Annotated in this window: 54 protein-coding genes and 1 tRNA gene (1 of these 55 only partly in view); 26 read left to right on the top strand and 29 right to left on the bottom strand. The window is 60.5% G+C overall.

The features are described from left to right. From JJQ51_RS27150 to JJQ51_RS27140, 3 genes are all read left to right on the top strand, one after another. Positions 1-548: the 3' portion of a GlxA family transcriptional regulator gene (locus JJQ51_RS27150; RefSeq protein ID WP_113351405.1), read on the top strand. 451 nt of this gene lie to the left of the window's left edge; the window shows 548 of its 999 coding nt (coding positions 452-999); its start codon lies off the left edge, out of view; its stop codon occupies positions 546-548. A 104-nt stretch (positions 549-652) separates the two neighbouring features. Then, positions 653-1,603: an aldo/keto reductase gene (locus JJQ51_RS27145; RefSeq protein WP_113329880.1), complete on the top strand. Its 951-nt coding sequence runs from the start codon at positions 653-655 to the stop codon at positions 1,601-1,603. A 13-nt stretch (positions 1,604-1,616) separates the two neighbouring features. Further along, entirely contained in the window at positions 1,617-2,060 is a 444-nt protein-coding gene (locus JJQ51_RS27140; RefSeq protein WP_113329879.1) for a GNAT family N-acetyltransferase, read from the top strand. Here the strand turns inward: JJQ51_RS27140 and JJQ51_RS27135 are convergent. Then, complete coding sequence (locus JJQ51_RS27135) at positions 2,050-2,667, bottom strand: hypothetical protein (protein WP_113329878.1); 618 nt, start codon at positions 2,665-2,667, stop codon at positions 2,050-2,052. The genes JJQ51_RS27140 and JJQ51_RS27135 overlap by 11 nt on opposite strands. Positions 2,668-2,832: 165 nt before the next feature. Between JJQ51_RS27135 and JJQ51_RS27130 the strand changes: the two genes are divergently transcribed. Next, on the top strand, positions 2,833-3,327 hold the full coding sequence (locus JJQ51_RS27130; protein WP_113329877.1) for a YciE/YciF ferroxidase family protein: 495 nt from the start codon (positions 2,833-2,835) through the stop codon (positions 3,325-3,327). A 75-nt stretch (positions 3,328-3,402) separates the two neighbouring features. Here JJQ51_RS27130 and JJQ51_RS27125 read toward each other — a convergent pair whose 3' ends face one another. Then, the gene (locus JJQ51_RS27125) at positions 3,403-4,296 is read right to left on the bottom strand and encodes a LysR family transcriptional regulator (RefSeq protein ID WP_269245537.1); all 894 of its coding nucleotides are present in this window, start codon (positions 4,294-4,296) and stop codon (positions 3,403-3,405) included. A gap of 131 nt (positions 4,297-4,427) precedes the next feature. Here JJQ51_RS27125 and JJQ51_RS27120 point away from each other — a divergent pair, with 131 nt between their 5' ends. The 4 genes from JJQ51_RS27120 (at position 4,428) to JJQ51_RS27105 (ending at position 13,751) form a co-directional block, all read left to right on the top strand. Further along, on the top strand, positions 4,428-5,423 hold the full coding sequence (locus JJQ51_RS27120) for an aldo/keto reductase (RefSeq protein ID WP_269245536.1): 996 nt from the start codon (positions 4,428-4,430) through the stop codon (positions 5,421-5,423). Positions 5,424-5,678: 255 nt separating this feature from the next. Next, positions 5,679-11,201 (top strand): alpha-2-macroglobulin family protein, encoded by a 5,523-nt coding sequence (locus JJQ51_RS27115; protein ID WP_269245535.1) that lies wholly within the window; start codon positions 5,679-5,681, stop codon positions 11,199-11,201. A 9-nt stretch (positions 11,202-11,210) separates the two neighbouring features. Beyond that, positions 11,211-13,298, top strand: a complete 2,088-nt coding sequence (gene pbpC / locus JJQ51_RS27110; protein WP_269245534.1) for a penicillin-binding protein 1C — start codon at positions 11,211-11,213, stop codon at positions 13,296-13,298. Positions 13,299-13,391: 93 nt separating this feature from the next. Beyond that, positions 13,392-13,751 carry a nuclear transport factor 2 family protein gene (locus tag JJQ51_RS27105; protein ID WP_113329872.1) on the top strand — a complete coding sequence of 120 codons (360 nt, stop codon included), beginning with the start codon at positions 13,392-13,394 and terminating at the stop codon, positions 13,749-13,751. Positions 13,752-14,014: 263 nt separating this feature from the next. Here the strand turns inward: JJQ51_RS27105 and pheT are convergent, their stop codons facing one another. The 6 genes from pheT to infC form a co-directional block, all read right to left on the bottom strand. Further along, the gene (pheT, locus tag JJQ51_RS27100; protein WP_269245533.1) at positions 14,015-16,438 is read right to left on the bottom strand and encodes a phenylalanine--tRNA ligase subunit beta; all 2,424 of its coding nucleotides are present in this window, start codon (positions 16,436-16,438) and stop codon (positions 14,015-14,017) included. 16 nt (positions 16,439-16,454) lie between these two features. Then, complete coding sequence (pheS, locus tag JJQ51_RS27095; protein ID WP_112722780.1) at positions 16,455-17,537, bottom strand: phenylalanine--tRNA ligase subunit alpha; 1,083 nt, start codon at positions 17,535-17,537, stop codon at positions 16,455-16,457. A gap of 36 nt (positions 17,538-17,573) precedes the next feature. Beyond that, entirely contained in the window at positions 17,574-18,410 is an 837-nt protein-coding gene (locus tag JJQ51_RS27090) for a serine/threonine protein phosphatase (protein WP_233789948.1), read from the bottom strand. 138 nt (positions 18,411-18,548) lie between these two features. Next, complete coding sequence (rplT, locus tag JJQ51_RS27085) at positions 18,549-18,953, bottom strand: 50S ribosomal protein L20 (RefSeq protein WP_069611027.1); 405 nt, start codon at positions 18,951-18,953, stop codon at positions 18,549-18,551. A gap of 37 nt (positions 18,954-18,990) precedes the next feature. Beyond that, on the bottom strand, positions 18,991-19,194 hold the full coding sequence (rpmI, locus tag JJQ51_RS27080; protein ID WP_069611026.1) for a 50S ribosomal protein L35: 204 nt from the start codon (positions 19,192-19,194) through the stop codon (positions 18,991-18,993). 321 nt (positions 19,195-19,515) lie between these two features. Beyond that, positions 19,516-20,052 (bottom strand): translation initiation factor IF-3, encoded by a 537-nt coding sequence (gene infC / locus JJQ51_RS27075; protein WP_173002511.1) that lies wholly within the window; start codon positions 20,050-20,052, stop codon positions 19,516-19,518. Between the two features lie 278 nt (positions 20,053-20,330). Here infC and JJQ51_RS27070 point away from each other — a divergent pair, with 278 nt between their 5' ends. Continuing rightward, positions 20,331-21,143: an alpha/beta hydrolase gene (locus tag JJQ51_RS27070; RefSeq protein ID WP_113329869.1), complete on the top strand. Its 813-nt coding sequence runs from the start codon at positions 20,331-20,333 to the stop codon at positions 21,141-21,143. A 235-nt stretch (positions 21,144-21,378) separates the two neighbouring features. Then, complete coding sequence (locus tag JJQ51_RS27065; RefSeq protein WP_113351415.1) at positions 21,379-21,978, top strand: transglutaminase-like cysteine peptidase; 600 nt, start codon at positions 21,379-21,381, stop codon at positions 21,976-21,978. 123 nt (positions 21,979-22,101) lie between these two features. Here JJQ51_RS27065 and JJQ51_RS27060 read toward each other — a convergent pair whose 3' ends face one another. Together JJQ51_RS27060 and mbfA are read right to left on the bottom strand one after the other, a co-directional pair. Continuing rightward, the gene (locus JJQ51_RS27060) at positions 22,102-22,290 is read right to left on the bottom strand and encodes a hypothetical protein (RefSeq protein WP_069611022.1); all 189 of its coding nucleotides are present in this window, start codon (positions 22,288-22,290) and stop codon (positions 22,102-22,104) included. Between the two features lie 254 nt (positions 22,291-22,544). Further along, complete coding sequence (gene mbfA / locus JJQ51_RS27055; protein ID WP_113329866.1) at positions 22,545-23,528, bottom strand: iron exporter MbfA; 984 nt, start codon at positions 23,526-23,528, stop codon at positions 22,545-22,547. A gap of 263 nt (positions 23,529-23,791) precedes the next feature. Here mbfA and JJQ51_RS27050 point away from each other — a divergent pair, with 263 nt between their 5' ends. Then, positions 23,792-24,259 carry a group III truncated hemoglobin gene (locus tag JJQ51_RS27050; RefSeq protein WP_269245532.1) on the top strand — a complete coding sequence of 156 codons (468 nt, stop codon included), beginning with the start codon at positions 23,792-23,794 and terminating at the stop codon, positions 24,257-24,259. A gap of 65 nt (positions 24,260-24,324) precedes the next feature. Here JJQ51_RS27050 and JJQ51_RS27045 read toward each other — a convergent pair whose 3' ends face one another. After that, positions 24,325-24,882, bottom strand: a complete 558-nt coding sequence (locus tag JJQ51_RS27045; protein WP_269245531.1) for a DUF308 domain-containing protein — start codon at positions 24,880-24,882, stop codon at positions 24,325-24,327. A gap of 139 nt (positions 24,883-25,021) precedes the next feature. Between JJQ51_RS27045 and JJQ51_RS27040 the strand changes: the two genes are divergently transcribed. Beyond that, positions 25,022-25,606 carry a TetR/AcrR family transcriptional regulator gene (locus JJQ51_RS27040; RefSeq protein ID WP_113421034.1) on the top strand — a complete coding sequence of 195 codons (585 nt, stop codon included), beginning with the start codon at positions 25,022-25,024 and terminating at the stop codon, positions 25,604-25,606. Between the two features lie 53 nt (positions 25,607-25,659). Here the strand turns inward: JJQ51_RS27040 and JJQ51_RS27035 are convergent, their stop codons facing one another. Both JJQ51_RS27035 and JJQ51_RS27030 read right to left on the bottom strand, forming a co-directional pair. Further along, the gene (locus JJQ51_RS27035; RefSeq protein ID WP_173002502.1) at positions 25,660-26,574 is read right to left on the bottom strand and encodes an EamA family transporter; all 915 of its coding nucleotides are present in this window, start codon (positions 26,572-26,574) and stop codon (positions 25,660-25,662) included. A gap of 96 nt (positions 26,575-26,670) precedes the next feature. Further along, positions 26,671-27,696: a histone deacetylase family protein gene (locus JJQ51_RS27030; RefSeq protein ID WP_113351417.1), complete on the bottom strand. Its 1,026-nt coding sequence runs from the start codon at positions 27,694-27,696 to the stop codon at positions 26,671-26,673. Positions 27,697-27,844: 148 nt separating this feature from the next. Between JJQ51_RS27030 and JJQ51_RS27025 the strand changes: the two genes are divergently transcribed. Next, a complete protein-coding gene (locus JJQ51_RS27025) occupies positions 27,845-28,450 on the top strand; it encodes an HAD-IA family hydrolase (RefSeq protein ID WP_113351418.1) in 606 nt (201 codons plus the stop codon). A gap of 9 nt (positions 28,451-28,459) precedes the next feature. Here JJQ51_RS27025 and JJQ51_RS27020 read toward each other — a convergent pair whose 3' ends face one another. Together JJQ51_RS27020 and JJQ51_RS27015 are read right to left on the bottom strand one after the other, a co-directional pair. Continuing rightward, a complete protein-coding gene (locus JJQ51_RS27020) occupies positions 28,460-28,981 on the bottom strand; it encodes a GNAT family N-acetyltransferase (protein ID WP_113351419.1) in 522 nt (173 codons plus the stop codon). Between the two features lie 16 nt (positions 28,982-28,997). Then, the gene (locus tag JJQ51_RS27015) at positions 28,998-29,570 is read right to left on the bottom strand and encodes a helix-turn-helix domain-containing protein (RefSeq protein WP_113351420.1); all 573 of its coding nucleotides are present in this window, start codon (positions 29,568-29,570) and stop codon (positions 28,998-29,000) included. A 171-nt stretch (positions 29,571-29,741) separates the two neighbouring features. Here JJQ51_RS27015 and lepA point away from each other — a divergent pair, with 171 nt between their 5' ends. Then, positions 29,742-31,574, top strand: coding sequence for a translation elongation factor 4 (gene lepA, locus JJQ51_RS27010; protein WP_113351421.1), 1,833 nt, complete (start codon positions 29,742-29,744; stop codon positions 31,572-31,574). A 9-nt stretch (positions 31,575-31,583) separates the two neighbouring features. Here the strand turns inward: lepA and JJQ51_RS27005 are convergent, their stop codons facing one another. Further along, positions 31,584-32,039, bottom strand: a complete 456-nt coding sequence (locus JJQ51_RS27005; protein WP_113351422.1) for a GFA family protein — start codon at positions 32,037-32,039, stop codon at positions 31,584-31,586. Positions 32,040-32,134: 95 nt separating this feature from the next. Further along, a complete protein-coding gene (locus tag JJQ51_RS27000) occupies positions 32,135-32,869 on the bottom strand; it encodes a type 1 glutamine amidotransferase (RefSeq protein WP_113351423.1) in 735 nt (244 codons plus the stop codon). A gap of 226 nt (positions 32,870-33,095) precedes the next feature. Between JJQ51_RS27000 and JJQ51_RS26995 the strand changes: the two genes are divergently transcribed. After that, positions 33,096-33,389: a SelT/SelW/SelH family protein gene (locus JJQ51_RS26995; protein WP_034514177.1), complete on the top strand. Its 294-nt coding sequence runs from the start codon at positions 33,096-33,098 to the stop codon at positions 33,387-33,389. Between the two features lie 18 nt (positions 33,390-33,407). Here the strand turns inward: JJQ51_RS26995 and JJQ51_RS26990 are convergent, their stop codons facing one another. Further along, positions 33,408-33,836 (bottom strand): BA14K family protein, encoded by a 429-nt coding sequence (locus JJQ51_RS26990; RefSeq protein ID WP_113329855.1) that lies wholly within the window; start codon positions 33,834-33,836, stop codon positions 33,408-33,410. A gap of 189 nt (positions 33,837-34,025) precedes the next feature. On the opposite strand from JJQ51_RS26990, the gene JJQ51_RS26985 reads away from it, so the two are divergent. From JJQ51_RS26985 to JJQ51_RS26975, 3 genes are all read left to right on the top strand, one after another. Beyond that, positions 34,026-35,447 (top strand): phosphomannomutase, encoded by a 1,422-nt coding sequence (locus JJQ51_RS26985; protein WP_269245557.1) that lies wholly within the window; start codon positions 34,026-34,028, stop codon positions 35,445-35,447. A 92-nt stretch (positions 35,448-35,539) separates the two neighbouring features. Beyond that, positions 35,540-35,624 (top strand) — tRNA-Leu (locus JJQ51_RS26980). A 287-nt stretch (positions 35,625-35,911) separates the two neighbouring features. Then, positions 35,912-36,040 (top strand): hypothetical protein, encoded by a 129-nt coding sequence (locus JJQ51_RS26975; protein ID WP_257714003.1) that lies wholly within the window; start codon positions 35,912-35,914, stop codon positions 36,038-36,040. Positions 36,041-36,083: 43 nt separating this feature from the next. Here JJQ51_RS26975 and JJQ51_RS26970 read toward each other — a convergent pair whose 3' ends face one another. Continuing rightward, on the bottom strand, positions 36,084-36,350 hold the full coding sequence (locus JJQ51_RS26970; protein WP_113390827.1) for a DUF982 domain-containing protein: 267 nt from the start codon (positions 36,348-36,350) through the stop codon (positions 36,084-36,086). A 302-nt stretch (positions 36,351-36,652) separates the two neighbouring features. Here JJQ51_RS26970 and JJQ51_RS26965 point away from each other — a divergent pair, with 302 nt between their 5' ends. Next, positions 36,653-36,835 carry a hypothetical protein gene (locus JJQ51_RS26965; protein WP_069611006.1) on the top strand — a complete coding sequence of 61 codons (183 nt, stop codon included), beginning with the start codon at positions 36,653-36,655 and terminating at the stop codon, positions 36,833-36,835. Between the two features lie 225 nt (positions 36,836-37,060). Here the strand turns inward: JJQ51_RS26965 and JJQ51_RS26960 are convergent, their stop codons facing one another. Together JJQ51_RS26960 and JJQ51_RS26955 are read right to left on the bottom strand one after the other, a co-directional pair. After that, on the bottom strand, positions 37,061-37,837 hold the full coding sequence (locus tag JJQ51_RS26960) for an SDR family oxidoreductase (RefSeq protein WP_113351427.1): 777 nt from the start codon (positions 37,835-37,837) through the stop codon (positions 37,061-37,063). Between the two features lie 105 nt (positions 37,838-37,942). Continuing rightward, positions 37,943-38,806: a MurR/RpiR family transcriptional regulator gene (locus JJQ51_RS26955; protein ID WP_113329839.1), complete on the bottom strand. Its 864-nt coding sequence runs from the start codon at positions 38,804-38,806 to the stop codon at positions 37,943-37,945. 274 nt (positions 38,807-39,080) lie between these two features. On the opposite strand from JJQ51_RS26955, the gene JJQ51_RS26950 reads away from it, so the two are divergent. Genes JJQ51_RS26950 through JJQ51_RS26940 form a run of 3 tightly spaced genes read left to right on the top strand, consistent with a single transcriptional unit; the run spans position 39,081 to position 42,170 of the window. Further along, positions 39,081-39,566 carry a hypothetical protein gene (locus tag JJQ51_RS26950; protein ID WP_269245530.1) on the top strand — a complete coding sequence of 162 codons (486 nt, stop codon included), beginning with the start codon at positions 39,081-39,083 and terminating at the stop codon, positions 39,564-39,566. A gap of 11 nt (positions 39,567-39,577) precedes the next feature. After that, on the top strand, positions 39,578-41,053 hold the full coding sequence (locus tag JJQ51_RS26945; protein WP_269245529.1) for a M81 family metallopeptidase: 1,476 nt from the start codon (positions 39,578-39,580) through the stop codon (positions 41,051-41,053). 1 nt (position 41,054) lies between these two features. Continuing rightward, positions 41,055-42,170 (top strand): D-TA family PLP-dependent enzyme, encoded by a 1,116-nt coding sequence (locus tag JJQ51_RS26940; protein WP_269245528.1) that lies wholly within the window; start codon positions 41,055-41,057, stop codon positions 42,168-42,170. A gap of 173 nt (positions 42,171-42,343) precedes the next feature. On the opposite strand, the gene JJQ51_RS26935 is transcribed toward JJQ51_RS26940, so the two are convergent. The 6 genes from JJQ51_RS26935 to JJQ51_RS26910 all read right to left on the bottom strand — a co-directional run bounded on the left by JJQ51_RS26935 (position 42,344) and on the right by JJQ51_RS26910 (position 48,265). Beyond that, complete coding sequence (locus tag JJQ51_RS26935) at positions 42,344-43,477, bottom strand: ABC transporter ATP-binding protein (RefSeq protein WP_269245527.1); 1,134 nt, start codon at positions 43,475-43,477, stop codon at positions 42,344-42,346. Positions 43,478-43,561: 84 nt separating this feature from the next. After that, positions 43,562-44,791: an ABC transporter substrate-binding protein gene (locus tag JJQ51_RS26930; RefSeq protein WP_113329836.1), complete on the bottom strand. Its 1,230-nt coding sequence runs from the start codon at positions 44,789-44,791 to the stop codon at positions 43,562-43,564. Positions 44,792-44,827: 36 nt separating this feature from the next. Beyond that, positions 44,828-45,685, bottom strand: coding sequence for a carbohydrate ABC transporter permease (locus tag JJQ51_RS26925; RefSeq protein WP_112722798.1), 858 nt, complete (start codon positions 45,683-45,685; stop codon positions 44,828-44,830). Then, positions 45,682-46,569, bottom strand: a complete 888-nt coding sequence (locus JJQ51_RS26920) for a carbohydrate ABC transporter permease (RefSeq protein ID WP_113329835.1) — start codon at positions 46,567-46,569, stop codon at positions 45,682-45,684. The genes JJQ51_RS26925 and JJQ51_RS26920 overlap by 4 nt, the downstream gene beginning before the upstream one ends. A gap of 13 nt (positions 46,570-46,582) precedes the next feature. Next, positions 46,583-47,740, bottom strand: coding sequence for a Gfo/Idh/MocA family protein (locus JJQ51_RS26915; protein WP_113329834.1), 1,158 nt, complete (start codon positions 47,738-47,740; stop codon positions 46,583-46,585). 192 nt (positions 47,741-47,932) lie between these two features. After that, positions 47,933-48,265 carry a hypothetical protein gene (locus JJQ51_RS26910; protein WP_269245526.1) on the bottom strand — a complete coding sequence of 111 codons (333 nt, stop codon included), beginning with the start codon at positions 48,263-48,265 and terminating at the stop codon, positions 47,933-47,935. Positions 48,266-48,513: 248 nt separating this feature from the next. On the opposite strand from JJQ51_RS26910, the gene JJQ51_RS26905 reads away from it, so the two are divergent. After that, complete coding sequence (locus JJQ51_RS26905) at positions 48,514-49,374, top strand: glycosyltransferase family 25 protein (RefSeq protein ID WP_269245525.1); 861 nt, start codon at positions 48,514-48,516, stop codon at positions 49,372-49,374. 68 nt (positions 49,375-49,442) lie between these two features. Here the strand turns inward: JJQ51_RS26905 and JJQ51_RS26900 are convergent, their stop codons facing one another. Both JJQ51_RS26900 and JJQ51_RS26895 read right to left on the bottom strand, forming a co-directional pair. Continuing rightward, positions 49,443-51,428, bottom strand: coding sequence for a polysaccharide biosynthesis protein (locus JJQ51_RS26900; protein ID WP_113390821.1), 1,986 nt, complete (start codon positions 51,426-51,428; stop codon positions 49,443-49,445). A 215-nt stretch (positions 51,429-51,643) separates the two neighbouring features. Then, entirely contained in the window at positions 51,644-53,320 is a 1,677-nt protein-coding gene (locus JJQ51_RS26895; protein ID WP_269245524.1) for a GumC family protein, read from the bottom strand. A gap of 194 nt (positions 53,321-53,514) precedes the next feature. Here JJQ51_RS26895 and JJQ51_RS26890 point away from each other — a divergent pair, with 194 nt between their 5' ends. From JJQ51_RS26890 to JJQ51_RS26880, 3 genes are all read left to right on the top strand, one after another. Then, positions 53,515-54,594: a glycoside hydrolase family 5 protein gene (locus tag JJQ51_RS26890; RefSeq protein WP_145323477.1), complete on the top strand. Its 1,080-nt coding sequence runs from the start codon at positions 53,515-53,517 to the stop codon at positions 54,592-54,594. A gap of 88 nt (positions 54,595-54,682) precedes the next feature. Further along, on the top strand, positions 54,683-55,918 hold the full coding sequence (locus tag JJQ51_RS26885) for a hypothetical protein (RefSeq protein WP_112722803.1): 1,236 nt from the start codon (positions 54,683-54,685) through the stop codon (positions 55,916-55,918). A gap of 154 nt (positions 55,919-56,072) precedes the next feature. Then, the coding region (locus JJQ51_RS26880) for an ACT domain-containing protein (protein WP_269245523.1) at positions 56,073-56,277 on the top strand (205 nt) is incomplete at its 3' end.

Here is a 56,277-nt window from a genome sequence, read left to right as displayed (position 1 = left end):
AATTCGCTCCGACGGCCAGGGTTCTCGACAACCGGCTCTACGTCGAAGACCGCGATCGCTATTCTAGCGCCGGCATCACCACAGGCACCGATCTGATGCTGCATCTCGCCTCCAAGCTGACTTCACCGATGACGGCTCTGACCATTGCCCGGCACATGGTCGTCTATATGCGCAGGACCGGCAGCGAGCCGCAGCTCTCGCCCTGGCTCAGCGGCCGTAATCACGTCCACCCCGCCATCCATCGCGTTCAGGATGCGATCATGGCCGATCCGGCCCACGGCTGGTCGCTTGCCGAGCTTGCGGGCATCGGCGCAATGAGCGCACGGCATATTTCGCGGCTGTTTCAGGAGCATGCCGGCCTGTCGGTGACGGCCTATGTCAATCTGATGCGCGTGACGCTGGCCCGCGACGTACTTGCCAATTCGCGGCTGGATATGGAGCGCGTGGCGGAAAAATCCGGCTTCGCCTCGCCGCGGCATATGCGGCGCGTCTGGTCGAAATACAACGCGCTGCCGCCCAGCCACTATCGGCGCTCGACGACGGAATAAAGAAATTGTGTGTGGTCTTCGCCGAGAAAGGCCGATAGCCTGCCTTGTCCCTTCCTCCGGCGTCCGCTCGCCGGTTTACCTTTCAAATGACCTGGAGAAATAGCATGGACACGCGCAAGCTTGGACGAACCGATCTGTTTGTCGCCCCCATCGTTTTCGGCGGCAACGTCTTTGGCTGGACGGCCGATGAGAAAACCTCCTACGCACTGCTCGATGCTTTCTTCGATGCCGGCTTCAACACGATCGACACGGCCGATGTCTATTCCCGCTGGGTCCCCGGCAACAAGGGCGGCGATTCCGAGGAGATCATCGGCAAGTGGCTGAAGCAGGGCCGCGTTTCGCGCGACAAGGCCATCATCATCACCAAGGTCGGATCGGAGATGGGGCCGGGCAAGAAAGGCCTCAAGGCCGGCTATATCATCGAGGCGGCCGAGGCTTCTCTGAAGCGGCTGCAGACCGATCACATCGACCTTTATCTCTCGCACTGGCCGGACCCCGAGACGCCGCATGAGGAATCGCTCGCCGCCTATGCCAAGCTGAAGGAACAGGGCAAGATCCGCCATGTCGGCTGCTCGAACCTCGATGCGACGCAGCTCCAGGCTTCGCTCGATGCTGCCGCAAAGGCCGGCTTGCCTCGCTACGACGTGCTGCAGCCGGAATATAACCTCTACGCCCGCGACAGCTTCGAAGGTCCGCTTGCGGATCTCTGCGTCAAGGAAGAGATCGGCGTCATCACCTATTTCAGCCTCGCGGCCGGCTTCCTGACCGGCAAGTACCGCACCAAGGCGGATACGGAGGGACGGGCACGCGAGAACCGGGTTGCCGCCTATTTCGACGACAAGGGCCTGCGCATCCTCGCAGCCCTCGACAAGGTTTCAGCCGAAACCGGCGCCAAGCCCGCCGAGATCGCGCTTGCCTGGCTCTTGCGCAAGCGCGGCGTCACCGCCCCGATCGCCAGCGCCACCAGCCTCGGCCAGCTTGACGCGCTCATCAATTCGGCAAAGCTTTCGCTTTCCGATGACGCCATGCGTCTGCTCGACGCAGCCGGCGAATAAGAAAGGCAGGCCTATGACCGTGACGATCCGCGACGCCAGACCCGAAGACGAAGCCCGTTGGCGCGCGCTTTGGGACGGCTATCTGGCCTTCTACGGCGTCACCGTCGCGCCTGATATCACCGATGCGACATGGCGCCGGGTCTTCGATCCGGCGTCGGCGATCTTCATGCGCGTGGCCGAGGTCGATGGCGAAGTGAAGGGCTTTACCCTCAGCCTCACGCATGAAGGCACATGGGTGCGCGCGCCCGACTGCTATCTGGAAGATCTATTCGTCGATGAAAGTGCCAGAGGCCACGGCGTCGGCCGGGCGCTCTTGGACGATCTCGTCGCGCTCTGCAAGACGAATGGCTGGGCACGTCTCTACTGGCATACCGAGGAAAGCAATGCGACCGCCCGCAAGCTCTACGACACCTATGTCGAGAGCGACGGGCATATTCGCTATCGCATCAGCTTCTGAGCTTAGGAAAGCCCTCGTAATGGGCGGAATGATCGCCCTCCCAATTGGCCATGCCCGGTTTGGTCAGCATGCCGCGCGGGCTGACAAAGCTTTGAATAGTCCGCTTGGGCCGCTCGTGCCACTGGATGTTGAAGGCCCAGAGCTTCGGGAAGAAGCAGAGCGATGCATAGGGCAGATGGTCGTGGATCCACCAGGCGAGCCTCTGCCAATCGCCCTCGTGACTATGGTGATCGATCAGCCAGGGCACGACGATGCAGACGGCCGCGCCCATGCAGCCATCGAGATCGCGCATATCCCAGATGTGGTGCGCGGCGGTATGGGGATTGGTCGAGCAGTTCAATCCATTCCTGTTACCGAAGGCATTGACCTCGGGTGAGCGATAGCCGGAACGGATATGTAGCCGGCCAAATGTCGCCTCCAGCGGTTCCAGCAATTCCTCGCAAAGCCGGCGTCCGGCCTCGATCGCCAGATCGGGATCTTCCGGGATGTTGGAAATGCGATAGAAATCCGCAATTTCCGAATGCAGGAAATCGCGAAAGAAGAAATTCTTCGACAGCCTGATGCGGCCGAGATCCTCAAGCCCCTTCATCGATCCCGGTTTTCTCATAGTGCGCTTCCCTCCTCGATCGGCATGGCCAACTCAGACGATTTTCGCCCTGGCTACCACCCGAATCCGTCAGCAACGGGAACAATTCATCCTGCACCGGCTTCTGTAGGGGTCGCCAAAGGCGGCTATCGCTTAGATAGGCAATCCCGAAGATGGAGAGAAACAATGCCGAAGGACAAGACGCTGGAAGATCTTTTCTACGATACGCTGAAGGACATCTACTTTGCCGAAAGGCAGATCGTCCGGGCGCTGCCCAAAATGGCGCGCGCCGCTCAATCGCCCGATCTCAAGGCCGGCTTCGAAAAGCACCTGCAGGAAACCGAGGGACATGTCGAACGCCTGCAACAGGTCTTCGAACTGATCGGCAAGCGCGCACAGGGCAAGACCTGCGAAGCCATTCAAGGAATCATCGCGGAAGGCGAGGAGATCATCGATGAATTCAAGGGAACACCGGCTCTCGATGCCGGGCTGATTTCCGCGGCGCAGGCCGTCGAACACTATGAGATCGCCCGTTACGGCACGCTGCGGACCTGGGCGAATACGCTCGGCCAGCAGCAGGTGGTCAAGCTGCTCGACCAGACGCTGCAGGAAGAGGGCAATGCCGATAAGACCCTCTCGAAGCTGGCGACGACCGCCGCCAACCAAAAAGCCGCGGCTTGACCGCCGATACCGGGCCAATCAGGGAAGAGCGGCGGGCCACGCTCGGCCGCCCTTCTCCATCCATCCCCGGTATGGCTATGGCCCGCTATATCTGAAGAAATCGATGAAAGCTCTGAGGGCCGGGCGCATCTGGCGGCGGCTCGGATAATAGATGCAGAAGCCCGGATAGGGCGGACACCAGTCCTCGAGCACGCGGATGAGCTTGCCTTCCGCCAGTTCCTGCTGCACGCGAATGTCGAAGAGATAGGCAAGGCCGGCGCCATTGAGGGCGGCCAAAACGCCGAGCCGATCCTCGATCACGATCAGGGGGCCATCGACGGCAACGACCAGTTCGCGGCCGTCTTTCTCGAATTCCCAGCGATAGATCGAGCCATCGGTAAATCGCCGCTTGATGCAGCGGTGGTGGACGAGATCGCGTGGATGCAGCGGCTTCGGATGCTTCTCGAAATAGGCAGGCGACCCGGCGATGACCGTGCGTATGTCAGGCGAGACCTTCACCGCGATCATATCGCCTTCGATACTCTCCGCCAGCCGGATGCCGGCATCGTAGCCTTCCTTGACGATATTGCTGAAGCCATCCTCGTTGGCGATCTCGAGCGTGATATCGGGATAGGTGTTGAGGAAATCGCCAAGCCGAGGTGCCATCAGGAGGTCAGAGGCAAAACGCGGCGCGGTGATGCGCAACGTCCCCGCCGGGCGGCCTCGGGTCGCAAGCGCATCCTCCAGCGCGATATCGATTTCCTCCAGGGCCGGCCCCAGCCGTTGCAATAGCGCCTGCCCCTCCTCGGTCGGAAGCACGCTGCGTGTGGTGCGGGCAAGCAGCCGCACGCCGAGGCTTTCCTCAAGGCTGGAGACGGCGTGGCTGACCGCCGATGGCGCAATCGACAATTCCTTGCCGGCGGCACGGAAGCTGCGATGGGCGGCGACGGCGGCAATAACCGCAAGCTGAGAGAGTTGTGTTCTGTTCATTGATCTAAATTATAGAACAACCTGTAAGAATTTGCATGGATTTTCATTCATTGTCCGGAACCCTAACTTGAACTCGTAGGCAGCGGACACGAGCCCCTGTCGCTCCCATACGTCTCAAGAAGGAATACATCATGAAAACCCGCAGGCTAGGTAAGGATCTCACCGTTTCCGCCGTTGGACTGGGCTGCATGGGCATGAGCTTTGCCTATGGCGCCACTGACGAGACCGAATCCGTCAAGACGCTCCATCGCGCCGTCGATCTCGGCGTCACCTTTTTCGACACCGCCGAGGTCTACGGCCCCTTCACCAATGAAGAGCTGCTCGGCCGCACGCTGAAGTCTGTGCGTGACCGCGTTGTCATCGCCACCAAATTCGGTTTCAAGCTCGATCTCACGAAAAGTGGCCCGGCGGCGATGATCGGCGTCGACAGCCGGCCCGAGCATGTCAAGGAAGTCGCCGAAGCTTCCCTTAAGCGACTTGGCACGGATGTCATCGACCTCTTCTACCAGCATCGCGTCGACCCGAATGTGCCGATCGAAGATACGGTCGGCGCCATGGCGGAGCTTGTGAAAGAGGGCAAGGTGCGCACACTCGGCCTATCCGAAGCCGGCTCTGCCACCATCCGCCGCGCCCATGCCGTACATCCGATCGCTGCAGTGCAGAGCGAATATTCGCTCTGGAGCCGCGATCCCGAGGAAGACGTGCTCGCCACCTGCCGCGAACTCGGCATCGGCTTCGTGCCCTACAGCCCGCTTGGCCGCGGCTTCCTGACCGGAGCGATCCACAAGACGGAGGATCTCGCGGCCGACGACTTCCGCCGCTCGCTGCCACGCTTCCAGAGCGAGAATTTCGATGCCAACGCGGCCCTGGTCGCAAGGCTTCAAGCTCTTGCCGAAGAAAAGAATGTCACGGCGGCACAACTGGCGCTCGCATGGGTGCTGCATCAGGGCGACGACATCGTGCCGATCCCCGGCGCTCGCAAGCTGCACCATCTCGAGCAGAATGCCGCGGCTGCCGATATCGTCCTTTCCGCGCAAGAGGTGAAGGAACTCGGCGATATCATCAAGCCCGAGATCGTCGTCGGAAAGCGGTATACAGATGCCGCGTTGGCCTTGACGAATATATGACAAACGGACTGCTCCTTCTGCCCACGCGAAGACATCGGCCGAAAAGGCCGGTGTCATTTTGAGACCGAAAAGAAAAGTGAAGAATCGCAGAGAGGGTGACCGAACATGCGAATCGCCTGAATTGCAAGCTTTTTCAAAATCCTAGGTTGACTGTCATGGACGCGAAGCCCGTTCAGAAGCTCCACGCTCGGTTGACAAACGGGTGCGAAATTTGAAGATTGCCGCCATCAAAAACGGGCAGCGTGGGGAGGACTTATGTCTAGGCGCGCGTTTATCGGCTTCTCTGCTTTTCTTCTCGCCACTTTCGCATCTCTGACCCCTTCGGTCGCCGCTGACGTCAAGCGCCAGATGGTCACCACGAAGGATGGCGACTACTTCGGCTTCGATCTGCGCACAGAGCAGAATGTGACGCTGGATCAGTGCTCCGCCTCCTGCATCGGCGACAAGTCCTGCAAGGCCTTCACCTACAATCCCAAGGTGAAGTGGTGCTTCATGAAGTCGGACTTCAATCAGCTCAACAGTTTCCCCGGCGCGATCGCCGGCAAGATTGTCGAGACGGCCGCCACCAGCGAGCCGGATATCGGCGCCGCCCCTGCCCTTTCCTTCCTTTCCGACAATTTCGTCCAGAGCGCGCGCGATGCAAAGAACACGCTGACGCTCGGCAACGAGCTGAAGGGCCAGGGCGTCGAAAGCCTGATCGCGCTCGGCCGCATCGAACTGACTTCGGGCAATGTCAACGATGCCCTGAATGCCTTTCAGGGCGCGCTTTCAATCAATCCCGACAATGGTGATCTGTGGATCGAGATGGCGCGCGCCGCCAATACGATCACGAACGACACGTCTGTCGCCACGCGGGCCGCCTATGCCGCGCTCAACGGCTACCAGCTGACCCGCACGACGAGCAGCCGCGCCGATGCGCTGGCTGTGCTCGCCGAAGCGCTGAAGAATGCGCAGAACTATCGTCCGGCGCTCAGCGCCTACAAGGCAAGCCTCAATCTCGTCAGCTCCGCTGCCGTCCAGGCCGCCTATAACGATCTTCTGGCCCGCCAGGGCTTCCGCGTGACGGGCAATACGCTCGACAACGACAATGCATCGCCCCGCGCCTGCGTTCAGTTCTCCGAAAAGCTGGTGAAGAGCGGTGTCGACTACACGCCCTTCGTCACTCTCAACGGCGCCGCGCCGAAGGGCGTCGACGCCAAGGACAATCAGATCTGCGTCGAAGGTCTGGAATTCGGCCAGCACTACCGCATTTCGCTGCGCGCCGGCCTGCCCTCCTCGGTGGATGAAAACCTCGCCTCGCAGGTCAATGTCGATATCTACGTCAAGGATCGCACGGCTTCGCTGCGCTTCACCGGCGACAATTTCGTCCTGCCTTCGACCGCGCGGCGCGGCATCCCGATCGTTTCGGTCAACGCCGCTACGGCCAATCTCAAGCTCTACCGCATCGGCGACCGCAATATCGCGCAGCTTCTGAACAACTCGCAGTTCCTGACGCAGGTGGACAGCTACAGCGCCCAGACTATCCAGGACACCAATGGCGAACTGGTCTGGCAGGGCTCCATCGAGATCAAGCAGGAACTCAACAAGGAAGTCGCGACGAGCTTCCCAGTGGACGAAGCACTGCCGAAGCGCAAACCCGGCGTCTATGTGCTGACGGCGGTTGCGCCCGAGAGCGGCGGTCATGAATGGGACCCGCAGGCGACGCAGTGGTTCGTCGTTTCCGACATCGGCGTCACCACCTATGCCGGCACCGACGGGCTCAACGTTTTCGCCCGCTCGCTCGGCAGCGCCAAGCCGCTGGCCGGCATCCAGCTGCAGCTGCTCGCCAAGAACAATGAAATCCTCGGCACGGCGAAGACCGACGACAACGGACGCGCCGTCTTCAGCGCCGGCCTGATGCGCGGTACTGCTGGCATGACGCCGGCCGTGATTACCGCCCAAAACGGCGATCAGGATTATGTCTTCCTCGACATGACGCGCGCCGGCTTCGATCTTTCCGATCGCGGCGTCGCCGGTCGAACCGCGCCTGGTGCGATCGACCTTTTGACCTGGACGGAACGCGGCATCTACCGTGCCGGCGAGACGGTGCATGCCTCCGCCCTTGCCCGCGACGTCAGCTCGACGGCGGTCGAAAACCTGCCGCTCACCTTCGTCTTCCTCCGCCCGGATGGCGTCGAGGATCGCCGCATCGTCACCGATGGCGGCAAGCTGGGCGGCTATAATGTCGATCTTCCGCTGCAGCAGACCTCGATGCGCGGCACCTGGACGATGAATATCTATACCGACCCGAAGGGTTCCTCTATCGGCTCACAGACCTTCCTCGTCGACGATTTCGTGCCGGATCGCATCGAATTCGACATGAAGAGCGACGCCAAGGAGATCGAAGTCGGCCAGCCGACGCCCGTCAATGTCGATGGCCGCTATCTCTATGGCGCACCGGCCGCCGGCCTCAATCTGGAAGGCGAAGTGACGCTGAAGCCGACGCGCCAGAGCGACGCCTACAAAGGCTATCAGTTCGGCCTCGCCGACGAAGGTGCCGGCAAGGCAAACGCCAACAATGACGACGAAGACAGCGGCAGCGGCGACAGCAAGGCCGAGAGCACGCAGGTTCCCCTTGAAGACCTGCAGGCGTTGGATGAAAACGGCAAGACCACCTTCAACGTCACGATCAACGATACGCCTTCGACCACGCAGCTCCTGAACGCCAATATTACGGTGCGCATGCAGGAAGCCGGCGGCCGCGCCGTCGAGCGTTCGCTGACGCTGCCCGTCAAGGCGGACGGTCCGCGCATCGGCATCAAGCCGGAATTCGACGGCGATCTCGGGGAAAACTCCGTCGGCAACTTCCATGTCATCGTTGTCGACGCCAATGGCCAGAAACAGGCCATGCAGGGCCTGACCTGGAAGCTGCTCAGCGTCGAGCGCAATTATCAATGGTACCGCGACGGCAGCAGCTGGAAGTTCGAGCCGATCATGTCCACCAAGCAGGTGGCAGTCGGCACGGTCAATGCTACGACGGACGGCGCGGCCATTTCCATGCCCGTTACCTGGGGCCGCTACCGGCTCGAAGTCTCCACCGCCGACGCGAACGGCCCGGAATCGAGCGTGGAATTCAATGCCGGCTGGTATGTGGCCTCCACCTCGACGGAAACGCCTGACGCGCTTGAGATCGCGCTCGACAAGGAAAGCTACCATGTCGGCGATACGGCGAAGCTGAAGGTCACGTCGCGCTATGCCGGTCAGCTGATGGTGACGGCCGGTTCGGAAACGCTGATCTCGGTCACCAATGCCGATATCGGCGCCAAGGGCGGCGAAGTGGATGTTCCGGTGACGGCGGACTGGGGTGCCGGCACCTATCTGACGGCTACGTTGTTCCGTCCCGGCGATGCCCAGGAGAGCCGCATGCCGATGCGCGCCATCGGCATCAAATGGGCTCCCGTCGACCCCGGCGAGCGCAAGCTGCAGATCAAGATCGACGCGCCGCAGAAGACACTTCCGCGTCAGCCGCTTAATATCGGCCTGCAGGTATCAGGCGCAGGCGCCAATGAGGACGCCTATGTCACGATCGCCGCCGTCGATGTCGGCATCCTCAATCTCACGCGTTATCAGCCGCCGGCACCGGATGACTGGTATTACGGCCAGCGTCAGCTCGGGCTCGAAATCCGCGACATCTACGGTCGCCTCATCGATGGCTCGCTCGGCGCCACCGGCAAGCTACGCACCGGCGGCGACGGCGGACAGGCGGCTTTACAAGCAAGCCCGCCGAAGGAAAAGCTGATCGCGTTCTTCTCCGGTCCCATCAAGCTTGATGCGAATGGGAAGGCCAATGTCAGCTTCGACATTCCGCAGTTCAACGGAACGGCGCGGCTGATGGCGGTTGCCTGGTCGAAGGCCGGCGTCGGTCACGCGACGCAGGACGTCATCATCCGCGATCCTGTCGTCGTCACCGCCAGCCTGCCGAAGTTCCTGGCGCCCGGAGACAAGGCCAACCTGCGTCTCGACGTCGCCAACACCGATTCGCCGGCCGGCGAATACACGCTCGCGGTAACAGGCAACAGCGCCGTGACGGTGGATGCAAACGCTACCCAGCAGAAGATCAACCTCGAAACCGGCGGCAAATACGCGATCACCTTGCCGCTGACCGGCGGACAGCCGGGCGACGGCACGGTTTCGATCAAGCTGTCGAATGCTTCGGGCATGTCGCTCGATCAATCGGTCGATATCCCGGTTCGTCCGTCGCAGCTGCCGGTCACCGAACGGCGCGTCATCGCGCTGGCCCCCGGCAAGAGCCTCACCGTCAATGCCGATCTTCTTGCCGATAGCGTGCTACCCGGCGCCTCTGTCAGCGTGAATGTCAGCCGCTCCAGCGCCTTCGATGTGCCGGCGCTGCTGATGAGCCTTAGCCGCTATCCCTATGGCTGCGCGGAACAGACGGCGAGCAGCGCCATGCCCCTGCTCTACTTCAGCGACATGGCCATCAAGAATGGCCTTGCCGATGACGCCGAGATCCAGAAGCGCGTGCAGGATTCGATCTATCGCGAATTGTCCTACCAGTCTTCGACCGGCAGCTTTGGTCTCTGGGGACCGGGTTCCGGCGATCTCTGGCTCGACGCCTACGTCATGGACTTCCTGACCCGCGCCCGCGAGCAGAAGTACAACGTGCCGGACCAGGCGATGGTGCAGGGCCTCGAAAACCTCCAGAATGCGCTGAGCGCCAACACCAACGTCAAGGACAACGGAAACGAAATCGCCTATGCGCTCTATGTGCTCGCGCGCAACAAGAAGGCCTCGATCAGCGATCTGCGATATTATGCGGACACGATGCTGAACGACTTTCCGACGCCGCTCTCCAAGGCGCATCTGGCTGCGGCTCTCGCGCTCTATGGGGATGCTCAGCGCTCTCGCAACATCTTCGTGGACTCGCTGCAGATGTCGCAGAAGGCGGCAGTCACAAAGGTCAGCTTCGTCCGCTCGGATTACGGCTCGTCGCTGCGCGACGGTGCGGCCGTGCTGGCGTTGGCTGCCGAAAGCCGCCCGGTGCCGCCGATCATTCCGGAACTCGCCAGCGTCGTCGCCAAGGATTGGCAGAGCCGGAAATATACCAGCACCCAGGAACAGACCTGGATGCTGCTCGCCGCCCGCGCCCTGCAGAACGGCGATGACGGCCTGACACTCGACGTCAACGGCGCCGCCCATAGCGGCACCTATATGGCGCAAATGTCGGGTGATGCGCTGATGGGCCATCCGCTGACCGTCACCAACACGACGCGCCAGCCGCTGTCGGCTGCCGTGACTACGGTCGCGGCTCCGGTCGCGCAGCTGCCGGCCGGCGGCAACGGCTTCAAGATCGAGCGCAAGTACTATACGCTCGACGGCGAAGAGGCGAATGTCAGCCAGGCACAGCAGAACGAACGCTACGTGGTCGTGCTGCACGTGACCGAGGACAATGACTGGCCACAGCGCATCCTCGTGACCGATCTCCTGCCGGCAGGCTTCGAGATCGATAATCCGAGCATCGTTAACAGCGCCCAGTTGTCGAACTTCGACTGGCTTAGCGAAGTTCAGCCGGCCCATGTCGAATTCCGCAACGACCGCTTTGTCGCCGCCTTCGACCAGGGTTCGGGCGCGGACCGTGACATGACCTTCGCCTATGTCGTGCGCGCCGTAACCCCGGGCGTCTACGATCATCCGGCCGCAAGCGTCGAGGACATGTATCGTCCGCAGTTTTCGGCCCGCACGGCGATGGGCCGCATGGAGGTGCTGGGCGCCCAGCAGTAAGAAGCAGACATGAAGGCGCAGTGGAAAATTGCGATCGGCTTTGGAGCCACTGCCGCAACAGTGGCGGCTCTGGTCTTCGGCCTGGAGGCTGCGGACCGTGCCTATCCGCCGCCGCTGGACAATGCCCGCGTGGTTTCGGCCGAGGTGCTCGACGCCAATGGCGATCTCCTGCGCGCCTTTGCCACTCCCGAGGGCCGCTGGCGGCTGAAGACCGGCGTTGCCGATGTCGATCCGCAATATCTGCGCATGCTGGTCGCCTATGAGGACCGGCGATTCTACGACCACCACGGCGTCGACCCGATGGCGATCGGACGTGCCTTCCTGCAGCTCCTCACCCATGGCCGCATCGTCTCCGGCGGCTCGACGCTCTCCATGCAGGTCGCCCGTCTGATCGAGCCGCGCAGCGAGCGCTCGATGACGGCAAAGCTCCTGCAGGTCGCTCGTGCCATCCAGATCGAGCGGCGGCTGACCAAGGAACAGATCCTCGATCTCTATCTGACGCACGCTCCCTATGGCGGCAATCTGGAAGGCGTGCGCGCGGCGAGCCTTGCCTATTTCGGCAAGGAGCCGCGACACCTGACAGTCGCGCAGGCAGGCTTGCTCGTGGCGCTTCCACAGTTGCCGGAAAAGCGCCGGCCGGACCGCAATCTCGCGGCAGCCCAGGCTGCCCGCCATCGCGTGCTCGAGCGTGCGGCGGTGGCAGCTGTTATCGGCGAAGGCGAAGCGGAGCGCGCCTCGCTCTCCCCCATTCCGGCTCAGCGTCGGCAACTCCCGGCCTATGCCGCGCATCTGGCCGAACTTACGCTGCGCAAACAGCCCGGCATTATCAAGCACAAGACGACGCTGCGGCGCGACGTGCAGCAGGGCCTCGAAGCCGTTGCCGATGCGGCGGCAAAGCGGCTCGGGCCGAAGGTGTCGGTCGCGATGATCATGGCCGATGCCAAGACCGGCGAGATCATCGGCGAGGTCGGCTCGGCCAATTATTTCGATTCCTCGCGCGCCGGTTGGGTCGATATGACCCGGGTGCTGCGCTCGCCCGGCTCTACGCTGAAGCCCTTCATCTACGGCCTTGCCTTCGAGCAGGGCTATGTGGCCCAGGAAACGATCATCGAGGATCGCCCCGCCGATTTCTACGGCTATCGTCCCCGCAATTTCGACATGAGCTACCAGGGCGATGTCAGCGTACGGCAGGCGCTGCAATTGTCGTTGAATGTGCCGGCCGTGCGGCTGCTCGATGCCGTAGGTCCGACGCGGCTGCTGGTGCGCTTCCGTCGCGCGGAGGTGAAGCCGAAGCTGCCGCCGAACGAAGCGCCCGGGCTTGCCATCGGCCTCGGCGGCGTCGGCGTGACGCTGAAGGACCTCGTGCAGCTCTATGCCGGGCTTGCCAATCGCGGCAAGGCGATGCGGATCGGCGATGGCGTTCAGGACGAGCCGGGGCCGATCGACGGCGAGCCGCTGATGGAGCCGATCGCGGTCTGGAATATCACCGACATTCTCTCCGACATCATCGCGCCGCGCGGCAGCAAGCAGCTCGGCATCGCCTACAAGACCGGCACCAGCTACGGCAACCGCGATGCCTGGTCGATCGGCTATGACGGCGCGCATGTACTCGGCGTCTGGGTCGGCCGTCCGGACAATGGCGCCGTGCCGGGGCTGGCGGGCTATGTTTCCGCCGCTCCCATCCTGTTCGAAGCCTTTGCCAAATCCGGCGTTGCCATAACCCTCTTCCCTGCCGCTCCCATGGGCGCCGTGCGCATCGCGCCGACCGAACTGCCGATCAGTCAGCGGCGCTTTTCCGTGACTGCCGCCGGGCTGCTGGCGGCCTCCAGCCGCGAACCCGCCCCACAGATCGTCTATCCGCCGGAAGGCGCGCGCGTCGATCTCGGCGCCAGCAGCGGCAACGACCAGATCATGCCGCTGGCGCTGAAGCTGCAGGGTGGCAGGGCGCCGTTCCGCTGGCTCGCCAACGGCAAGCCGCTACCCGACATGTCGCGCCGCCGCACCAACCAATGGACGCCCGATGGCGCCGGCTATTCGACGCTGACGGTCATCGATGCGGCAGGGCGCGCAGCAAGCGTGCGGGTTTTTGTCGAATAATATAAGTCAAATCATTGCGCTCACGACCTCGCATTTTTGTCAGCTGCCGGCGTCTATGATATCTTAGGCATAACTCAAACGAGGAATGACGAGATGTCGGAAGAGCAGGCAATCCGTGCGGTCGTTCATCTCTATGTCGATGGCATGGCATTCGCGAATGAGCCGGCACTGCGCAAGGCCTTCCATCCGCGAGCAGCGATCATCGGCAATTACCAGGGCGCGGTGGAATGGATGACGCGGGATGAATTTATCGCGGCGATCGTCGAGGAAGGCAGCGCGCCGCCCGGCACCATACCGCTGATGGAGATCGAGTTGATCGACATCGAAGGCGATGCGGCAACCGTCAAGGTCGTCGACGAATTCGCCGGGATGCGGTTTTCGGACTATCTGTCATTGGTGAAGATCGATGGGCGGTGGAGTGTGGTGAACAAGGTTTATCATCTGCATCGGTAGGTGGGCGTTCCGAGCCGTGCGCCTTCTATGCCGAGCGTCTGATACCCCCCTCTGTCACTTCGTGACATCTCCCCCACAAGGGGGGAGATTGTTGGGAGTTTGCCGCTCACCTTCGTTGGAGTAGCAACTTCAATTTCAGCAGATGCGGTGTCAGCTTGAGGCAGGCGAGCGCCGCGAGTTACCAATCTCCCCCCTTGTGGGGGAGATGTCGCGACAGCGACAGAGGGGGGTAACTCACCCTCCGCGAACTCTGCAGCAGCCGATTACCCTCTCAGCACCCCACCCGTCGACTTCGTGACGTTTGCCACGATCTTCTGGGTCAGCGCCTCGAAATCCTCATCTGTCAGCGTACGCTCTGCCGGCTGGATCTGCACCTCGATGGCGATGGACTTCTTGCCCTCGCCAAGCGATGCGCCCTCGAAAATGTCAAAGACGTTTACACCGGTGACCAGTTTGCGGTCGGCGCCGGCCGCAGCGCGGATGATCGCGCCGGCTTCCACCGACTTGTCGACCACGAAGGCGAAGTCACGCTTGACGGCCTGGAAGGGGGAAAGCTCCAGCGCCGGCTTCGTGCGGGTCGCCTTCTTCTTTGGTTCGGGCATGGCATCGATATAGACTTCGAAGCCGGCGAGAGCACCCGACACGTCGAGCGCTTCCAGCGTCTTCGGATGGAATTCGCCGAAATAGCCGAGCACGACCTTCGGCCCCATCTTGATGGTGCCGGAGCGGCCGGGGTGATACCAGGCCGGCCCGCCCTGCTCGATCTGGATATTGCCCATCGGCAGGCCGCAGGCCTCGATGACGGCCAAAGCGTCGGCCTTGGCGTCGAAGACATCGACCGGCTTGCCGCCGCCCTTGGTGGCGTTCGACCACATACGGCCGGCGCCGACAAGCGTTGCCGTGCCGCGGCGGATGCCGCCGGCAACACGACGCTGGCCCTCGGGCCTATCGTTCTCATAGGTGCCAGAGACTTCGAAGATCGCGACGTCGCCATAGCCTTTGTCGGCATTGCGCTGCGCGGCCGAAAGCAAACCCGGTAGCAGCGAGGGACGCATGTCGGACATATCAGCGGCGATCGGGTTCGCAAGCTTCAGCGCGTTGGAGCCGCCGCCGAAGAGCTTGGCCTGATCTTCCGAGATGAAAGACCAGGTGACCGCTTCCAGCATGCCGCGCGCAGCGAGCGCCCGCTTGGCGGTGCGCGTGCGGATCTGCAGCGTCGTCAGGATCTTGCCGTTCACGGCGGTGTGGCTCGCCAACGGCTGCGGCTTGATATTGTCGACGCCATGGATGCGCATGATCTCTTCGACGAGGTCAGCCTTACCATCGACATCCGGACGCCAGGAGGGAACGGCGACCGAGATGCGCTCGCCGGAACCGGAGACCGAGAAGCCGAGCTTGGTCAGGATGGACTTGCTCTCATCGGCCGAGACTTCGAGGCCGGTCAGGCGCTTGACTTCCGACAGCGGGAAATCGACGACCTTTGCCTCATAGCCCTTGTAACCCTCGACGCGGGCCTTGGCGGCCGTGCCACCACAGCAGGCAAGCACCAGTTCCGTCGTGCGCTCAAGGCCGGGCACCATATATTCCGGATCGACACCGCGCTCGAAACGATAGCGCGCATCGGTGATGATGCCGAGGCTGCGGCCGCTCTTGGCGATGTTCATCGGGTCCCAGAGCGCCGATTCGATCAGCACGTCCGTGGTGTTCTCGTCACAGCCGGAATGCTCGCCGCCCATGATGCCGCCGATCGATTCGACGCCGTTGTCATCGGCGATGACGACGTTACTGGGGTTGAGCTTGTATTCGCGCTCATCGAGCGCCAGCACGGTTTCGCCGTCCCTGGCGCGGCGCACGACCAGATTGCCCTTGACCTTGGCGGCGTCGAAGACGTGCATCGGCCGGCCCTGATCGAAGGTCATGTAGTTGGTGATATCGACCAGCGCGCTGATCGGACGGAGACCGATGGCGAGCAGGCGCTGCTGCATCCACTTCGGGCTCGGACCGTTCTTGACGCCGCGCACGAGGCGCAGCGAAAAGCCGGGGCACAGGCGCGCATCATCCAGCTCGATCTTGAGCTCGGTCGGCGTTTCGCCCTGGACAGGAAAGGTTGGCGTGAGGCGGGGCTTCAGGGTGCCAAGGCCGGAGGCGGCGAGATCGCGGGCGATGCCATAGACACCGGTACAGTCCGGGCGGTTCGGCGTCAGATTGATCTCGATGACCGGATCATCGAGACCGGCATAGGCGGCAAAGCTCGTGCCAACAGGTGCATCTTCCGGAAGGTCGATGATGCCGTCATGGCTGTCCGAAATTTCCAGTTCCTTTTCCGAACACATCATGCCGCGGCTCTCGACACCGCGGATGTTGCCAATGGCGAGCGTCACATCGATGCCGGGAACATAGGTGCCGGGGGCAGCGAAGGCGCCAACGAGGCCGGCGCGCGCATTCGGTGCGCCGCAGACGACCTGAACGGGCGCACCGCTGCCGGTATCGACCATCAGCACCTTGAGGCGATCGGCCTGGGGATGCTTTTCTGCCGAGAGAACCTTGGCGATGACGAAGGGCTTGAACGCCGCCTTGTCGTCGACCTCTTCCACTTCCAGCCCGATCATCGTCAGGCGGGCGCAGATCTCGTCGAGCGTGGCGTCGGTTTCCAGATGCTCTTTCAGCCAGGAGAGTGTGAATTTCATGTGCTTTATCCCTTCCTTACGCGCTCAGGCCGCCGAACAGCGTCGGCATGTCGAGCGGGCGGAAGCCATAGTGGTTCATCCAGCGGACATCGGCGTTGAAGAAGTCGCGCAGGTCGGGCATGCCGTATTTCAGCATGGCAATACGATCGAGGCCCATGCCCCAGGCAAAGCCCTGATATTCGTCCGGATCGAGACCGCCATAGCGCAGTACGTTCGGATGCACCATGCCGCAGCCGAGGATTTCCATCCAATCGGTGCCTTCGCCGAACTTGACGATCGGGCCGGAGCGGTCGCACTGGATATCCACTTCGAAGGACGGCTCCGTGAAGGGGAAGAAGGACGGGCGGAAGCGCATCGTCACATTGTCGACCTCGAAGAAGGTCTTGCAGAACTCTTCGAGCACCCAGCGGATGTTGGCGACGTTCGCCGTCTTGTCGATGACGAGGCCTTCGACCTGATGGAACATCGGTGAATGCGTGGCGTCCGAATCCTGGCGGTAGGTTTTTCCCGGGATGATGATGCGGATTGGCGGCTTCTGCGCTTCCATGGTGCGCACCTGCACCGGCGAGGTGTGCGTGCGCAGCACCTTGCGCTCACCCTTTTCATCCGGCTGGAAGAAGAAGGTGTCGTGCATTTCGCGGGCCGGATGTCCTTCCGGGAAGTTCAGCGCCGTGAAGTTATAATAATCGGTCTCGACATCGGGACCTTCGGCGATCGAGAAGCCCATGTCGCCGAAGATGGCGGTGATTTCGTCGACGATCTGGCTGATCGGGTGAATGCGGCCGCGTTCGGCCGGCGAGGAGCGAACCGGCAGGCTGACATCGACGGTCTCCGCCTTCAGCTTCGCCTCGATCGCCGCATCGCGCAACTCGCCCTTGCGGGCGTTAATGGCATCGGTGACGGAATTCTTGAGAGCATTGATGGCCGCGCCGCGTGTCTGCCGTTCTTCCGGCGACATCGAGCCCAGCGTCTTCAGCAGTTCAGAAACCGAGCCCTTCTTGCCGAGCGCAGCAACCCTGACCGCCTCGATCGCCTGCTCGTCGTTCGCCGCGGCCACCTCGGCCATGAGTTGGGTTTCAAGTGTTACGAGTTCCGTCATCTGGTCCTGCCTTGCGGACCAGGGGCCATCGGGCTCTCAGTCCACGGAATAAGTGGTGAACGCATGCATCAGAAAGCTTGTCGCAACGATGAAGCGCTGGAGATCACTACCCATGTGCACGCGGCCAATCAACCGGGCAAGGAACAAAAAACCGCCTAGAAAGCGAATCATGCGCTGAAGCTCGGCGCGCGCAGCCGCTGGTGCCTGCTCCGACCAGGCTTCATAGGCTCTGTTCTGCGTCGCAAGCCCGAGGCGAGCGCCGGTTGCGATCTGCAGGAAGAGCAGCCAAATATCACGGGCCTGCGCCACTGCAAGCGACATGACTGTCTGCGGGTCCTCCTCGAAATCCATGAAGCCAAGCCGATCGCCGGCGAAGAACATGTCGCGCGGATAGGGCCTGCCATGACAAAGCCCCTTGGCATGCAGCCGGCCGAGCTCGGCAGCGCAAGCGACCATGAGTTCATCGTGAGCAGCGGGATCGCTCTCCTTCAGCTGCGCAAGGCGGCGCTGAACCGTGATTCCGGCGTCCGCAAGAACAAGCGCGCCATTCGAAGCGTAGAGAACCTCCGGAACGGCTACACCCCGCTGCCTGAACAAGCCGATGCGCTGCATTTCCCGCTCGGCCATCTGCCGCGCAGACAGATAGGTACAGGGGCGCAGGAAGGCGAGCGGGACAATGCGTGAAAAGACCCTCTGCAGATGACGCCAGGCAGAGGGTTTCTTCGTGCCGTATCGCTTGATCCAGACCTGACAGGCAGAAAGGGCAACTCGCTCGACACGGCTGGAACCGTTCACCAGCACCGTCAGCAAGGTCTCTATGTCCTTACCGTTCAGATTGGGTATGAAGTTCAGTTCCGCAGTCTTGCCATTCAACAATTTCACCCATTCCCGATACCGGGAATCCTCAAGGTGACTATCGCAAATTGATTGTATTGCAAAAAATACAAAACCCGCGCTGGTTACACAAGCGCGGGTTTCATAAATATGACAAAAACTGTCTAGTAGACGCTCTTAGCCAACAGCGGCTTCGAACTCGTTCTTCGTGCCAGCGTCCTTGAGGTACTCAAGCGCCTTCTTGGAGGCAGCGACGAGGGCGCCGAAAGCTTCCGGCTCATGGATTGCCATGTCGGAGAGAACCTTGCGGTCGACTTCGATGCCAGCCTTGTTCAGACCGTCGATAAAGCGGCCGTAGGTCAGGCCGAACTCGCGGACGGCAGCGTTGATGCGCTGGATCCAGAGGGCGCGGAAGTTGCGCTTGTTGACCTTGCGGTCGCGGTAAGCGTACTGCTTGGAACGGTCGACGGCGGCCTTGGCGGTACGGATGGTGTTCTTGCGGCGGCCGTAGAAGCCCTTGGCTGCCTTCAGAACCTTCTTGTGCTTGGCGTGGGCGGTAACGCCTCTTTTTACGCGTGCCATTTCATGATCTCCTTAGTCTATAGCGTTACGAATAGTCTTAGAGACCGTTCGGCAAGTAGTTCTTGACAACCTTACGGCCATCCGGTTCTGCGAGAACCATGGTGCCGCGGGCATCGCGAATGAACTTGTTGCTACGCTTGATCATGCCGTGGCGCTTGCCAGCAGCGGCTGCCTTGACCTTGCCGGATGCGGTGATCTTGAACCGCTTCTTGGCAGAGGACTTCGTCTTCATCTTGGGCATTTTGCTACTCCTTCGATGCTTCCTGGCGCGCTTTGCTTAAAGCCCTTCCCACAGATCCGGACTGGCCGGGCTGCAACAAGGTGCCGGAGCGTTTGTTGTTGAACGGCGGATACGGTGACGAACCACTCCACCAGCATTCTGAACTGCCACGGCATGCCCTGCCGGTCAGTTCGGACGCGCGCTTATAACCGCACTTGCCCCGAAGTGCAACGGTGCGAATGCGGGAATCTTTGCAGATCGATGACAGGCATCGACCCCTGCCGCAGAAAAGGAAAAAGCCGTCCAAGGGACGGCTCCGGCCTCTCTACTCCGACTTGCGCCTCACTTCGGCGCAAGCACCATCATCATCTGGCGGCCTTCGAGCTTGGGCTCGGCCTCCACCTTGGCAATCTCGATCGTATCTTCCTTGACCTGCTGAAGCAGCTTCATGCCAAGTTCCTGGTGGGCCATTTCGCGGCCGCGGAACTTCAAGGTCACCTTCACCTTGTCGCCTTCTTCAAAGAAACGACCGATGGCCTTCATCTTCACCTCATAGTCATGGGTGTCAATGTTGGGACGCATCTTGATTTCTTTGACTTCGACGATCTTCTGCTTCTTGCGCGCCTCGGCGGCCTTCTTCTGGTTGGCGTATTTCAGCTTGCCCAGATCGAGGATCTTGCACACAGGCGGTTCAGCATTGGGGGAAATCTCTACCAGATCGAGACCGGCCTCCTCTGCCATTCTCAATGCCTGGTCGGTCGGGACGATGCCCATATTCTGGCCGTCAGCCGTAATGAGCTGAACTTTGGGAATGCGAATTTCCCTGTTGGAACGCGGCCCGTCCTTTACGGGCGCGTCGGCTTTAAAAGGTCTGCGAATGGTCGTATTCTCCACGAATTGTTTCGGATAGCTGCAGCCTCTCGCTCCCCGTCGGCGCAACTGACGGAAATGTCGTAAAAGCTGTGTTGAAGTCAATAGCATGACAGCAGGAAAAAAGCACCTCCCGCGTGTCAATGGAGTGTCCTGGAAGCGCGAGATGCGCGAAGGACACAGTATCCTTCTCCCTTTATATAGAAACCGCAGCGAAAAGATCGAGGATTTTTCAGGTCACGCGGACGCGAATCTGTTCTATAGGGCACAAAATCCGGGAGTTTTCCATGTCCGAGACCGCCACGTCCATCCAACCGACCTTCCTTCCCGTTGGCACGGGCGAGAGCGAGCGCCAGATCGCCATCATCGAGCGCACCGCCGGCAAGGGTGCCAGGAATGTCAGCTTCGTCTGGTTGTCCGGCTATCGATCCGACATGAGCGGCACCAAGGCCGTGGAGCTGGATGCGCTGGCGGAGCGGCTTGGTATCGGCTGCATCCGCTTCGACTATTCCGGCCACGGGCAGTCCGGCGGCAAGTTCACCAACGGCACGATTTCGCGCTGGCTGGAAGAGGCACTTGCCGTCATCGATCATACCAAGCCGAAGAAGATCGTTCTCGTCGGCTCGTCGATGGGCGGCTGGATCGCGCTCAGGGTCATCCAGGAACTGCGCAAACGCAAAAAGACAGCCGCCATCGCCGGCCTCGTGCTTATCGCGCCTGCTCCCGATTTCACCATCGATCTCATCGAGCCGAACCTTTCCGATGTCGAGCGGCGCTCGCTGGCGGAACGCGGCTATTTCGAGGAGCCTTCGGAATACAGCCCCGAGCCGAACATCTTCACGCGCGCCCTCATCGAGGACGGCCGCGCCAATCGCGTGCTGACCGGCATCATCGAGACTGGCTGCCCGGTACATATATTGCAGGGTATGCAGGATGCAGACGTGCCTTTCTCGCATTCGTTAAAGCTGGTCGAGCATCTGCCGGCGGACGATGTCGTGTTAACGCTTGTGCGCGACGGCGATCATCGCCTGTCGCGGCCGCAGGACATCGAGCGCATGCTCGCTGTGGCCGAGACGTTGGCGCTACATAAAGCGCCATAAAAACAAATAGATATCTGCGAAATGCTCGGCGCGCTGGCTCCTTTTGCGACCGCCTCGGGGGCGCGCTTGCGTAATCGCAGGCAGCAGGAAATTATGGCAACTATCTCCTTGATTGTGCCGAAATTAACCATAGGAGCCGGTTCCGGTGTTAACACTTAAGTAACGATTGACTTCGCGCACCCCCCTACATTAACAATTTGTTAACAAATGCAGGGACGATACAAGGATAGTGGGCGTGCGTATTAAGGGCTTGTTGATTGCCTTCGCTGCTATAGTTGCGATGTCGTCGGCGGCGATGCCGGCACCTCAGCAGGGTGTTTCGATGACCGTCGGCAACGTGACCTCCCAGCCGATCGGACACTACGACTTCTGCCAGAGACATACCGACGAGTGCGGTCCGACCCGTAACGTCGGTCCCGTCGACATGAACGCGGCCTCCTGGGCTCTCGTCAACCAGATCAACCTGCGCGTCAACAAGACGATCCGCCCGGCGACCGACATGGAAGTCTACGGCCAGGAAGAATATTGGGAATATCCGAAGACCGCTGGCGACTGCGAGGATTTTGCGCTGCTGAAGCGCAAGCTCCTGATCCAGAGCGGCATTTCCGCCTCCAACCTGTTGATGACGGTCGTTCGCAAGCCTGATGGCGAAGGACATGCGGTGCTGACGCTGCGCACCAAGCAGGGCGATTTCATCCTCGACAACCTTGAGGACGAGATCAAGGTCTGGACCAAGACCCCCTATTCCTATCTGAAGCGTCAGGCGAGCTTCAATGCCGGCCGCTGGGTCACCATCGAGAACGGCAACGACGTCCTGGTCGGCGCCGTCAAGTAAGCGCGAGCTAATTTCTCGTTACACAAGAAGGCCGGTCCATCGGACCGGCCTTTCGCTTTTTCGTCTTGTAATAAGACCCGTCCTCACTCCTGGGTGCGGACGAATTTGCTACCATCACGAGCGTCAAGAGTTCTTATGGCTTTGCTGGCCGGCCTTGACGTGCTGCTCGTGGGTGCCGCCGCGTGAGCTGGCAGAGTGCTGCTCACGGGAGCCGGTGGACGAAGCATTCCTGGTGTTGTCATTGTCCATGCGCTTGTGGCTTTGCTGGCCAGCCTTCACATGCTGCTCGTGGGTTCCACCTTGGTTTGCCATTGGATCATCTCCTTTGGTTTGCAGACGAGGCCAAGAGCGGCCTCGTGTTGCTAACCGGTGGCGGCGGAAGGCGTTCCGAAATTTAACATTTCGTGATCTCGGAGTGTCTTTGCCCTTCCGGATGCGACAAAACCACAAAACATTGCCCGTCCCTCACCGCCGGCTCTTCGCTTGGGCATCCTGAGCCTGCCGAAGGGGCGTTCGGCGCTCGAAACGATTCACCGGATCGTTTCGTCGGCTATGCCGAACGCGTCTCACCCATTTCCGATCAGAATGCCGGCACCCAGCACCAGCGAGCCGCCGAGGACGACCTGGAAGGCAGCCCGCAGGAACGGCGTCTCCATATATTTGTTCTGGATGAAGGCGATGGCCCAAAGCTCGAAGAAGACGACGATTGCGGCCGTAATCGTCGCGGTCCAGAAATGCGGGATAAGGTAGGGCAGCGCATGGCCAAGGCCGCCGAGCGCGGTCATGATGCCGCAGGCAAGGCCGCGCTTGATCGGCGAACCGCGACCGGAGATCTTGCCGTCGTCATGGGCTGCCTCGGTGAAACCCATGGAGATACCGGCGCCGACCGAAGCCGAAAGGCCGACGAGAAAGGTCTGCCAGGTCTGCTGCGTGGCGAAGGCGGCGGCAAAGATCGGCGCGAGCGTGGAGACAGAGCCATCCATCAGCCCGGCGAGACCCGGCTGCACATAGGTCAGCACGAACTGGCGGCGCGCCTGTGCATCTTCCTCGTGCTTGACCTCTTCCGGCGTATGCTTCTCGCCAAGCAGGCGGGCAACATCTTCATGACCCTGCTCGGCAAGTGCGAGATCGCCGAGAAGCTGGCGCGTCGAGGCATCGGATACCTGCTTGGCTGCTTCGACATAGAAATTATAGGCCTGCTGCTCCATCGCCTCGGCCTCGTCGCGCATGGCATCGAGGGAGAGGTTCTTGCGCAGCCAATCGGGTTTGCGCTCGTAAAAGCCGCGCACATGCTCGCGCCTGATCAGCGGGATACGCTCGCCGAAGCGGCGGCGGTGCATGTCGATCAATGTCTTGCGATGCGTATCCTCGACCTCGGCCATGTCCTCGAAAACCTTGGCGGACTCGGGATAATGCGGGCGGAGCGTATCGGCATAGGCGAGATAAATGCGTGAATCGTCTTCCTCTGCCGCAATGGCAATCGCCAGAATCTCCTGTTCGGAAAGAGAGGTGAAGGGACGTTTCGACGGGCGGAATAAGCCTAGCAGCATCGGGGCAACCTCATAACTTTAGAATTATTCTAATTCTAAAGTCGGCAATTGCGCTGGTCAAGCACGGAGACGTCATTGCGGAGGGAAAATCGTGCCGGAAAATTTGTGGCCCGCCGAACGGGGCCGCGGAAAATAGTAACGCGACTTTGACAGATTGCCGCAACATCTCCATGACGTCTTGGTCGCGCTGAGAAATTGCATACATAGGGACCTGAAAGACGTCGGAGCAGCGGTTCTCCACGCGCCGGCACTCGGAGAATATTATGGAAAACGAGATACAGGCTAGCGCCGCCCATCTGGCCGGCATCCGCGAAAGGGCCGAGGCGGAGATGGCGCGGATGGGCATCGATCCCGCCTTCATCGACAGGCTGGTCGACACGTTCTATGGGCGCGTTCAGGCGCATCCCCGGCTCGGACCGGTCTTCGACGGGCGCCTTGCCGGGCGCTGGCCCGACCACATGGAAAAGATGAAGCGCTTCTGGTCCTCCGTTGCCTTCAAGAACGGCGCCTATGGCGGCAAACCGGTCCAGGCGCATCTCGGCGTCGAGGGCATGGCCGCCGACCTCTTTCCAGAATGGCTGGCGCTTTTCTCCGAAACCCTTGCCGATATCGCGCCTTCCAAAGAGGCAAGAGACTGGTTCATGGCGACGGCCGAGCGCATCGCCAAGAGCCTGACGCTCTCACTCTTCTATAATCCAGCGCTGGACGATCCCGCGAGAACGACGGCTTAAGGCAGGCCGCGCGAAAATACGGCGGCAAGTCACTTCAAACTCGCCGCCGCAAGATCGGGTAGCGCCTATGCATGTGCTTTGCGATAGGCCGCGACCGCAAGCCAGATTGCGGAAAGCAGGAAATAGAAGGCTCCGAACGCCGCGTAGGGGACGATATCCAGAATGGTCGGCTCGACCGTGCCGAGGGATCGGCTGAGCATGAAACCGCCGGCAAGTGCCGACTGCGCGCCGCTCAGGATCATTACCCATTGAGCGCCATAGATACGCCAGCGCCTTACGCCGGTGTAGAGTTGCAGCAAGCCCGAGAGGATCGCCCAAGCCCCAAACACGGCCAGGACGGCATAGGCGCTATTGTAGGCGGCCACGACAACGGCGAGCGCCGTGGCGATGCTGACGACAACATTCAACGCCTGGGACGGATTGACCTTCAGGCCGCCGTTAACCCGGGCGTCGACCAGATTGGCAAGGGCATCCCAGACAGGATAGATCACCAGCAGAAACGCGGCGGATGGCGGTTTTGCGCTGAGGAAGATCGCGGCTGCAATCCAGACGATCGAGAACAGGGCACGTGTAAAATAGTAGGATTGCAGCCAGTTGGGCTGCGATGAAATGCGACTTTGCATCGGGAGGCTCCTTGTAGTTACCTACCTACTAGTAGGAAGATGCATTCGCTGAGTCAACACAGGCTCGAACACCGTTTCGTGAGAGCCAGAAGTGGTGCGGCAATCTTGACAACCAGCCTACCAAAAGGTAGGCAGCGATATGAAATCAATAACTTCCACTTCAGAAAAAATTCTCGACATCGCACAGGCTCTTATCGTGGCCGGAGGCTACAACGGCTTCAGCTATGCCGACATCTCCGCTGCGATCGGCATCCGGAAGGCAAGCATCCACCATCACTTTCCGACAAAGGCCGAACTGGTTTCGGTGCTGGTGAACCGTTACAGGCAGCAGACGGAAGCGGGTTTGAAGTCTTTGCGCGAAGGCATCTCGAGCCCCGCGGAACAGCTGCAGGCCTATGTGAGCTACTGGCACTCATGCATTCGGGACGCCTCGCTGCCCTTCTGCGTCTGTGCGATGCTCGCCAGCGAGATGCAGATGCTGCCGGAGGAGGTCGCATCCCAGGTGCGAGGCCATTTTCATAGCCTCGCCGGGTGGCTTACGTCAGTGCTGCAGGCGGGAACCGAGAATGGCCTCTTCCGGCTGAACAAACGGCCCGAGGAAGAGGCGCAAATCCTGATGGCCTCGGTTCATGGAGCAATGCTCTCGGCGAGAGCTTTCGGCGATCCAGGACTGTTCATCGCAATCGTTGCACCCCAGATCGCCAGGCTTCAAGCCGCGGATTGACGGAGAGTTGCCGGGCCAAACTCAAAGCAACGACGGCTTACCCCCCGCCAGTCTTAGCCTTTCGCAGCGAAGATCGTCGCCCCGATACTGGCTGCAACAACAAGCGCGGTGCCGAACATCTGAGACGGCGTCATCGGCTGCGACAGGATGACGAAGCCGGCAAAGGCGCCGATGGCAGGCTCGAGGCTCATGAGGATGCCGAAGGACGAGGTGGGCATGCGCCGCAGCGCCACCATTTCCAGCACATATGGCATCAGCGGAACGAGCAGCGCAAGCCCGGCTATTTCGAGCAGGCCGAAGGCCGTCAGATGCGGGACGGCCGAGGCAAAGCCGAAGGGGGTGGAAACGACCGCTGCAACCAGCAGCGACATGGAAAGCCCCTCGAGGCCCTGAAAGGCATTGCCGACCTTCTTCGTCAAAAGAATGTAGCAGGCCCAGCCCGCGCCTGCGCCGATGGCAAAGAGAATGCCGGGGAGATTGCCGACCCATTCTTCGCCATCATAGGCCAGGAGCAGAACGCCGATTGCCGCAAGGATTGGCCAGAGAAGTTGGCGGCTGAGTCCGAAGCCGAGGGTCGCAACCAGCAGCGGCCCGAGAAATTCGATGGCGACGGCAAGCCCTAGGGGAATGCGCGCGATTGCCGAAAAGAAAGAAGTCGTCATCAGCGCCGAGACTGTGCCGAGCGCCAGCACGCCGAGCCATTGCGAGCGGCTGTAGCTCGTGATCTTCGGGCGAACGATGATCGCCAACGCGATGGAGGCGAAGACGAGCCGCAGCCACGTTGCGCCCGCCGGCCCATAGGCGTTGATGATCGGAGCCGACAGGGCCGAGCCGAACTGGATTGACGACATCGACATCACGCACATCAGCACGCCGGCAGCAATGCCGCCGGTCGATGGCGCGACATCCGGATGCGGCATCAGCCCCGCGCCGCCATCCGATCCACTGTCGACAAGCTTCTGTTCCATAAACACCCCCAACTAGGCGGCGTTTTAGAGGCGTGGCCATGCAGTGGCAAATTCAAACTTTTCATCCTGCGATCAGGCACTTTGATGCAAGACGCCTCAGGCTTCGAGACCCTTCAGCACATTGGCGACGTTCAGCCCGATCTCGGGCACGCCATAGCCACCCTCCATGCAGACGAGGACGGGCAGGCCTGCGGCAGCAACCCGCTCGCCCATGCGGATGAAGTCCTGCGATGTCAGCCTGAAGAAGGAGATCGGATCGCGCTCGAACGTATCGACACCGAGTGAAAGCACGATCGCCTCCGCACCGAAGGCCTTGATGCGGGCAAGCGCATCGTCGAGCGCCGCCGACCAGACCTCCCAAAGCGTGCCGCGCGGCATGGGGTAATTGCGGTTGGCGCCCAAGCCCTCACCCTCGCCTTCCTCATCAGCATGGCCAAGGAAATAGGGAAAGGCGTGGATGGGATCACCATGCAAGGACGCTGTGAAAACATCGCCGCGTCGGTAGAAAAGGTCCTGCGTGCCGTTGCCGTGATGGAAATCGACATCGAGCACCGCCACCTTGGCCGCGCCGTGATCACGCAGCCGCTGCGCCGCGACGCCGGCATTGTTGATGAAGCAATAACCGCCGAAGAGATCGATGCCGGCATGATGGCCGGGCGGCCGGCAAAGTGCGAAGACGAAGCGGTTGCCGGCGTTGAGCCAGTCGGCGCCTGTCAGAGCGCAGCGCATGGAAGCGAGCGCCGCCTCATAGGACCCTTTCGTGATCGAGGTATCGGCCGCGTTGGCATAATGGCCGATCATGCCGACGATATTGTCAGGCACGCGCTGGCTGGTGCGCCTGACGGGAAAGGAATTGGCGATCGCCTCACCCGTATAGCCGGCGGCGACCCAGCGCTCCCAGACCGCGCCGAGAAAATCGAGATAGGCCGGATCATGCACCTTTCGCGCCGTTTCCAGCCCGTGGGCATGAGGTGCAACCACATCGGCAAAGCCGGCTTCCTTCACGGCGGCAAGGATCCATTCGGCGCGGAAGGGCGCCTCGAAGGGTGTGACGAGCTGGCCATCATGCAGCTCGGTCTTCGCGTCTCTGAGCTTGTGATCCTCCGAATAGATGACCCGCATGTTCGCCTCCCCATCGCCCACTTAGTTCTGCTGATGACACGAAGGCTTACATGCATCGCGTCCGAGAAAAAAGGGTGACATGCAATCTTGAATGCTGCTGCAAACAACTGCACCTTCCGCCTGCGTTTGAGGAATTGGAGGCGGCCGCATGAAACTCCTGATGGTCGATGTCGACGGCGTGTTGGTGCACGGCCGGCCAAGTGACGGATTGCCGCTGTTCACCTATCTGGAGCGCGATCTGGGCTTGCGGCTGGATGTGCTTCAACAGGCATTCTTCAAAACCTGCTGGGTCGATATCGTCACCGGCCGCGATGCGCTGGAGCCGAAGCTTGCAGAAGTTCTCGGCAAAATCGCTCCTCATCTCAGTGCCCGAACGCTGATCGACTACTGGTTCGAGAATGACTCCCGCCTGGACCACGACCTGCTCGACGATCTCGCCGCCCTGCGGGCCGGGGGAACGAGGATGTTCCTTGCGACCAATCAGGAGCATATGCGCGCCGCCTATCTGATGGGCGAACTCGGGCTCTCCTCCCGCTTCGACGGCATCTTCTATTCTGCCGCCCTCGGCTATCAGAAGCCAGCAGCCGAATTCTTCCGGCTGGCAACCGAACGTGTCGGGATATCCGCAAGCGAGATCGGCTTCATTGATGATGTGGAGGCCAATATCGAGGCCGCGCGGCACTTCGGCTGGAAGGCGATGCAATGGACAGCGGGATCGACATTGCAAGACGCCATTGCCGCCTTCTCAGCCTGAATAGCCTTCTCAGGCTGCAATGCGCTTATAGAAAATGGTCGTGTCGCAAAGGCCGCCCTCCGGCCACATCGCATAATCCGGCACGACGCCGACGCGCTGCCAGCCGAGGCGCGGATAGATCGCCTCGGCATCGCTGCCGGTTGCCGTATCGAGCACAAGCAGGGTCTTGCCGATACGGGCTGCCTCGCGCTCAGCGGCCTCCATCAAGAGGCGGGCAAGGCCCTTACCCCGCGCGGATCGGTGCACCAGCAACTTCTTGAGATCGCCGCGATGGGGCTGGTTCGGCATCTGGGCTGCGCCCACCTGCACCGTGCCTACGACCCTGCCCTCGATCACGGCGACAAAAAGCAATGTCCCGCCGCTTTCGACGCTGTCTGCGACGCTCTGCCAATAAGGCAATGCGTCGGCAGGCATATAAGGCTGCATGAAGCCGACGGAAGCGCCGCCATTGACGCAATCGGCAAGCACATCGCAGAGATCCCGCAGGACAGTGCGAGCCTCAACGGCGGAGAGAAGACGAATATCGGGCATGAGAAGGTCCTTGGGTTTATGAACGGCCGCGATCGAGGATGACGCTGTAGCGCGCCGGCACCTCGCCGGGATTGTGGAAGGCGTGGCCATCTCCGACGCCCATGAAGAGGCAATCGCCAGGCATGAGGCGGTGCACGATGTCGCGGTGCGTCACCTCCATTTCGCCCTCGAACAGCCAGACATGCTGGGTCATGCCGGCACTTGCCGAATTCGGCGGGAAGATGACGCGCGCGCCGGCGGGGAAGATGACTTCGACGACATCGACATTCGAGTCGGTTCCCGGCGGCGAGACGGCGCGTCTGACATAGCCGGTTCCCGGGTCGCGCCAGATCGCCTGCTGATCGCGGCGGGCAAGCGGCGACACCTCCTTGTCCTCCTCGGCAAAAAAGGCCGAAAGCGAAAGTCCAAGCGCTGCGCAGAGCCGCGACAATAGCGAGGCCGTCGGGCTCGCCTCCGCCCGCTCGATGCGCGAGATCATGGCACGGCTGACGGCCGAGGCATTGGCAAGCTCATCCAGCGTCAGGCCGCGGGCGATGCGCAGCTCCTTGATGCGCGCACCGATCGCCAGTTCCAGATCATCATCCGCCATGACTCATGTCTCACGCTTCGTGATTCTACTATATGAGAAATACATGATCTCATGATGGAATCAAGAGCATTGTGACACTCGGCAGCTGCGAGCCAGAAAAGGCTAACATAACGTGAAGATACCAGTCAAAGCCCCGCTTTTCCGCTTTGCGGCGCGGGGCGGCGCTGCTATATGGCGCGCATGAGCACCAATTCCACCACTCCGCTTTCGCATATCCGCAACTTCTCGATCGTGGCCCATATCGACCACGGCAAATCGACGCTGGCCGACCGCCTGATCCAGACGACGGGCGGCCTTGCCGAGCGCGAGATGTCGGAGCAGGTGCTTGATAATATGGAAATCGAGCGCGAGCGCGGCATCACCATCAAGGCCCAGACCGTGCGCCTGCACTACAAGGCTCAGAACGGCGAAACCTATATCCTCAACCTGATCGACACGCCCGGACATGTCGACTTCGCCTATGAAGTCTCGCGCTCGCTGTCGGCCTGCGAGGGATCGCTGCTTGTCGTCGACGCCTCTCAGGGTGTTGAAGCGCAGACGCTTGCCAACGTCTATCAGGCGATAGACAACAATCACGAGCTCGTCACCGTCCTCAACAAGATCGACCTGCCGGCGGCCGAACCCGACCGCATCAAGGAACAGATTGAGGAAGTGATCGGCATCGACGCCTCGGATGCCGTGCTGATTTCGGCCAAGACTGGCCTCGGCATTCCCGACGTGCTGGAAGCTATCGTGCACAAGCTGCCGGCGCCAAAGAGCACAGGCGGCGAGAAGGCACCGCTCAAGGCGCTGCTGGTCGACAGCTGGTACGACACCTATCTCGGCGTCATGGTTCTCGTGCGCATCATCGACGGCACGCTGACCAAGGGCCAGACCATCCGCATGATGGGTACGGACGCGAAGTACCAGATCGAGCGTGTCGGCGTTCTCACGCCGAAGATGGTCGCCGTCGACAGCCTTGGCCCCGGCGAGATCGGCTTCATCACCGCTTCGATCAAGGAAGTGGCCGATACCCGCGTCGGCGATACCATCACCGAAGACAAGCGCCCGACCGCCGAACCGCTGCCGGGCTTCAAGCCGGCGCAGCCTGTCGTCTTCTGCGGCCTCTTCCCGGTCGATGCCGCTGATTTCGAAGATCTGCGCTCCGCCATGGGCAAGCTGCGCCTCAACGACGCCAGCTTCTCCTTCGAAATGGAATCGTCTGCCGCTCTCGGCTTCGGCTTCCGCTGCGGCTTCCTCGGCCTGCTGCACCTGGAAATCATCCAGGAGCGCCTGGAGCGCGAATTCAATCTCGACCTGATCGCGACGGCTCCCTCCGTCGTCTATCAGCTCACCATGACCGACGGTACCGAGATTGAGCTGCACAATCCGGCCGACATGCCCGACGTGGTCAAGATTTCCGAATTCCGTGAGCCGTGGATCAAGGCGACGATCCTGACGCCGGACGATTATCTCGGCTCGATCCTGAAACTCTGCCAGGACCGCCGCGGCATCCAGACCGAGCTGACCTATGTCGGCAACCGCGCCATGATCACCTACGACCTGCCGCTTAACGAAGTCGTCTTCGACTTCTATGATCGCCTGAAGTCGATTTCGAAGGGCTATGCCTCCTTCGACTACAGCCTGACGGACTATCGCGAGAGCGATCTCGTCAAAATGTCGATCCTCGTCAATGCCGAGCCGGTGGATGCGCTCTCCATGCTCGTGCACCGCTCGGCGGCTGAAAAGCGCGGCCGCGTCATGTGCGAGAAGCTGAAGGACCTGATCCCGCAGCACATGTTCCAGATCCCGATCCAGGCCGCGATCGGCGGACGCATCATTGCGCGCGAAACGGTGAAGGCGCTGCGCAAGGACGTGACCGCCAAGTGCTACGGCGGCGACGCCACCCGCAAGCGCAAGCTGCTCGACAAGCAGAAGGAAGGCAAGAAGCGCATGCGGCAGTTCGGCAAGGTCGAAATCCCGCAGGAAGCGTTCATTGCCGCGCTGAAGATGGGGGATGAGTGAGGTTTAACCTCACCCCTGCCCCATATATTCCTTCGTCAGCCCCTCATACTCTTCCATCGCCGGCAGTGCGGCATAGCTGTGCCTGGCCGGCGTCGTCACCCAGGGCAGCTTTTCGCTCGTCCAGGTCTCGATGAAGGGCGTGAACCAGCTGGTGTCGTCGAGCATGGTGGCGCGGACATTGACGAACCAGTCGACGCCTTCGAGCTTCGTGAACATCCAGCTCATGCAATGCGGGCAGAAATAATGATGGATGACATCGCCGTGCAGGCCGCCGATGACAGGCTCGCCCTGCATCACCTCGAAACCCTGCGTGGGGATGGCGGCGCTCAGCGAATAGGGGCCGGCCGTCATGCGCTGGCAGCCGGTGCAGTGGCAGGCCATGGTGAGCAGTGGCTTGGCGCTGATCTTCAACCGCACCTGCCCGCAACGGCAGCTGCCTTCGCTCGGTAATTCCAGCGTGCTCATGATGTCATTTACTCCTATTTCACAGCTTATCGACGCGCGGCACATCGCGATCGGATCCGGCGGTCGCGCAATTACTTAGAGGCCCGTTGCGATCCTCAAGCCTCTGCGACCTGAGGAAGTTCTGCCTGAGCGCCAATCGTCCGCACCCATGCCCTTGCGATGGCGAGGCCCGCCGTCTCAGCCGCTGCCGCATGCTTGGCCACAAGTTCCGGATACCGCTCGAGCCATCCCGGCTCCTTGCGTTCGATCGTTTCCTTGAATTCGCCGCGCCAGCGCTCGACCACGGCGGCATTGGCTTCGAAGTGAAACTGCGTGCCGTAGGTGGCGCGGCCGATGCGGAAGGCTTGGTTCGGCGTGATGCCGTTGGCGGCCAGGCGCGTGGCGCCAGCAGGCAAGGTAAAGGTGTCGCCATGCCATTCGAAGATGGTGAATTCGTCGCCAAGATCGGCGAGCAACGGGTCTTTCCTTCCCTCGTCGGTCAGGCCGACCGTCTTCCAGCCGAATTCATGGGCGGTGCCGAGCAGATTTTCGGCGTCGTAGGCGCGCGCCAGGATCTGGCTGCCGAGGCAGATGCCGAGCACGGCCTTATCCTCGCTTTCGAAGCGGCGCATGAGCTGCGCCAGCTCCGGCAGATAGGGATGGGTGTCGTCGTCGCGGGCGCTCTGCTCGCCACCGAGCACGGCCAGCGCATCCCAGGACGAGGTGTCCTTCGGCAAAGCCTCCCCGCTCCAGGGGCGAAACCAGTCAAGCTCGGCTCCGGCCTCCTCCAGCGCGATACCGAGAGCGCCAAGCGGGGTGTTCTTCATATTCTCGATGATGGCGACGCGCATACCGTTGATTCCCGAGCAATGTGACCACCGGAGATGAGCATGAGGCGGCGGGAGAGGCAAGTGGCCAGAGCGTTTCAACACTCAACGGAAATGTCCAACCACTCCGGCCGTCTTTCCTTGCGCAATTCCGGACGGAAAACCGCCTGGCACTTTTCCTGGAATTGCTTTGGCTTGCAGCGGGCTAAAGTTGAACCTAAATCTCAGCAAACAACGAAGGATCAGGACAATGAGCGACAAGCCGCGGATCACCATTCTCTACTGCACGCAATGCAACTGGCTGCTTCGCTCCGGCTGGATGGCGCAGGAGCTGCTGCAGACCTTTACCGACAGTCTTGGCGAAGTGGCGCTGATCCCCGGCACCGGCGGGGTCTTCGAAATCCGCATCGACGGCGAGCTGCTTTGGGAACGCAAGCGGGATGGCGGCTTTCCCGGGCCGAAGGAGCTGAAGCAGCGGGTGCGGGATGTCATCGACCCCGAACGCGATCTCGGCCATACCGACCGCGCATCGCTGGAGAGCTAGGCCCCGCTGCGCGGGGCATTAGTCGAAGGGCGAACGACAGGGCCTGGTACCGTTGTTGATCGTCGTATAGCTGTCGGTGCCGGGATTGTAGGTCCGGTAGCGCTCGGCGCACCAGGTCTGATGCCGCTTGAGCTGCTGGGCCGGCGAGGGATAGACTGTTCTCGGCGGTGGCGTAAAGGTTTCGCGCGGAGGAACCTGAACTCGCGGGCTGCCAAAGCGATTGAGGCCCCCGTTATAGGGTGGCGTGATCGGAAGCGGCTGACCTGGGCGGGTGTAGAACTGCCGCTCGCCGAAACCGAAACAGCCACGGGAATCGCAGATGACCGTATTGGTGCGCGGCGGAGTGATGAGCTTCCGGGAGTCCGAGGCGGCCGTAGCGAAATCCACCTGCGACAGCGAGGCAAGCGCGAGGACGCAGCCAAATGCGATCCTATGAAAAACAGCCATGACATACTCCTGTTCCGGACGCTGCGAACCTATGGCGGGCCGCCGCACCTCTTATCTTAGTTGGGGTCATGACGATGGCAAAACCAGTGCTGCCGCAACCGGAACCTATCGATCCACGATGAGTTGATCGCCGCCACCGCTTGCGCCATAACAGCCCGACCATTGCAAGGGAGATTGCCTGTGAGCAGCTTGAAATTCGGCACCAGCGGCCTTCGCGGCCTATCCGCAGACCTTACGGGACGGGCATCGGCGCTCTACGCGACGGCCTTTGCCCGTCATCTGCTGAAAAACGGCCATGCCAAACCGGGCGACCTCATCCTCGTCGGCCGCGATTTCCGCGAATCGAGCCCGGCGATCTCGGCCACCTGCATCGGCGCGCTGAAGCGGGCCGGCCTGACGCCGATCGACTGCGGCACATTGCCGACGCCGGCGCTGGCGCTTTACGGCCTGCAGCTGAAGGCCGCCTCGCTGATGATCACCGGCTCGCATATCCCCGCCGACCGAAACGGCATCAAATTCTATCGCCCTGATGGCGAAATCGACAAGCGCGACGAGGTGGCGATCAGCGAAGAGGCGCTTGCGATTGGCGATTCAGTGCTCGACGAAACCCCTGCCGAGGCGGAAAACCGCACGGCGGAGACGGAGGCGCTGTTCCTGGAGCGCAACAAGGGTCTGCTGCCTCCAGGCAGCCTCGCCGGCCTGACCATCGGCGTCTATCAGCACAGCACGGTGGCACGTGATCTCTTCGGTCAGGTGCTTACCCATTACGGCGCCCGCGTCGTGCCGCTCGGCCGCTCCGAGAGCTTCATTCCGGTCGATACCGAAGCGGTCTCAGCCGAAACCATCCGCCTCATGAAGGCTTGGGCGCCCGAGCACGGCCTGGATGCCATCGTCTCGGCTGATGGCGACGGTGACCGGCCGCTGGTCGCGGACGAAACCGGCGAGCCCCTGCGCGGCGATCTGCTTGGCCTCATCGCGGCAAATTTCCTCGGCGCCGATGTTGTGGTGACGCCGGTTACCTCCAATTCCGGCATCGAGGCCGCCGGTTCCTATGCCGTCACCCGCACCCGCGTCGGCTCGCCCTATGTGATCGCCGGCATGGACGAGGCCATCGCGGCCGGCAAAGCCAATGTCATGGGCTTCGAGGCTAATGGTGGCACGTTGACCGCCAGCCGCTTCACCGTCGAGGGAAAAGCTTTCGAGCCGCTGCCGACGCGCGACAGCTTTCTGCCGATTCTCGCGACGCTCTATGCCGCCGCCAAGGCACGCAAACCGCTTTCGGCGGTTGCCAGCAGCTACCGCCTGCCCTTTGCCGCCGCCGACCGTCTGGAGAATTTTCCCGTGGAAACCAGTGCCGCGCTGATGGCCTATCTGCGCGCCTCCGACGCCAATCTTTCGGATTTCCTGAAGCCGATCGCGACGGTCGCTTCCAAGAGCGATATCGACGGCCTGCGGGTGACACTTGTGGATAACCGAATCATCCATTTCCGCCCTTCCGGCAACGCGCCGGAAATGCGCTGCTACGTGGAAGCATCGAGCGAAAGCGAGGCAAAGGCCCTGCTGGAACAGGGACTTGGCCTGATCAGCGCATGGGCCGCAGCCCGGGTTTGACCCGGGCTCCACCCGCTTTTTTGACGATTGCCACGAAAACTTCAAAAACCCTGTTGACACCGGACGGCCACCCCCTTACATGCGTGTCCGTCGCCCAGATGGCGGAATTGGTAGACGCGCAGGTTTCAGGTACCTGTGCCGCGAGGCGTGGAGGTTCGAGTCCTCTTCTGGGCACCATTTCCTTTCTTGAGAAACACGGATTTCTCAAAGATTTCAAGATTTAGCGAGCTCTTGCAATGCCGCTTCCGGTTCGCCGGGAGTTCATAAGAACTTGTCTTGAAATCGGCTATCCGGATGAAAGCCGGCCTTTCGGCATCCCTGAATAATCGTCCTTTGAACGGATCCCTGATGCCCGCCGCTGGCAGGCGATGAATGCCTGGTCAACAGCTGCCGCCCAGTGTCTTTAAATCATTGACTATCGAAGAAGAGATCGACCTAATGGGGCAAACCCTGAGGGACGTTTGATGGACCACAAGAGCGACTGGTACGACCTGATTGTTGGCAACGGCAATGTCAACGAAGGACTAGGGAGGATGATAGGGTTCATCCTCGCCGTCATCATAATCCTCAGCCTTATCTTCTGGGCAATCTGAGCGCCTCTCGCCGAGGGAGGCTGTCGCCCCTGTCTTACATCAACTAGTGAAGGCTTCCCGAATCCGGCCTGACGCTAAGTCCGGCCTCACGCACCGCCTCCAGAAAAGCCTTTCGCGACCGCTCGGCGGAAACCTTGCCAAGAACGGCATCGAGGCAAACCAGCACGGCCTCATCCATTGCCGGGCCGCCATTGACCGGCCACTCCTCGCTCATGCAGTTTGCCGCGTCCAGCGCGTTGGTGATGATCGCGAAATGGCCGATGCCATCGAGATCGACTATGACGGGATTGTTCCAATCACCATATTCCATGGCAGCCCTCCTCGCCTTTACGCTACAAGCCCATAACGGGAGCAGCGGCGAGATGTTCCTGGGCTCTGCGCAGGGCGTTAAGATTTTCTTGCGGCGCCTCATCGGATGTGACCGGATACGAGACGCTCTGTATGGAAACCGCGATGGGCAACCACCAGTCAAATATCCCAATCAGGGCAGTGACCGAGATCCGCGCTTCCCGCTGTGTGCAAACCTCCATCCCGTTATGGCGCTACCTCGCGCAACGTTATCTCGTTAACTTTTGCCGAAGGGAGGAAAAGACGAATAAGGGGAACAATAAAATGGACCACGTCTGCAACCTGCTCTGGCTCGCCTTCAGTGTCGCTCTTCTCTTTGCCGCGTTGAACCGGCGGCTCGTCGGTGATTACGTCGCCATGTGGTATCTGCTCGTTATTACCGTGGTGACAGTGATGGCCTGGGCGGGTTTCTTCCCGACCGACATGGCGACGCTGCGCGCAGGCTAGAGCGCTCCGGCGCCACAACCATGCAATTCTGCCTACCTTTGCTCGATAACAGTCAGGCACCAAAAGCCGCCGAAAACCTATCTCGGCAGCCTGAAGCATGAATAAAGGTCCAGCCGGCGCTCCAAAGCGCGTCCATGTCGACCGACCATACTCCCGCGCTCGCGAGACCAGCTGTTTTGGGGATGATAGGGACGGCTGTATTCCATTCCCCTTCGGCGTAGCCCGTCAGTAGTGCTCGGACTGGGAGAAAGTATGGGCGAGCTCCGCCTGCCCCGCCGTCAGGCCGCAATCGACAGGCAGGCAAACGCCAGTGATCGCCGAGGCAAGCGGACTTGCGAGGAAAGAGACGGCATTGGCGACATCGGCCGGATCGACGACGCGCCGCAGCGCATACCAGCGTTTTGCCTCCTCGAAGACATTCGGGTTTGCGGCGGCGCGCGCTTCCCAGGCCTGGGTGCGCACTGTGCCGGGCGCGACCGCATTCGAACGGATGCCGAACTTGCCGTATTCGACCGCGACCAGCCGGGTGAAATGCAGAAGCCCGGCCTTGGCCGCGCTATAGGCCGGATGGCCGAAGACGGCCATACCGTTGACGGAGGCGATATTGATCACCGACCCCTTCGACGCCTTCAGCATGTCCTCGACGGCGCGGAAGCAGAGAAAAGCCGCTTCGAGATTGAGGGCATTGTCGGCACGCCAGATGGCCGGCGTGGTATCATGAAGACTGACGGCGCGAGCGGCACCGGCATTGTTGACGAGCGTCTTCACCCCGCCGAGATCCGATGCGGCCTTTGCCATGGCGGCAACATCGGCATCGCTGGTGATATCCGCCTTGAACGTGACGAAACGCTCCGCCGGGCCGAGTTCTCCAACAGCCTTCTGCATGGCCGCCTCGTCGATATCGACGAGCAGGATGATGTCGTGGTCATCCGCCAGGCGTTTTGCAATGGCACGGCCGATATCGCCGGCAGCCCCCGTGACGATGGCGACGGATTTGCTCATATCATATTCCTTCGATCGATTCCCCGAGCGGCTTGATCCGCCACCCTATGTTGTTGTTTCGGCGGAGCCCAATGTGATGAGCGTCGCCGACTTCGCGAAACTGCTCTAATCTCCAAGAAGCTGACGGTCGTCGCCATCGCGATGGGTGACGAGCTGCTGCTTGATACGGCGCAGCGTCACCGTTGCCTGCGGCTGAATGCGATAGGCGACCAGGCTAGCGAGAATGTCCACCACGGCCAGATAGGCGATGCGGGTCGATGTCGGCCGATAGATATTGTCTCCTTCCGGCAGGTCGACGGGCACCGTAATCTCGGCGGCGCGGGCCACCGGACTTTCACTCTGCGTCAGGGCGATGGTCGGCACCTTGGCTTCGCGTGCCAGCGCAAAAGCGCGCACCAGCTCGGCGTTGCGGCCGGAGAAGGAAGAGCCGATCAGCACGTCCGTCGGCTTGGCGGCGGCAGCCATCATCAGCTGCATGCTGTGGTCGGAGCTCGCGGTAATGCGAAGGCCGAGCCGGAACAGGCGGTTCTGCAGCTCGGTCGCGATCATAGAGGAATTGCCACCGGAGCCGAAGGCATAGATCATCTCCGCACTGGCGAGGCGGTTCGCCGCCCGCTCGATGGCGGCAACATCCAGCCCGCGATGCAGCAGGAAGAGTGCGTTCTGCGCCTTGGTAATAATATCCTGGGCAACGTCGGCCGGTGCGATGCTCTTCGGCTCGGGCTTCAGATAGCGCATGCCGACATAGGCTGTCCGCGCAAGCTGCACCTTGAAATCGGAAAAGCTTTCGCAGCCCAGACGTCGGCAGAAACGCGTCACCGTCGGCGGCGAGACATCCGCCTTGCCCGCAAGCTCGATAATGGAAGCATTGACGGCGAATTCGAAATCATTGAGGACGATGTCGGCGATACGGATTTCCGATTGCGAAAGCCGGCCTCTCTCTTCCTGCATGGTCGTGAAGATATCCATCAGCCCCCCTTCGTCGCTGCTTCACCCACGTTTGACACGTAGTCAGCGACACGATCCATCTCAATCTTCCTGATCCCGCCGGCGCCTGTGGACAGGCGTATGCGCAGAAGCAGCTCGTCATTCGTTCTCGTTTCGCCGGAACCGTGACATGCGATGGCCACCATGCGGTTCCTGCAAATTATTTTCTTGATACGTTGACAAATGACCATAGAAAGCGGAATTTGGCCAGTGAAAATCGCAAATTATGAAAAGAATTTAAATGACGGCGGATGCTATGCGTGATCCTTTCAAGAATCCCTTCCCTGCCAGCGATACCGCCAGGCATTCGATCTGGGAGATGCTCGTCCCGCGCGATATCGATGCTTTTCTTGCCGCTGATTGGTCGATGGTCGCGGGCGATTTCGTCGAAGAGGGCTTTATCGGCATCGATGGCAAGCGCGCGGTCAGCCCGGACAAATGGCGCCTCGCCTTCCCGACGCTGTCCGCCTATCGCGACGAGTGGCTGCGCCAGGCACGCGACTTCGCCACGCAATCCTTCGCCGAAGATCCGCGCACGGCCATCTTCACGACAACGACCCTCGAAGACATCGAGATCGAAGGCGATATGGCACTGGTGCGCAAGAAGTTCGACGGCAGCCTGAAGAAGTCGGATGGCGGCATCGACGTGATGAAGTGGCAGACACTTTATTACTGCCGCCTGCATAAAGGAAGCTGGAAGATCTGCGGCTTCACCGGCTATCTGCCGAACCCCATGGAATAGAGGCGACAGCATTGCGCATTTTCACGGCGGCCCTTGCGACCGAGACGAATACCTTCTCCCCTATCTGCGTCGACCGGCGCGCCTTCGAAGCCTCTCTTTATGCGCCGCCGGGCACACATCCGGAAACGCCGACGCTATGTTCCGCACCGATCACTGTGGGACGTCGTATCGCGGTGGAAAAGGGCTGGGAGGTGATCGAGGGCACCTCCACCTGGGCCGATCCGGCCGGTTTGGTCAATCGCCGTACCTATGAGGAACTGCGCGACGAAATTCTTGAGCAATTGCGCGCGGCAATGCCTGTCGATGCTGTCGTTCTCGGACTGCACGGCGCCATGGTTGCGGATGGTTACGAGGATACGGAAGGTGATTTCCTATCGCGCGTGCGCGACATCGTCGGGCCGGATATCCTGATCTGCGCCGAGCTCGATCCGCATAGCCATCTGACGGCGAAGCGCCTCGCGGCCGCCGATTTCTTCGTCTATTTCAAGGAATTCCCGCATACGGATTTCGTCGATCGCGCCGAGGACCTCTGGCGGATCGCAATCGATACGCTAGAAGGCCGCGTGAAGCCGGTCATGTCGGCCTTCGACTGCCGCATGATCGATGTTTTTCCGACCTCGCGCGACCCCATGCGCTCTTTCGTCGACAAGATTATGGCGATGGAAAAAAGTGACGCCGATATTCTTTCGATTTCGGTCATTCATGGTTTCATGGCCGGCGACGTGCCGGAGATGGGTACGAAGCTGCTCGTCGTCACAGATAATAAGCCGGATAAAGGTTCCGCAATCGCCCGCGATCTCGGCCTGGAACTCTTCTCAAAGCGCGGCACCTTCATCATGCCGCAGATCGACGAGAAGCAGGCGGTAAGCGAGGCCATGGCTGCCGCTTCGGGTCCGGTCGTCATAGCCGATCTTTGGGATAATCCCGGCGGCGGCACGGCAGGCGACGCAACGGTCATCCTGCAGGAATTGCTCGATCGCGGCGCTACCGACACGGCGATCGGCACGATCTGGGACCCGATGGCCGTACAGATCTGCATGGCGGCCGGCGAAGGCGCGAAAATCCCCCTGCGTTTTGGCGCCAAATCGGCACCGGGCACGGGCAATCCGATCGACGGTCTCGTCAAGATCGTTCGCCTGGTTCCGAATGCCGAAATGCGTTTCGGTGAGAGCTTCGCTCCCTTCGGCGATGCCGCACATATTCAGCTCGATGGCATCGACATCATCCTGAATTCGACGCGCGCGCAGAGCTTCGATCCGAGCCTGTTTTCCGTCATGGGCATCGACCCCAGCACGAAAAAGATCCTGGTCATCAAATCGACCAATCATTTCTACGCGTCCTTCTCCAAGATCGCATCGCAGATCCTTTACTGCTCCGCAGGAACGCCTTATCCCAACAATCCGGCGCGCACGCCCTACCGCCGCGCGCGAAAGGATATCTGGCCGATGGTGGCGGACCCCTTTGCAGAAGAACGGAAAGACGCCTGACATGGCTCCGAATATCGCTCACGACATTGCCTTGGAAATCAGCCCCAAGCCGGGCGACACGGTCGACAGCCTCTCCACGCCACGCCCGATCATCGACGAAGACCGGCTGGCTGCGAATATTGCGCGCGTGCAGTCCTACATGGATGCGCACGGACTGAATTTCCGCCCGCACATTAAGACGCACAAGATTCCGGCCCTCGCACGCGCCCAGGTCGCCGCCGGCGCCAAGGGCATCAACTGCCAGAAGATCACAGAGGCGGAAGTCTTCGCCAATGCAGGTTTCGAAGATATCCTGATCACCTTCAATATCCTAGGGGCTGAGAAGCTCGCACGGCTTTCGGCTTTGAACGACCGTATATCCGGCCTCAAGCTCGTGGCCGACAGCACCGTGACGGTTGATGGACTTTCCGGCTGGTTCGCCGCCCGCAAGCCGCTGACCGTGCTGGTCGAATGCGATACCGGCGGCGCGCGCTGCGGCGTGCAATCGCCAGAGCAGGCGGCCGCTCTCGGCAAGCATATCGCCAGCAAGCCCGGTCTCGTCTTCGGTGGCTTGATGAGCTATCCGAAGCCGAACAACGCCGCCGCGACGCAGGCTTTCCTCGTCGAAGCAGTAGCGCAGCTGAAGAATGATGGCATCGAATGCCCGATCGTCAGCAATGGCGGCACCCCAAGCCTTTTTGAGGCCCACCTCGTCACGGCCGCTACCGAGCATCGCGCCGGAACCTACATCTATAATGACCGCTCGATGGTGCGTGCGGGCCATTGCCGGGAAGAGGATTGCGCCATGCACATCCTTGCGACCGTCGTTTCCCGACCAACCGAAGACCGCGCCGTCATCGATGCCGGCTCGAAGGCTTTGACTTCCGACCTTCTCGGTTTTGCCGATTACGGTCAGGTGGTCGACTATCCCGATGCCGTCATCAAGGGGCTATCGGAAGAGCATGGTGTCATCGATCTGTCGAACTGCGCAGGCGCTCGTCCTGAGATCGGCGACAAGATCCGCATCATACCGAACCACACCTGCGTCGTTTCCAATCTCTTCGACCAGATGGTGTTCCATCGCGATGGCGTCGTCACCCGCGTCGAAGAGGTAGCAGCTCGCGGTCTGGTCTGGTAGGGCGATCCCTCACCCGCCTTCGTGGTTCGAGACGGCCCTTTGAGCCTCCTCACCAAGAGGGCAGACTCTCCGCGCTGTAGCCCAAGAACGGTAAGCCGTATCGAGGACCAGGTTTACCCCATCCTCACCCTGAGCTTGTCGAAGGGCGAGGATAGCCAGCAATCACCTCTCCGTCAGGAAGCAGCCTGGTTCAGCAAGTCCATGTCGATTTCGGTCAGTTCCACCCGCCGCTCGAAAGCCTGGCCGTTTTCATCGAAGAGATGGCAATCGCCGAGGCGGATACCAGTCTTCAGGGGTGCGTCCATGCGGATGGCGGCGCTGCCGGGCAGCGTCGCACAGAAATTCTCGTCGATGCCATCAGCCGTGGCATAGGCGACCGTTTGGGCGCCGAGCCGCTCCACGACCGTCGGTACGATCGTGAGGGTCAGATCACCATCGCCAAGCTGGACATGCTCCGGCCGGATGCCGAGGGTCAATGCCTTGCCGGCAAAGCCTGGACGCGGCGTGACGGGCAGCAGCACCTTCTGCCCCTTATACTCCACCTCCACACCCGCATCGCTGACGCCTGTGCAAATGACGGGCAGAAAATTCATCTTCGGATTGCCGATGAAGCGGGCAACGAAGGTATTTGCCGGCTTGTGATAAAGCTCCAGCGGCGCACCGACCTGCGATATCTCGCCGGCGTTCAGCACAACGATGCGGTCGGCCATGGTCATAGCCTCAACCTGATCATGCGTCACGTAGATCATGGTTGCCTGCAACTGGCGGTGCAGCTTGGCGAGCTCGATGCGCATATCGGCACGCAACGCAGCATCGAGGTTGGACAGTGGCTCGTCAAAGAGGAAGATCTTCGGCTCGCGCACGATCGCACGGCCGATGGCGACACGCTGGCGCTGACCGCCGGACAGCTGACCCGGCTTTTCCTGAAGGCGTTTATCGAGGTGCAGGATACGCGCAGCATTCTCGACCTTGGCCTTGAGTTTGTCCTCCGCCATCTTCTCCACCCGCAGCGGGAAGGCGATGTTTTCGAACACCGACATATGCGGATAGAGAGCATAGGACTGGAAGACCATGGCGATGCCGCGCTTGACGGGCGGCAGATCATTGACGCGGGCGCCATCGATCTTGATGTCGCCGCTGGTCACATCGTCGAGGCCGGCAATCATGCGCAGCAGGGTCGACTTGCCGCAGCCGGACGGGCCGACGAAGACGATGAACTCACCGTCATTGACGTCGAGCTCGACGCCCTTGATGACCTCAAAATGACCGTAAGATTTTTTGACCTGATTAAGGTGCAGCTTTCCCAAACTCTGTCTCCGCGCGGCGCCGCCATGGGGCGGGCAGGGCTCCAAAGGCCGCGCGCATTGCGCGCGGCCCGGTGACTTGCAGGCTTACTTGTACTGCTCGAGATCGGCAGCGGCCTTCTTCAGCGCATCTGCCGGCTGAGCCTGACCGGTGACGACCGACTGGACCATGGAGATCATCACGTTCTGGAAGCCCTTGTAGTCCTTGAAGAGCGGCTCGGGACCACCATAGGCGATGCCGTCGATGAACGGCTTCCAGGAAGCATCCTTCTTGACGAACTCGTCAACCATCGGAGACGGGCGCAGTGGTGTGAGGCCTGCGCCGCCCTGGAGTTCGTATTCTCCCTGCGGGCCGGGAGACGTGATGAACTTGGCGAATTCGATCGCCTTGTCCTCAACGCCGCTGCCCTTGAAGACGGCAAGGCTGTCGGTGATGAGCAGCGTGCCCTGACCCTTGGCCGAAGGACCGAGCGGCAGCGGTGCCACGCCCCAATTGATCTTTGTTTCCTTCAGACGAGCGGCGGCACCGGAGCCGGCCTGGATCATGCCGACCTTGCCATCGAGGAAGATGGCGCGCATTTCGTTCTGTTCGTAAGCGGTCGGCCCTTCGACCGAGTAGGGCGTGATGTCCTTGTAGGCCTGGAGAGCTGCCAGAACCTCGGGGCTATCGAGAACGATCTTATCGCCGTCGATGACCTTGCCGTTGTTGGTGTAAACCCAATGCAGGAACTGGTGCATGGTGTTATCGAAGGTCTTGGCCGAGAGGCCATAGCCCGGAATGCCGGTCTTTTCCTTGATCGCCTTGGCGTCGGCGATTTCTTCAGCCCAGGTGGTCGGCGGCTTTTCCGGATCAAGACCTGCCTTCTTGAAGAGATCCTTGTTCCAGTAGAGCGCCTTTGTCGAGAAGGCGATCGGTGTGCCCCACTGCTGCCCATCGAAGGTAACCGTCCCAACGATGCCCGGATAATAAGCCTTCTTCTCTTCGTCCGTCATCGGAATCGGAACGATCAGGTCGTTGTCAGCGAACTGCTTCAGCGTGCGCGAGCCGACATAAGCCATGGCAACCGGCGTGCCGGCTGCGGCGAGCGTGGTTGCCTTGTCCTGGCACTGCTCCCAACCGACGACCTCAGGCTTGACGGCCCAGCCCGGATTCTTGTCTTCCCACTGCTTGATGTACTTCACATGGATCGGATCGATGCTGTCGCCGCAATAGATCCAGCTGATTTCCTTGTCGGCGGCCTGGGCGTTTACGGCGCCAAGCACGGTGGAGCCGAGCAAAGCAAGGGCGAGAAGCCCCGTCTTGAAATGGAATGTCACGTTTAAGCTCCCGTTCTCTCTGGTGGTTGATTGATTTTATTGCTTCACCGCGCCAGCGGTCAAACCGCTGACGAGATACCGTTGCAGGAAGAAGATCACGACCAGAGCCGGCGCGATGCCGACGAAACTTGCGGCCATGAGTTCGTTCCAGACGACCTCCTGCCGGCCAAAATAGGCAAAAAGCCCAACTGGCAGCGGCATGTATTCCGTCTTCGAATTGAAGGTGAGCGCATAGATGAACTGCTGCGCGTAGGAACCGATGAAAGTGGTAATGGCGACGACGGTGATGCCCGGCATGGCGATCGGCAGGATGACGCGGCGCAGCGTATAGAAATGGCTTGCTCCATCGACAAAGGCCGCTTCGTCGAGTTCCTTCGGAATGCGCATCATATAGGTGCGCAGCAACCAAATCCCAGAGGGAATGAGGAAAGCGACACCCGGTACGATCATGGCAAGATAGGTGTTCAAAAAGCCGAAAGAGCGCATGAGCCGGAACAGCGGGATCAGCAGTACGGCACCGGAAAACATGTTGACTGCCAGGAAGGCGCCAAGCAGCAGGCCAGAACCTCGGAACTCGAAACGAGCGAAGGCATAGGCGGCCGGCACGACGAGAATCAGCACGATGACAGTGCTCACACCGGAAATCAGGAAGGAATTGAAGATATACCAGCCGAAACCGGGCACGCTGGTCCACATCGTGCGATAGGCTGCAAAGGAACCATTTTCGGGAATGAACCGATAGGGCGACGAGAAAAGCTGGCTGAGCGGCTTCAGCGAGACCAGGAACCCCTCGACGAAGGGCGCCAGCACGAAGGTCAGGAACAGGAGGATCCCGGCATAGATGCCGATGAGTTCGTACCACTTGTAGCGATTGATCATGGCGGGCTGGCTCATCGCTGCTTTGCTCCCGTGGAAAAGCGGCTGGTCAGGCGGAAATAGGCAAGGCAGAAGATCGACAGGAAGATGCAGATCAGCACCGCGCGGGCAGCGCCTTCACCATATTTGTAAGATCCGATCGCAGTGCGATAGGTGTCGATGATCATCGTCGTCGTCTCGCCGTTCGGGCCGCCGCGCGTCAGGATCCAGATGATATCGAAGGAATTGAAAGTGGCGATCAGCGACAACATCGACATGGTGACCAGCGACGGCACCAGCAGCGGCAGGGTGATGCGGCGGAAGCGATAGAAGCGGCCGGCGCCATCCGTCCAGGCAGCTTCGTAGAGATCATGCGGGATCGCCTGCATGGCCGCCAGCATATAAAGAGTGACCATCGGCACGCCGATCCAGACGTCGGTAATGATCGTCGCCCAGAAGGCCGTGCTGCCATAGGCGAGGAACGCCACCGGGCTGTCGACGATGCCGAAACGCTGCAGCATGCCCGAAATCATGCCGAACTGGCCATTATACATCCAGCCCCACATGAAGATGCCGATCGCCATCGGCACAACCCAGGGCGGCATGGTCAAGACGCGGAAAAGCGCGCGGCCCGGAACAGCGGAATTCAACAGCGCCGCGCCCAGCGTGCCGATGATCATTTTGATCGACACGGAGAAGAACGTCCAGATGAAAGTCCGGACGATGACGCCTGCGAAAGTGTCGTTGAAGATCTTCGCGTAGTTCTCGAAACCGACCCAATTCGTCACCTTCTTCAACGATGCATCGGTGAAGGACAGGATTATGGTGTCGACCAGCGGATAGGCGACGATGACGGTGACGTAAAGGAGAGCCGGAAAAAGAAGGAGCCAGGCGAAGATGACCGTGCCGCGTTGAACACCCATCCTGCGCCCCTCCCTAGGCGGCTCTTGAATGAAGCGCTTCGTCGAACTCGTCCCAGATCGGCCGGAGATCGACGACGGTCTTCTTCATGCGGGCCTCGTCCATCGAGAGCGCGAGAATGCCGGCTTCCAGCGCATTCTGGGTCGACACCGGCAGATGCAGGCCCGTCTTGACGTGCGCGATAATATCCGCGGCCATCTGTTCGTCGGCGCCATAGTGCTGCGAAAGCGTGGTGGCCGCGTAGGTCTTCTCGATCACCTTCCTGCCGGTCAGCATCTCATGGACATTGAAATAACCGCGGATGAAATCGCCCTCGGCCATGCCGCGCGAGCCCATGATGGCGAAACGGCGGAACTGGTCAGGCACGTTGAGATTGGTGTGGAAGTTCATGCCGACACCATTGGCATACTCAATGATCGCGACCTGATAGTCTATGATGTCGCCGTCACTGTCGAAGACCTTGTCAGACCCCATCCAACCGCTCGGCTTGCGATGGAAGAGCTCGAGATCGTTGATGCCTTCCCGCGCGGGATCGTTTTCCGGAATGAAGCTCTTGCGGCCGCCAAAGCTTGCGACCCGCTCCGGCCGCGCGCCAACCACGCCATTATAGAGATCGAGATCGTGGCAGCATTTTTCCAACATGAAACTGCCGGAATAATGTTCGTATCGGCGCCAGTCACGCATGAAGAAGGCGCCGTGATAGGGTTCGATATGCTCGGCAGCCTCGATGGAAACGACATGGCCAAGCTTCCCCTCGGCCTGGGCAGCCAGGAGATCGCGGTACATCGGCGAATAGCGCAGTACGAGGCCGACATTCAGGCGCTCATGACCGAATTTCGCCATGAGGCGGGCAAGCTCGATACTGTCCTTGATGGTCGTGACGATCGGCTTTTCGCAGAAAATCTTGAGGCCGGCCTCGAGGCCGATGCGGATGTGATCGAGATGCATGTGGTTCGGCGAACCGATCATCAAGAGGTCGATCTTTTCGTTGGCAATCAGATCCTGGGGTGTTGCATAGGCCTTTCCGGCTGAGATGCCCCGTTCGAGCAAACCAGGCAGGCCCGCGGGTTCCGGATCGACATATCCTGCAATCTCGAAGCTCTCGTCGATCGCCTTGAAGACATAGCCCAGATAGCCTAGGCGGAATCCCAGCCCAATGATTCCAACGCGCATGCTTTTATGTTCCCATTACGTAATTTATTTTCGTAACCTTGGGGCAAATTTTCGCATTCGTCAACGACGTTCGCGCATTTAACCAAAAACATGAAATTTATTTTCAGACCACCAACAAAACCTACCGACGCGAACATGAAGCCACGCTCGCCTTGATTGCGCTGCTGCTTAATTCGGCAGAATGCCTACGACTTATCTATCCGGCCCGTTATATTGCCAATATTGGTAGTTCGGCTTTCTGGTGCTGCTGGAAATGACGCCATTCCGATCGCAAACGTAACCGAGGCGCGGCAAGCCGCGGTAGAACGGACCTTCGTGAAAATAATCGGCGTACACGGTGGCGGTGCGACATTGAAACTTCTCGTCATCAGCCATTTTCGGCGCAGTAACTCCCGGAAGGTCCTTGTAAGGATAGACGGGAGCTACATATGGCTTGGGGAGGAGCGGATTGTCGGCAAGTGCGGCCGCCGGCATCAAGACCGCAAGGGACAGGGCAGCAATGGCGATTTTCGACTTGATCCACATATACTGCTACGCTCCTTTACAAATGCGAGCGCAACGACCACACACCGCATATCACAGATATAATGGGGCTGGGGTCATGCGCCAACGGGTTCCCCGATCAAAATCATGCGCACGGGATGGTTTCCGCATCGCCGACGCGGGCCATTCACGCTACGTTACACCAAAAAAAATGCTTTTATCTGCAAATACAATGCAGGCGTGTGCAAGCGATTTGCGACAAGTCATAAGCATGTTATATAGTATGAAAATTGTCATCCTGGTTGTTGTCGGCGCGATTTCTGTTTGAAGGAGTAACAGTCATTCTCGAACAGATTAATCGTATCCCGCCTCTTGTTGACCCGGAGATTGCTGACGATGCCGCTCAGCAGGTTTCCATTTATGTCATCAATCTTGATCGCTCGCGTGATCGCTGGGAACGACTGTGCAACCAGGCCGTCGAATATGATCTGCATATCACGCGCGTTCCTGCCGTCGACGGACGTGTCGTCGCGGAGGCAGACCGCGTCGATTTTTATCCGCATTCGTTCATCTATCACAACGGCCGCAAGCTCCTGCCGGGAGAGTACGGATGCTACCGCAGCCATCTGATTGCGCTGGAGCAATTCGTCGCAAGCGGCGACAAGATGGCGATCATCATGGAAGACGACGTCGAGCTCAACGAGAAGCTTATCCCGCGTGCAATCGCAGCGATGGAAAGCGTCCAGGGGGCGCGTCTCGTCAAGCTCGTCAATCATCGCCTTGTCGGCTTCAAGCCGATCTGCGAAACCAGCGAAAACGATGTCGTCGGCCGCTGCATGCATGGTCCGCAGGGATCGGCTGCCTGTTATATCGTCAACCGCAAGGCGGCCAAGAAGCTGCTGACGACGCTGAAGCCCATGCTTCTTCCCTACGACGTCGCCTTGGAACGCGGCTGGTCAACCGGCGTCGAGACATTCACGACCTTTGAAAACCTGGTCGATTTCAGCCCGCATCGCGCCCACACCACGATCGGCAAACGCGTGCATTACCGCGCGGTAAAGCGGCATCCCCTGTTGCGGCTCACGGCACATTGGTTCCGCACCTGCGATCAAGTGCGCCGCTGGTACTACGCCATCGCGATGAAGCAGTAGCTGCGGCAAAGCTGCGAGGCCAAACCCGAAAGCATTAAAAGACGCCGGTGTCGTGACAGGACACGCGCCTATAGCTGTGCAACGTTATCAAGGTTCGGCTGATCGACCGTCAGATCCGTCTCGCGCTCGCGATAGACCAGATCAACCACTTCGCTGCTCGGCGCATAGCCAGAAACGAGCTTTTGCAGCAGGGCTTTCGCCAAGGGAATGTCGTTTTCATCCAGTGCCGCCTCGAGCGCGGCGAGCCGCCTCGACAGCTCCGGCCAGGGCAGGAAATCCTCCTTGGCCTGCATGATGCGCGGATGGCTGGTCGGCTGCGGGTTGTCGCCGATCAACAGTTCCTCAAAAAGCTTCTCGCCCGGTCGAAGGCCGGTGATTTCAAGCTCGATATCACCATCCGGCTCGTCCTGGTCCCGCACGGTCAGACCGGACAATTCCACCATTCGCCGCGCGAGATCGGCAATGCGTACCGGTTCGCCCATGTCGAGCAGGAAGACATCGCCGCCGCCCGACATCGCGCCCGCCTGGATCACAAGCTGCGACGCCTCGGGAATGGTCATGAAATAGCGGGTGATATCGGGATGCGTCAGCGTGATCGGGCCGCCGTCGCGGATCTGCTGGCGAAAAAGCGGCACGACCGAACCGGATGAGCCGAGCACGTTGCCGAAACGCACCATGGCGAAATTGGTACTGTCGGTGCCAGGCTTGCGATCTGCATCCATCGCCTGCAGCACCATTTCCGCCAACCGCTTGCTGGCGCCCATGATGTTGGTCGGACGCACGGCCTTGTCGGTGCTGATGAGGACGAAATTTTCGACACCATGATCGCGCGCAGCTTCGGCCGCTATCTGCGTTCCCTGCACATTGTTGCGAATGCCTTCGACGGGATTGTATTCGACGAGCGGCACATGCTTGTACGCAGCGGCATGATAGACGGTCTTCGGCCGCCAGGCCTGCATGATCTGTCTGATCCGCTGGCCATCGCGGACGGAAGCCAGGAAGGGAATGATGCGCACATCGGCAGCGTGGCCGGCGGAGGCGGCCGCCTTCTCCAGCTCGCCATGAATGGCATAAAGGGCGAACTCGCTCTGTTCGATCAGCAACAGAGAGGACGGACCGTTCTTCAGGATCTGGCGGCAGAGTTCGCTGCCGATCGAGCCGCCGGCACCGGTGACCATGACGACCTTGCCGCGAATGTTCTTCTCGATCAGACCGCGATCGGGAGCGATAACGTTGCGGCCGAGCAGATCCTCGATATCAAGCTCGCGCAGATCCGAAACCGCGACGCGGCCCTGCGCGAGCGCCGTCAGATCTGGCATGGTCCGTACGGTGACGCGAGCTTTGCGCATGTCTTCGAGGATTTCGTTGCGCCGCTGTCGCGTGGCATTCGGCAGGGCGAGCAAGACGCCCTTGATCTCGCCTGAGACTACGAGCGCCGGCAGATCGGCCGGATCGTAGATCGGCAGCCCGCCCATAATGCTGCCATGCAGGTTGCGATCGTCGTCGAGATAGCCGACGACGTTCAGCTCCGCGCTGTTGGCAAGCGCGCCCGCAAGCTGACGCCCTGAAGCACCGGCACCGTAGACCAGCACCTTGGCAAGCTGATTGCGATTGAGAAGGCGCTGATAGGCGTTGCCAAGCCAGTAGCGTGTCCACATGCGCGACAGGCCGATCGCGATCAGCAGCAGCAAGGGCTGCAATATGCCGACGGTGCGCGGCACGCCCGGCACGCTGATGGCGGTAAAGATCGTCATGAAGGCGAGCGCATAGATCGCCACCGCCTTGACGACCGTCACGAACGCCGAAAGGCCGGCATAGCGGAAGATGGCGCGGTAAAGGCCGAGGACGATGAAGATCGGAATGGCGAGCAGAAGGGAGACGATCGCCGGCAGCCACTCGACGCCTTCGAGGATGACCCAATCGTCAAGGCGAAGACAATAGGCAAACCAGACCGTCAGCACACACAAGCTGGCATCGACCAGCAGCGCAAGCGCGCGCTTGGTGGAGCGCGGCAACGCCAGAAACGGCAGAACGAGTTTATCCGCGGGCACCATCGATCAGCTTTCCCTGGCGCCAGTCATCGGAGCAACGCACCGCTTTTCTCGCATAGATTGTCTCACAAAGTATCGCACAACGCTTAATGACCGTATCGCGCTTCCATTAGCAAGACCCAATCATCCCCAGCGCCGATTTACATTTAGAACAGTCGGCGCGCAATTGCATCCTCAATGCTGAAAAAGGCAGCCGATGCGAAAGGGTAAGACGATGGTCACTTGCCGAAATAGCCGCGGATGACGGGATGCCGAAACAGGCCGAGGAGAACGGCAAACGCCATGCCAAGACCGGCACCAAAGATTGCGCCGGCGATCAGCCCGGCCACCATCATCACCTTGCGGCTCGGCCCATCCGCCTTCAGTGGCGGTTCCGCCTCCGAGATCACGCGAATATTGCTCTGCGAGAGGTCCTGGGCATCGCTCGCCTGACCGGACCGTTTCAGCAGTGATTCATAGAGATTGCGAGCCGCGGTCGCCTTGCGCTGCAGCTCGTTCAGGCCGACAAGCTTGCCTGAGGTATTGACCTGCGAGGCCTTCTGTACTGCCAGTTCTTTGGCGATATCCTGCTCGGCCTTCTGTGCCTGCTCATAATCGGCGCGGGCCGAGGTCATCTGCCGCTGCAGCTCCGCGCGGATTTCGGCGGCGAGGCTATCCAGCGACGATTTCGCGGCGAGCAGGCGCGGATGGCGGGTGCCGAGCTGGCTTTGAAGGCTGCCGACATTGGCCGCCATCGTCGCGTATTGCTGCCGCAGGCTGCTCAATGCCGTCGATGTCACCCCTGCGGACGGATTGTTGGAGACCACATCTTCAAAGCTGAGCTTGCCGGCAGCGTCCGCGCGGGCTCTTGCCTCGATCGTTTTCTGCTGGGCCGTTACCAATAGGTCGTTCAGAGCGGTCAGACGTTTGTCGGAGATCAGATTGCCCTCGACGGCCACCATGTCGTTGTCGGCGCGATAGGTTTCGACGGCCTTTTCGGCTGACAGTACCTGCTGGCGCAGATCCTCCAGGCGGGAATCGAGCGCCGTATTGCTGTTCTTGTAGGTGCTCGCAGCCGCCTTGCTCTCTTCCTCCATGAAGGAGGTCACAAGCTGGTTGGCGATCTCGGCCGATTTTTGAGGATCGCTCGTCGTCACCTTGGCATTGACGACGTAGGTGCTGGATTCGCGGGCGATCTGCACGGCTTTCGCCAAGGCGGCGGTGGCCACATATTTTGCCGCCTCGCCAGTGGCGCCACCATTGAATTTCGGATCCTGATCGAGTTTCAGCGCATCGACGACGCGCCCTAGCACCTTGCCGGAAGACAGGATCTGCGTCTGGCTGTCGATCATCGTCGTGATCAATTCCGGTGGCGTCGGCGCCTGCTGGGCGGAATCGGAGCCTCCGACCGGCCGAGGGTCGAAATAGAGGCTGGTCTCGGCGGTGAATTTCTGCGGAATAAGGGGAATGACCGCTCCGCCCAGAACGGCGCCGGCGCCTGCCAGGGCAAGAACAACGAACTTCTTCGCCCAGATCGAAGCGATGGCCGATCGAAGATCAAGCAAAGGCAATTTTGCCGCCGGTATCGATGCCGTCGGAGCAGCGACAGATGCCGGTACAACAGCAACCTGCTCGACAGTAGGCACCGCAGCGGTGACAACCGGCTCGGAAACGGAGCGGGGGGCCACCGGCTCCTCAACATCGGATCGCTTCGGCGGACTTTGCGGAACGGCGGCATCCGGAATGGGCGCCTCAAGCTCTTCGGAATGTGCCATGGGCTCAGCAGCGGCGACGAAATCCCGAGGGCGCAAGACAGGACTGCGCAAGCGCATACCGTCGCGCCGTATGTCAGACGGCTCGGTATCGCGCCAACCCGCAAGTCGGTCCGATCTCTTGCTTCGTTCCATTGAGCTCATGGCAGACTTTCAATGCTCCGCAGACGCATTCCACGCAGCAGGTGCCGGAAGTTTAGAAACGTTTGGCTAACGGAACATTAAGGACGCTCTCAGGAAATCGCGTGGCACGCGCGCGCATGATCCATCCCTTCATCATTGCTCAACACCATTATCCCTATGAAAAGCCACACGCGCACGGAAGGCAGGGCCATGCAATGACCGCATCGATGACGAAAACTCTGCGACGCCTGCTGGCCGCCACGATCATGCTCGCTTTCACGGCGCAGGCGGAAAGCCCCCTTGCGGCGCAGCAACTATGCTATCGCGGCGTCAATCTGTCCGGTGCGGAATATGGCGAGCGCGGCGGGGTCGTGAATGTAAATTACACATATCCGTCCGAACAGACCGTGCGCTATTTCGCGGAAAAAGGCATGAATACAATCCGCCTTCCCTTCCGATGGGAACGGCTGCAGCCCGTGCTCGGAGCACCTCTCGATGATGACGAACTGCAGCGGCTGAAGGATGCCGTCGATCTCATCCAGAAGCATGGAATGACAGTCGTTCTCGATCCCCACAATTACGCCTATTACGACAAGACGCAGCTCAAGCAGGCTCCCGCGACCGATCTTGCTTTCGGCGATTTCTGGGCGCGGCTTGCGGTGGAGTTCTCCAATCGAAAGGGCGTCGCCTTCGGCCTGATGAACGAGCCCCACGATATCAAGGCTCCCGATTGGCTCGAACTTGCCAACACCGCCATCCGCAGCATCCGAACCATCGGCGCGCGCAATCTCATTCTCGTACCCGGAACGAACTGGACGGGGGCGCATAGCTGGTCGGCCGACGTTCTGGGCGGCGGCGCCAATGGCACGGTCATGCTCGGCGTCAAGGACCCGATCGATTTCTACGCCTTCGAATTCCACCAATATCTGGATTCGGACAGTTCGGGCACGCACCCGGTCTGCGACGGCACCGACAAAGCCGTGAAGGGCATGAACGACGTTACCGACTGGCTGCGCAAGAACGGGAAGCGCGGATTCCTCGGTGAATTCGGCGTCGCCGCCAATGATGGTTGCCTCGACGGTCTCAAACAGGTTCTCGACATCATGAACGCCAACAGCGACGTGTGGCTCGGCTGGACCTATTGGGCCGCCGGCGACTGGTGGCCGCCGGAGGAGCCGCTCAACGTCCAGCCACACAACGGCCGCGACAAGCCGCAGATGAAGGTTCTTACCGAGGGGCTCAATCGAAAAGTGTCGCTGGCAGCCTCATGCGCGTTGGTCAAGCCGGCGAAATGATCAGTGACGGGCAGCCGGCTCTTTGTCGCGAATCATCGGCCTGATATGCTGCCGCCGCCAGTGAAGACGTCACCACTCCGGATATCTGATGCAACGTTCAGGCGAAAAGCAGCCGATCAATTTCGTCATTCTCACGATTTCGCTGCTGGCGGTCTGCTATAACTGCATCCTTGCCTTCATCAATCACAATATCACACCGCTGACGCCGAGCTCCGTCGTGCTGTCCGAAGTGCTGTTGCAGGTCGCCGCCTTCACCTACCTGCTGACGAAAGGCATATATGAGGAGGACATAGCACCGCTCCTTTATCTGCTGCTGACCATCGTGCTGACGGTTTTCGTCATCGCCATCAACAAGCAGGCCTATATCGATCATCTCCGCAACGTGATGATCATCTTCGCTTTTTCGATCATGGGGCGGCTTGCCAACGAGCGGACCGTCAAGCTTGCCTTCAAGATTTCATGCTTCATCGTGCTTGCCGTGCTTGTCCTGGAAATCGTGTCGGTCAAGGAATATGTCGCGCTGTTTCATCCGGCCGAATATTTTCAGAATACGCGCGGCGTGCCGCCGGCGACCTATAGCGATATCGGCCTGTTTCGCGGCGCGCTTGGATTCGAGGGCCGGTTCTCTTTCGGCCTGATCGACCACCGATCGTCCTCCATCTTCCTGGAGCAGGTCTCGCTTGCCAATTTCTGCGGCGTGATGGTGCTGTATCTGATCAGCTTCTCCAATCGTCTCGGTTTGCTGGACCGGCTGCTGTTTTTCTCGACGGTCGTGCTGATCCTGCTGACGAACGACACACGCACGATGCTGATCTTCAGCCTCATCTGCGTTGCGGGCTATTTCATCTATCCATGGCTCCCGAAGACGCTCGACCTGCTGACGATGCCCGGCATCATCGTTGTCGGCTTCGTCATTCACGCGCTCGAGCCGAGCGTGACGGGCGATAATTTCGTCGGGCGCATCAATGGCACGGTCAAAGCCTTCCTCGGCATGGACCTGCAGAGCACGATCGGGCTGCAGCTCGATCAGGTCGGCATCTTTTTCGACAGCGGATATGTCTACATCATCTATGGCGCCACCATCTTCGGCCTGATTCTGTTCTGGCTCTACGCCTCGCTCTATCCGGGCGGCGAAACGGTCAATCAGCGACGCCTTGGCCATGCGCTTTCCCTTTTCCTGTTCCTCAATCTGATGATCGGCTCCACAGCCATCTTCTCCATGAAGACGGCCGGACTGGTCTGGCTTCTTGTGGGATTCCTGAAATTCAACGAGGGAAGTCTGGCGAAACCACCGCAAAAGCTTTCGCTGGCAACCGGCGGCTGAGGCGGGGATACGCCGTTCGAAGACGCAACGGGAACGGCTTTTTGCCCGCCATCCTGCCTAAATATCCGTCGAAACATGGCTGGGGGGAGGTATTTCCCAGACCTCCGATTTCATCTAAGCAGGCGGACATCCTCGGGATAGAAGAGATAAAGACATGACGAGCTATGTATTGACAGTGACGTGCCAATCGACGCGTGGGATCGTTGCGGCGATTTCGAACTATCTGGCCGGACAGGGCTGCAACATCGTCGATTCCAGCCAGTTCGACGATCTCGATACCGGCAAGTTCTTCATGCGCGTCTCCTTCATCTCCGAGGAAGGGGTGGGGCAGGCAGCGCTCGTCGAAGGCTTCAAGCCGA

Source organism: Rhizobium sp. AG207R (genome assembly GCF_027109195.1).
Taxonomy (GTDB): domain Bacteria; phylum Pseudomonadota; class Alphaproteobacteria; order Rhizobiales; family Rhizobiaceae; genus Rhizobium; species Rhizobium dioscoreae.
Note: the sequence above shows the minus strand (reverse complement) of the source record. Positions and strands in the feature narration are given on the sequence as shown.

Bases quoted from the DNA above. Each gene is read 5' to 3' on its own strand.
- JJQ51_RS27145 (WP_113329880.1), top strand. From the start codon at position 653: ATGGACACGCGCAAGCTTGGACGAACCGATCTGTTTGTCGCCCCCATC.
- JJQ51_RS27140 (WP_113329879.1), top strand. From the start codon at position 1,617: ATGACCGTGACGATCCGCGACGCCAGACCCGAAGACGAAGCCCGTTGG.
- JJQ51_RS27135 (WP_113329878.1), bottom strand. From the start codon at position 2,667: ATGAGAAAACCGGGATCGATGAAGGGGCTTGAGGATCTCGGCCGCATC.
- JJQ51_RS27130 (WP_113329877.1), top strand. From the start codon at position 2,833: ATGCCGAAGGACAAGACGCTGGAAGATCTTTTCTACGATACGCTGAAG.
- JJQ51_RS27125 (WP_269245537.1), bottom strand. From the start codon at position 4,296: ATGAACAGAACACAACTCTCTCAGCTTGCGGTTATTGCCGCCGTCGCC.
- JJQ51_RS27120 (WP_269245536.1), top strand. From the start codon at position 4,428: ATGAAAACCCGCAGGCTAGGTAAGGATCTCACCGTTTCCGCCGTTGGA.
- JJQ51_RS27115 (WP_269245535.1), top strand. From the start codon at position 5,679: ATGTCTAGGCGCGCGTTTATCGGCTTCTCTGCTTTTCTTCTCGCCACT.
- pbpC (WP_269245534.1), top strand. From the start codon at position 11,211: ATGAAGGCGCAGTGGAAAATTGCGATCGGCTTTGGAGCCACTGCCGCA.
- JJQ51_RS27105 (WP_113329872.1), top strand. From the start codon at position 13,392: ATGTCGGAAGAGCAGGCAATCCGTGCGGTCGTTCATCTCTATGTCGAT.
- pheT (WP_269245533.1), bottom strand. From the start codon at position 16,438: ATGAAATTCACACTCTCCTGGCTGAAAGAGCATCTGGAAACCGACGCC.
- pheS (WP_112722780.1), bottom strand. From the start codon at position 17,537: ATGACGGAACTCGTAACACTTGAAACCCAACTCATGGCCGAGGTGGCC.
- rplT (WP_069611027.1), bottom strand. From the start codon at position 18,953: ATGGCACGCGTAAAAAGAGGCGTTACCGCCCACGCCAAGCACAAGAAG.
- rpmI (WP_069611026.1), bottom strand. From the start codon at position 19,194: ATGCCCAAGATGAAGACGAAGTCCTCTGCCAAGAAGCGGTTCAAGATC.
- JJQ51_RS27070 (WP_113329869.1), top strand. From the start codon at position 20,331: ATGTCCGAGACCGCCACGTCCATCCAACCGACCTTCCTTCCCGTTGGC.
- JJQ51_RS27060 (WP_069611022.1), bottom strand. From the start codon at position 22,290: ATGGCAAACCAAGGTGGAACCCACGAGCAGCATGTGAAGGCTGGCCAG.
- mbfA (WP_113329866.1), bottom strand. From the start codon at position 23,528: ATGCTGCTAGGCTTATTCCGCCCGTCGAAACGTCCCTTCACCTCTCTT.
- JJQ51_RS27050 (WP_269245532.1), top strand. From the start codon at position 23,792: ATGGAAAACGAGATACAGGCTAGCGCCGCCCATCTGGCCGGCATCCGC.
- JJQ51_RS27045 (WP_269245531.1), bottom strand. From the start codon at position 24,882: ATGCAAAGTCGCATTTCATCGCAGCCCAACTGGCTGCAATCCTACTAT.
- JJQ51_RS27040 (WP_113421034.1), top strand. From the start codon at position 25,022: ATGAAATCAATAACTTCCACTTCAGAAAAAATTCTCGACATCGCACAG.
- JJQ51_RS27035 (WP_173002502.1), bottom strand. From the start codon at position 26,574: ATGGAACAGAAGCTTGTCGACAGTGGATCGGATGGCGGCGCGGGGCTG.
- JJQ51_RS27030 (WP_113351417.1), bottom strand. From the start codon at position 27,696: ATGCGGGTCATCTATTCGGAGGATCACAAGCTCAGAGACGCGAAGACC.
- JJQ51_RS27025 (WP_113351418.1), top strand. From the start codon at position 27,845: ATGAAACTCCTGATGGTCGATGTCGACGGCGTGTTGGTGCACGGCCGG.
- JJQ51_RS27020 (WP_113351419.1), bottom strand. From the start codon at position 28,981: ATGCCCGATATTCGTCTTCTCTCCGCCGTTGAGGCTCGCACTGTCCTG.
- JJQ51_RS27015 (WP_113351420.1), bottom strand. From the start codon at position 29,570: ATGGCGGATGATGATCTGGAACTGGCGATCGGTGCGCGCATCAAGGAG.
- lepA (WP_113351421.1), top strand. From the start codon at position 29,742: ATGGCGCGCATGAGCACCAATTCCACCACTCCGCTTTCGCATATCCGC.
- JJQ51_RS27005 (WP_113351422.1), bottom strand. From the start codon at position 32,039: ATGAGCACGCTGGAATTACCGAGCGAAGGCAGCTGCCGTTGCGGGCAG.
- JJQ51_RS27000 (WP_113351423.1), bottom strand. From the start codon at position 32,869: ATGCGCGTCGCCATCATCGAGAATATGAAGAACACCCCGCTTGGCGCT.
- JJQ51_RS26995 (WP_034514177.1), top strand. From the start codon at position 33,096: ATGAGCGACAAGCCGCGGATCACCATTCTCTACTGCACGCAATGCAAC.
- JJQ51_RS26990 (WP_113329855.1), bottom strand. From the start codon at position 33,836: ATGGCTGTTTTTCATAGGATCGCATTTGGCTGCGTCCTCGCGCTTGCC.
- JJQ51_RS26975 (WP_257714003.1), top strand. From the start codon at position 35,912: ATGGACCACAAGAGCGACTGGTACGACCTGATTGTTGGCAACGGCAAT.
- JJQ51_RS26970 (WP_113390827.1), bottom strand. From the start codon at position 36,350: ATGGAATATGGTGATTGGAACAATCCCGTCATAGTCGATCTCGATGGC.
- JJQ51_RS26965 (WP_069611006.1), top strand. From the start codon at position 36,653: ATGGACCACGTCTGCAACCTGCTCTGGCTCGCCTTCAGTGTCGCTCTT.
- JJQ51_RS26960 (WP_113351427.1), bottom strand. From the start codon at position 37,837: ATGAGCAAATCCGTCGCCATCGTCACGGGGGCTGCCGGCGATATCGGC.
- JJQ51_RS26955 (WP_113329839.1), bottom strand. From the start codon at position 38,806: ATGGATATCTTCACGACCATGCAGGAAGAGAGAGGCCGGCTTTCGCAA.
- JJQ51_RS26950 (WP_269245530.1), top strand. From the start codon at position 39,081: ATGCGTGATCCTTTCAAGAATCCCTTCCCTGCCAGCGATACCGCCAGG.
- JJQ51_RS26940 (WP_269245528.1), top strand. From the start codon at position 41,055: ATGGCTCCGAATATCGCTCACGACATTGCCTTGGAAATCAGCCCCAAG.
- JJQ51_RS26925 (WP_112722798.1), bottom strand. From the start codon at position 45,685: ATGAGCCAGCCCGCCATGATCAATCGCTACAAGTGGTACGAACTCATC.
- JJQ51_RS26920 (WP_113329835.1), bottom strand. From the start codon at position 46,569: ATGGGTGTTCAACGCGGCACGGTCATCTTCGCCTGGCTCCTTCTTTTT.
- JJQ51_RS26915 (WP_113329834.1), bottom strand. From the start codon at position 47,740: ATGCGCGTTGGAATCATTGGGCTGGGATTCCGCCTAGGCTATCTGGGC.
- JJQ51_RS26910 (WP_269245526.1), bottom strand. From the start codon at position 48,265: ATGTGGATCAAGTCGAAAATCGCCATTGCTGCCCTGTCCCTTGCGGTC.
- JJQ51_RS26900 (WP_113390821.1), bottom strand. From the start codon at position 51,428: ATGGTGCCCGCGGATAAACTCGTTCTGCCGTTTCTGGCGTTGCCGCGC.
- JJQ51_RS26895 (WP_269245524.1), bottom strand. From the start codon at position 53,320: ATGAGCTCAATGGAACGAAGCAAGAGATCGGACCGACTTGCGGGTTGG.
- JJQ51_RS26890 (WP_145323477.1), top strand. From the start codon at position 53,515: ATGACCGCATCGATGACGAAAACTCTGCGACGCCTGCTGGCCGCCACG.
- JJQ51_RS26885 (WP_112722803.1), top strand. From the start codon at position 54,683: ATGCAACGTTCAGGCGAAAAGCAGCCGATCAATTTCGTCATTCTCACG.